Source organism: Aliiruegeria lutimaris (assembly GCF_900099935.1).
GTDB classification, from domain to species: Bacteria; Pseudomonadota; Alphaproteobacteria; order Rhodobacterales; family Rhodobacteraceae; genus Tropicimonas; species Tropicimonas lutimaris.
Genome location: NZ_FNEK01000015.1, coordinates 1 through 54,612, shown reverse-complemented (window position 1 = coordinate 54,612; position 54,612 = coordinate 1). Strand labels below are relative to the sequence as shown.

At 62.6% G+C, this 54,612-nt stretch carries 61 protein-coding genes and 2 pseudogenes (1 of these 63 only partly in view); 33 read left to right on the top strand and 30 right to left on the bottom strand.

Annotated features, from left to right (window positions below; genetic code table 11):
* The 8 genes from BLR85_RS09160 to BLR85_RS09125 all read left to right on the top strand — a co-directional run.
* Positions 1-139 carry the end of a LysR substrate-binding domain-containing protein gene (locus BLR85_RS09160; RefSeq protein WP_093154182.1) on the top strand. It extends 836 nt beyond the left edge of the window, so only the last 139 of its 975 coding nucleotides appear in the window; the start codon falls outside the window, past its left edge; the stop codon is at positions 137-139.
* 308 nt (positions 140-447) lie between these two features.
* Positions 448-1,557: a M24 family metallopeptidase gene (locus BLR85_RS09155; RefSeq protein ID WP_093154177.1), complete on the top strand. Its 1,110-nt coding sequence runs from the start codon at positions 448-450 to the stop codon at positions 1,555-1,557.
* Positions 1,558-1,866: 309 nt separating this feature from the next.
* Positions 1,867-3,324 (top strand): amidase, encoded by a 1,458-nt coding sequence (locus tag BLR85_RS09150; RefSeq protein ID WP_093154172.1) that lies wholly within the window; start codon positions 1,867-1,869, stop codon positions 3,322-3,324.
* Positions 3,325-3,403: 79 nt separating this feature from the next.
* Complete coding sequence (locus tag BLR85_RS09145) at positions 3,404-4,501, top strand: ABC transporter ATP-binding protein (protein WP_170844503.1); 1,098 nt, start codon at positions 3,404-3,406, stop codon at positions 4,499-4,501.
* A gap of 4 nt (positions 4,502-4,505) precedes the next feature.
* Positions 4,506-5,414, top strand: coding sequence for an ABC transporter permease (locus BLR85_RS09140; protein ID WP_093154162.1), 909 nt, complete (start codon positions 4,506-4,508; stop codon positions 5,412-5,414).
* Complete coding sequence (locus BLR85_RS09135; protein WP_093154157.1) at positions 5,407-6,210, top strand: ABC transporter permease; 804 nt, start codon at positions 5,407-5,409, stop codon at positions 6,208-6,210. Before BLR85_RS09140 ends, BLR85_RS09135 begins: the two co-directional genes overlap by 8 nt.
* 36 nt (positions 6,211-6,246) lie before the next feature.
* On the top strand, positions 6,247-7,272 hold the full coding sequence (locus tag BLR85_RS09130; RefSeq protein ID WP_093154152.1) for an extracellular solute-binding protein: 1,026 nt from the start codon (positions 6,247-6,249) through the stop codon (positions 7,270-7,272).
* A gap of 60 nt (positions 7,273-7,332) precedes the next feature.
* Positions 7,333-8,736 (top strand): amidase, encoded by a 1,404-nt coding sequence (locus BLR85_RS09125; protein WP_093154147.1) that lies wholly within the window; start codon positions 7,333-7,335, stop codon positions 8,734-8,736.
* 4 nt (positions 8,737-8,740) lie between these two features.
* On the opposite strand, the gene aguB is transcribed toward BLR85_RS09125, so the two are convergent.
* The 5 genes from aguB to BLR85_RS09100 all read right to left on the bottom strand — a co-directional run bounded on the left by aguB (position 8,741) and on the right by BLR85_RS09100 (position 13,417).
* Positions 8,741-9,604 (bottom strand): N-carbamoylputrescine amidase, encoded by an 864-nt coding sequence (aguB, locus tag BLR85_RS09120; RefSeq protein ID WP_093154143.1) that lies wholly within the window; start codon positions 9,602-9,604, stop codon positions 8,741-8,743.
* Positions 9,597-10,628, bottom strand: coding sequence for a histone deacetylase family protein (locus tag BLR85_RS09115; protein WP_093154139.1), 1,032 nt, complete (start codon positions 10,626-10,628; stop codon positions 9,597-9,599). The genes aguB and BLR85_RS09115 overlap by 8 nt, the downstream gene beginning before the upstream one ends.
* Before the next feature lie 472 nt (positions 10,629-11,100).
* On the bottom strand, positions 11,101-11,949 hold the full coding sequence (locus BLR85_RS09110) for an SHOCT domain-containing protein (RefSeq protein WP_093154135.1): 849 nt from the start codon (positions 11,947-11,949) through the stop codon (positions 11,101-11,103).
* A 287-nt stretch (positions 11,950-12,236) separates the two neighbouring features.
* The gene (locus tag BLR85_RS09105; protein ID WP_170844507.1) at positions 12,237-12,749 is read right to left on the bottom strand and encodes a protein kinase domain-containing protein; all 513 of its coding nucleotides are present in this window, start codon (positions 12,747-12,749) and stop codon (positions 12,237-12,239) included.
* Positions 12,750-12,775: 26 nt separating this feature from the next.
* The gene (locus BLR85_RS09100; protein ID WP_093154125.1) at positions 12,776-13,417 is read right to left on the bottom strand and encodes a formate/nitrite transporter family protein; all 642 of its coding nucleotides are present in this window, start codon (positions 13,415-13,417) and stop codon (positions 12,776-12,778) included.
* On the opposite strand from BLR85_RS09100, the gene BLR85_RS09095 reads away from it, so the two are divergent.
* The 4 genes and pseudogenes from BLR85_RS09095 (at position 13,382) to BLR85_RS09080 (ending at position 15,428) form a co-directional block, all read left to right on the top strand.
* A complete protein-coding gene (locus BLR85_RS09095; RefSeq protein ID WP_170844506.1) occupies positions 13,382-13,843 on the top strand; it encodes a hypothetical protein in 462 nt (153 codons plus the stop codon). The genes BLR85_RS09100 and BLR85_RS09095 overlap by 36 nt on opposite strands.
* A gap of 33 nt (positions 13,844-13,876) precedes the next feature.
* A pseudogene (locus BLR85_RS30445) lies at positions 13,877-13,960 on the top strand (hypothetical protein); the annotation flags it as partial.
* 370 nt (positions 13,961-14,330) lie between these two features.
* Positions 14,331-15,032 (top strand): flavodoxin domain-containing protein, encoded by a 702-nt coding sequence (locus BLR85_RS09085; protein WP_093154112.1) that lies wholly within the window; start codon positions 14,331-14,333, stop codon positions 15,030-15,032.
* A 39-nt stretch (positions 15,033-15,071) separates the two neighbouring features.
* Entirely contained in the window at positions 15,072-15,428 is a 357-nt protein-coding gene (locus BLR85_RS09080; protein WP_093154108.1) for a hypothetical protein, read from the top strand.
* Between the two features lie 22 nt (positions 15,429-15,450).
* Here the strand turns inward: BLR85_RS09080 and BLR85_RS09075 are convergent, their stop codons facing one another.
* From BLR85_RS09075 to BLR85_RS09060, 5 genes are all read right to left on the bottom strand, one after another.
* Positions 15,451-15,906 (bottom strand): EF-hand domain-containing protein, encoded by a 456-nt coding sequence (locus BLR85_RS09075; protein ID WP_170844505.1) that lies wholly within the window; start codon positions 15,904-15,906, stop codon positions 15,451-15,453.
* A gap of 128 nt (positions 15,907-16,034) precedes the next feature.
* Positions 16,035-17,816, bottom strand: coding sequence for a thiamine pyrophosphate-binding protein (locus BLR85_RS09070; RefSeq protein ID WP_093154098.1), 1,782 nt, complete (start codon positions 17,814-17,816; stop codon positions 16,035-16,037).
* Positions 17,816-19,225: an aldehyde dehydrogenase family protein gene (locus BLR85_RS09065; protein ID WP_093154094.1), complete on the bottom strand. Its 1,410-nt coding sequence runs from the start codon at positions 19,223-19,225 to the stop codon at positions 17,816-17,818. The genes BLR85_RS09070 and BLR85_RS09065 overlap by 1 nt, the downstream gene beginning before the upstream one ends.
* A gap of 120 nt (positions 19,226-19,345) precedes the next feature.
* The gene (locus tag BLR85_RS30230; protein WP_280138472.1) at positions 19,346-19,480 is read right to left on the bottom strand and encodes a hypothetical protein; all 135 of its coding nucleotides are present in this window, start codon (positions 19,478-19,480) and stop codon (positions 19,346-19,348) included.
* A gap of 231 nt (positions 19,481-19,711) precedes the next feature.
* On the bottom strand, positions 19,712-20,758 hold the full coding sequence (locus BLR85_RS09060) for a Gfo/Idh/MocA family protein (RefSeq protein ID WP_093154089.1): 1,047 nt from the start codon (positions 20,756-20,758) through the stop codon (positions 19,712-19,714).
* A gap of 254 nt (positions 20,759-21,012) precedes the next feature.
* On the opposite strand from BLR85_RS09060, the gene BLR85_RS09055 reads away from it, so the two are divergent.
* Positions 21,013-21,678 carry a GntR family transcriptional regulator gene (locus tag BLR85_RS09055; protein ID WP_093154308.1) on the top strand — a complete coding sequence of 222 codons (666 nt, stop codon included), beginning with the start codon at positions 21,013-21,015 and terminating at the stop codon, positions 21,676-21,678.
* Positions 21,679-21,732: 54 nt separating this feature from the next.
* Here the strand turns inward: BLR85_RS09055 and BLR85_RS09050 are convergent, their stop codons facing one another.
* A complete protein-coding gene (locus tag BLR85_RS09050) occupies positions 21,733-22,536 on the bottom strand; it encodes a crotonase/enoyl-CoA hydratase family protein (RefSeq protein ID WP_093154084.1) in 804 nt (267 codons plus the stop codon).
* Positions 22,537-22,613: 77 nt separating this feature from the next.
* Positions 22,614-23,531 (bottom strand): cation diffusion facilitator family transporter, encoded by a 918-nt coding sequence (locus tag BLR85_RS09045; protein ID WP_093154078.1) that lies wholly within the window; start codon positions 23,529-23,531, stop codon positions 22,614-22,616.
* 346 nt (positions 23,532-23,877) lie between these two features.
* Between BLR85_RS09045 and BLR85_RS09040 the strand changes: the two genes are divergently transcribed.
* Positions 23,878-24,225 (top strand): CBU_0592 family membrane protein, encoded by a 348-nt coding sequence (locus BLR85_RS09040; protein WP_139188341.1) that lies wholly within the window; start codon positions 23,878-23,880, stop codon positions 24,223-24,225.
* 36 nt (positions 24,226-24,261) lie between these two features.
* Here the strand turns inward: BLR85_RS09040 and polA are convergent, their stop codons facing one another.
* Positions 24,262-27,057: a DNA polymerase I gene (gene polA / locus BLR85_RS09035; protein ID WP_093154068.1), complete on the bottom strand. Its 2,796-nt coding sequence runs from the start codon at positions 27,055-27,057 to the stop codon at positions 24,262-24,264.
* A gap of 371 nt (positions 27,058-27,428) precedes the next feature.
* Positions 27,429-27,602 (bottom strand): zinc-finger domain-containing protein, encoded by a 174-nt coding sequence (locus BLR85_RS09030; RefSeq protein ID WP_093154304.1) that lies wholly within the window; start codon positions 27,600-27,602, stop codon positions 27,429-27,431.
* Positions 27,603-27,722: 120 nt separating this feature from the next.
* On the opposite strand from BLR85_RS09030, the gene BLR85_RS09025 reads away from it, so the two are divergent.
* Both BLR85_RS09025 and BLR85_RS09020 read left to right on the top strand, forming a co-directional pair.
* A complete protein-coding gene (locus BLR85_RS09025; protein WP_093154064.1) occupies positions 27,723-28,667 on the top strand; it encodes an ABC transporter ATP-binding protein in 945 nt (314 codons plus the stop codon).
* Between the two features lie 12 nt (positions 28,668-28,679).
* Positions 28,680-29,726: an ATP-binding protein gene (locus BLR85_RS09020; RefSeq protein WP_139188340.1), complete on the top strand. Its 1,047-nt coding sequence runs from the start codon at positions 28,680-28,682 to the stop codon at positions 29,724-29,726.
* Positions 29,727-29,759: 33 nt separating this feature from the next.
* On the opposite strand, the gene BLR85_RS09015 is transcribed toward BLR85_RS09020, so the two are convergent.
* Together BLR85_RS09015 and BLR85_RS09010 are read right to left on the bottom strand one after the other, a co-directional pair.
* The gene (locus BLR85_RS09015; RefSeq protein ID WP_093154054.1) at positions 29,760-30,143 is read right to left on the bottom strand and encodes an HIT domain-containing protein; all 384 of its coding nucleotides are present in this window, start codon (positions 30,141-30,143) and stop codon (positions 29,760-29,762) included.
* 22 nt (positions 30,144-30,165) lie between these two features.
* Positions 30,166-31,743: a DUF5928 domain-containing protein gene (locus BLR85_RS09010; RefSeq protein ID WP_093154050.1), complete on the bottom strand. Its 1,578-nt coding sequence runs from the start codon at positions 31,741-31,743 to the stop codon at positions 30,166-30,168.
* Positions 31,744-31,887: 144 nt separating this feature from the next.
* Here BLR85_RS09010 and BLR85_RS09005 point away from each other — a divergent pair, with 144 nt between their 5' ends.
* Complete coding sequence (locus BLR85_RS09005; RefSeq protein ID WP_093154045.1) at positions 31,888-32,706, top strand: sulfotransferase family protein; 819 nt, start codon at positions 31,888-31,890, stop codon at positions 32,704-32,706.
* A 175-nt stretch (positions 32,707-32,881) separates the two neighbouring features.
* Here the strand turns inward: BLR85_RS09005 and BLR85_RS09000 are convergent, their stop codons facing one another.
* Positions 32,882-33,115: a helix-turn-helix domain-containing protein gene (locus tag BLR85_RS09000; protein WP_093154042.1), complete on the bottom strand. Its 234-nt coding sequence runs from the start codon at positions 33,113-33,115 to the stop codon at positions 32,882-32,884.
* Between the two features lie 119 nt (positions 33,116-33,234).
* Here BLR85_RS09000 and BLR85_RS08995 point away from each other — a divergent pair, with 119 nt between their 5' ends.
* The gene (locus tag BLR85_RS08995) at positions 33,235-33,627 is read left to right on the top strand and encodes a thermonuclease family protein (protein WP_093154038.1); all 393 of its coding nucleotides are present in this window, start codon (positions 33,235-33,237) and stop codon (positions 33,625-33,627) included.
* A gap of 4 nt (positions 33,628-33,631) precedes the next feature.
* Here BLR85_RS08995 and BLR85_RS08990 read toward each other — a convergent pair whose 3' ends face one another.
* Both BLR85_RS08990 and nth read right to left on the bottom strand, forming a co-directional pair.
* On the bottom strand, positions 33,632-34,624 hold the full coding sequence (locus tag BLR85_RS08990) for an adenosine kinase (protein WP_244520661.1): 993 nt from the start codon (positions 34,622-34,624) through the stop codon (positions 33,632-33,634).
* Complete coding sequence (nth, locus tag BLR85_RS08985) at positions 34,621-35,262, bottom strand: endonuclease III (RefSeq protein WP_093154029.1); 642 nt, start codon at positions 35,260-35,262, stop codon at positions 34,621-34,623. Before nth ends, BLR85_RS08990 begins: the two co-directional genes overlap by 4 nt.
* A gap of 306 nt (positions 35,263-35,568) precedes the next feature.
* Between nth and BLR85_RS08980 the strand changes: the two genes are divergently transcribed.
* From BLR85_RS08980 to BLR85_RS08960, 5 genes are all read left to right on the top strand, one after another.
* Complete coding sequence (locus BLR85_RS08980; protein ID WP_093154024.1) at positions 35,569-35,922, top strand: AtpZ/AtpI family protein; 354 nt, start codon at positions 35,569-35,571, stop codon at positions 35,920-35,922.
* Positions 35,923-36,006: 84 nt separating this feature from the next.
* Positions 36,007-36,762: a F0F1 ATP synthase subunit A gene (locus BLR85_RS08975; protein WP_483060201.1), complete on the top strand. Its 756-nt coding sequence runs from the start codon at positions 36,007-36,009 to the stop codon at positions 36,760-36,762.
* Positions 36,763-36,823: 61 nt separating this feature from the next.
* Positions 36,824-37,048 carry a F0F1 ATP synthase subunit C gene (locus BLR85_RS08970; RefSeq protein WP_068314254.1) on the top strand — a complete coding sequence of 75 codons (225 nt, stop codon included), beginning with the start codon at positions 36,824-36,826 and terminating at the stop codon, positions 37,046-37,048.
* 82 nt (positions 37,049-37,130) lie between these two features.
* Positions 37,131-37,736 carry a F0F1 ATP synthase subunit B' gene (locus tag BLR85_RS08965; RefSeq protein ID WP_093154018.1) on the top strand — a complete coding sequence of 202 codons (606 nt, stop codon included), beginning with the start codon at positions 37,131-37,133 and terminating at the stop codon, positions 37,734-37,736.
* A complete protein-coding gene (locus tag BLR85_RS08960) occupies positions 37,736-38,296 on the top strand; it encodes a F0F1 ATP synthase subunit B (RefSeq protein WP_093154013.1) in 561 nt (186 codons plus the stop codon). Before BLR85_RS08965 ends, BLR85_RS08960 begins: the two co-directional genes overlap by 1 nt.
* A 206-nt stretch (positions 38,297-38,502) precedes the next feature.
* On the opposite strand, the gene BLR85_RS08955 is transcribed toward BLR85_RS08960, so the two are convergent.
* From BLR85_RS08955 to BLR85_RS08940, 4 genes are all read right to left on the bottom strand, one after another.
* A complete protein-coding gene (locus BLR85_RS08955; protein WP_093154009.1) occupies positions 38,503-38,790 on the bottom strand; it encodes a hypothetical protein in 288 nt (95 codons plus the stop codon).
* Between the two features lie 118 nt (positions 38,791-38,908).
* Positions 38,909-39,676 carry an FCD domain-containing protein gene (locus BLR85_RS08950; protein ID WP_093154004.1) on the bottom strand — a complete coding sequence of 256 codons (768 nt, stop codon included), beginning with the start codon at positions 39,674-39,676 and terminating at the stop codon, positions 38,909-38,911.
* Between the two features lie 105 nt (positions 39,677-39,781).
* Complete coding sequence (locus tag BLR85_RS08945; RefSeq protein WP_093153999.1) at positions 39,782-40,435, bottom strand: YiaD family glycine zipper/OmpA-like lipoprotein; 654 nt, start codon at positions 40,433-40,435, stop codon at positions 39,782-39,784.
* 74 nt (positions 40,436-40,509) lie between these two features.
* Positions 40,510-41,394, bottom strand: coding sequence for a bifunctional helix-turn-helix domain-containing protein/methylated-DNA--[protein]-cysteine S-methyltransferase (locus BLR85_RS08940; RefSeq protein ID WP_093153995.1), 885 nt, complete (start codon positions 41,392-41,394; stop codon positions 40,510-40,512).
* Between the two features lie 190 nt (positions 41,395-41,584).
* Here BLR85_RS08940 and BLR85_RS08935 point away from each other — a divergent pair, with 190 nt between their 5' ends.
* A complete protein-coding gene (locus BLR85_RS08935) occupies positions 41,585-42,424 on the top strand; it encodes a c-type cytochrome (protein WP_093153990.1) in 840 nt (279 codons plus the stop codon).
* An 8-nt stretch (positions 42,425-42,432) separates the two neighbouring features.
* Here BLR85_RS08935 and BLR85_RS08930 read toward each other — a convergent pair whose 3' ends face one another.
* From BLR85_RS08930 to BLR85_RS08920, 3 genes are all read right to left on the bottom strand, one after another.
* Positions 42,433-42,915: a hypothetical protein gene (locus BLR85_RS08930; RefSeq protein WP_093153985.1), complete on the bottom strand. Its 483-nt coding sequence runs from the start codon at positions 42,913-42,915 to the stop codon at positions 42,433-42,435.
* 83 nt (positions 42,916-42,998) lie between these two features.
* On the bottom strand, positions 42,999-43,499 hold the full coding sequence (locus BLR85_RS08925; RefSeq protein WP_139188339.1) for a hypothetical protein: 501 nt from the start codon (positions 43,497-43,499) through the stop codon (positions 42,999-43,001).
* Between the two features lie 26 nt (positions 43,500-43,525).
* Positions 43,526-44,422, bottom strand: a complete 897-nt coding sequence (locus BLR85_RS08920) for a DMT family transporter (protein ID WP_093154297.1) — start codon at positions 44,420-44,422, stop codon at positions 43,526-43,528.
* Positions 44,423-44,528: 106 nt separating this feature from the next.
* On the opposite strand from BLR85_RS08920, the gene BLR85_RS08915 reads away from it, so the two are divergent.
* The gene (locus BLR85_RS08915) at positions 44,529-44,861 is read left to right on the top strand and encodes an ArsR/SmtB family transcription factor (RefSeq protein WP_093153977.1); all 333 of its coding nucleotides are present in this window, start codon (positions 44,529-44,531) and stop codon (positions 44,859-44,861) included.
* A 9-nt stretch (positions 44,862-44,870) separates the two neighbouring features.
* Here the strand turns inward: BLR85_RS08915 and BLR85_RS08910 are convergent, their stop codons facing one another.
* Positions 44,871-45,767, bottom strand: a complete 897-nt coding sequence (locus BLR85_RS08910) for a DMT family transporter (protein ID WP_280138471.1) — start codon at positions 45,765-45,767, stop codon at positions 44,871-44,873.
* Positions 45,764-46,648: a LysR family transcriptional regulator gene (locus BLR85_RS08905; RefSeq protein WP_093153967.1), complete on the bottom strand. Its 885-nt coding sequence runs from the start codon at positions 46,646-46,648 to the stop codon at positions 45,764-45,766. The genes BLR85_RS08910 and BLR85_RS08905 overlap by 4 nt, the downstream gene beginning before the upstream one ends.
* 173 nt (positions 46,649-46,821) lie before the next feature.
* Here BLR85_RS08905 and BLR85_RS08900 point away from each other — a divergent pair, with 173 nt between their 5' ends.
* Together BLR85_RS08900 and BLR85_RS08895 are read left to right on the top strand one after the other, a co-directional pair.
* On the top strand, positions 46,822-47,067 hold the full coding sequence (locus BLR85_RS08900; RefSeq protein ID WP_093153963.1) for a hypothetical protein: 246 nt from the start codon (positions 46,822-46,824) through the stop codon (positions 47,065-47,067).
* 175 nt (positions 47,068-47,242) lie between these two features.
* Positions 47,243-48,151: an EF-hand domain-containing protein gene (locus BLR85_RS08895; protein ID WP_093153958.1), complete on the top strand. Its 909-nt coding sequence runs from the start codon at positions 47,243-47,245 to the stop codon at positions 48,149-48,151.
* Between the two features lie 194 nt (positions 48,152-48,345).
* Here the strand turns inward: BLR85_RS08895 and BLR85_RS29810 are convergent.
* Both BLR85_RS29810 and BLR85_RS08880 read right to left on the bottom strand, forming a co-directional pair.
* Positions 48,346-49,263 (bottom strand): annotated as a pseudogene (locus BLR85_RS29810) (hypothetical protein).
* A 167-nt stretch (positions 49,264-49,430) separates the two neighbouring features.
* A complete protein-coding gene (locus BLR85_RS08880) occupies positions 49,431-49,694 on the bottom strand; it encodes a hypothetical protein (protein WP_093153943.1) in 264 nt (87 codons plus the stop codon).
* A gap of 25 nt (positions 49,695-49,719) precedes the next feature.
* Here BLR85_RS08880 and BLR85_RS08875 point away from each other — a divergent pair, with 25 nt between their 5' ends.
* From BLR85_RS08875 to BLR85_RS08850, 6 genes are all read left to right on the top strand, one after another.
* Positions 49,720-49,971, top strand: a complete 252-nt coding sequence (locus BLR85_RS08875) for a hypothetical protein (RefSeq protein ID WP_425284470.1) — start codon at positions 49,720-49,722, stop codon at positions 49,969-49,971.
* 135 nt (positions 49,972-50,106) lie between these two features.
* Positions 50,107-50,784 (top strand): HAD family hydrolase, encoded by a 678-nt coding sequence (locus BLR85_RS08870; protein ID WP_093154294.1) that lies wholly within the window; start codon positions 50,107-50,109, stop codon positions 50,782-50,784.
* Between the two features lie 3 nt (positions 50,785-50,787).
* Complete coding sequence (locus BLR85_RS08865) at positions 50,788-51,750, top strand: sugar-binding transcriptional regulator (RefSeq protein ID WP_093153938.1); 963 nt, start codon at positions 50,788-50,790, stop codon at positions 51,748-51,750.
* Positions 51,751-51,860: 110 nt separating this feature from the next.
* Entirely contained in the window at positions 51,861-53,180 is a 1,320-nt protein-coding gene (locus tag BLR85_RS08860; protein WP_093153933.1) for an ABC transporter substrate-binding protein, read from the top strand.
* A 134-nt stretch (positions 53,181-53,314) separates the two neighbouring features.
* A complete protein-coding gene (locus tag BLR85_RS08855; RefSeq protein ID WP_068307306.1) occupies positions 53,315-54,187 on the top strand; it encodes a carbohydrate ABC transporter permease in 873 nt (290 codons plus the stop codon).
* A gap of 14 nt (positions 54,188-54,201) precedes the next feature.
* On the top strand, positions 54,202-54,612 hold a 411-nt coding region (locus BLR85_RS08850; RefSeq protein WP_139188338.1), incomplete at its 3' end, for an ABC transporter permease family protein.

Sequence of the window (54,612 nt, the reverse complement as noted above, 5' to 3'; positions counted from 1 at the left end):
TGCAGGCAGCGCCCGGCTGGAACAGGCATTCTCTTCATATCTGACCGACGCCATTCAGGAAATGCAGGCGAAAACGGAGGCTCACCTGATGAAAGGTCCGATCGCAGGTATCGAAAGCACGACCGCCGACGCGGATTGAGATCGCCGCGCGACAAGGATATTTGGCATGGCTTCTCTCACATGCTGAGATGCATTCCGAATTGGTGGAGGCAGGTCGATCCGGGCTCAGGTCATAGGCCGGTTTTCGGGCGCCGTTACCCAATCTCTGCAGCACCGTCCCCGTGTTCGAATGAACAAAACGGACAAAGGGACCGTCCAGGGCCTGGCATGGCGTCATCGGGACGAGCAGTGCCCGCTTCAATCTGGCCTATTGCGCTTGAAACCAACGGCTCGAACCTTGTTCCGCCGTTCTAGGGACTACACTGCCAGGTGAAGGGAGAATCCGGGATGACGTCTGCAATCTTGGTCGGCCATCAATTGGAGGAAGCCTTTTGCCGCCGCCGTCAGGAGGCGCTGCGCGAAACCCTGCGGTCCGCAGGCTGCGCCGCGCTTCTCGTCGCGGACCGTGGTCAGCTGTGCCGGCTGTTCAACTACTGGGCACGGGATGTCTTCCCGGCCCTCGGGCTGATCCAGGCCGACGGCCCCGCCGTGCTGTGTTGCATGACCCCTGGCGATAGCACCCCGTTTGCCGACGAAGTGCGGGCGTTCGAAGGCGCGCAGATGTCTTCGCTGCGCCCACAGTTGCGGGATCTGGCGCTGGACCAGCTGCGCGACCTGTTACCTCGCGGCGGTCGCCTTGGCGTCGAAGGCAATCTGCCGCTCGCGCTCTGGGAACAGGTAGAGCCCGTGGACATGCGCATGGACATCGACCGGTTGAGCCGCGCCAAGGATCGCGACGAAATCGCGCTGATCGCGGCGGGTGCCGCGGCCGGAGAATCCGCCTTTGCCGCCATCGAGCCGTTGCTGGTCGACGGCACCCGCGAGATCGACCTTTTCGCGGCTTATCAGGCGGCGGCGGTGGCGGCAGCGGGCCAGCCGATCGGCGAATTGGGAAACGATTTTCGCGGCTGCGCGATGGGCGGCGCGCCACGCACCGCCCCGCTTCGGGCGGGAGACCTCGTCCCGATCGACACAGGTGTCATGATCCGTGGCTACTATTCCGACCTTTGCCGCACATATCCGGTCAGCGGGGTATGGGCCCCGGCACAACGCGACGCCGCCCGCCGGGTCGCGCAGGCGCATGATCTCGCGCTGTCGATGATCGCACCGGGGGTCTCCTGCCGCTCCGTCTACCAGGAGGTGTCGCGTTTCCTCGACGGCTATCGCGGCTGGAGCTTCGGGACGCATCTGGGGCACGGCATCGGTTTGCGCCCCGTTGAAACGCCCCGCATCAATCCGCACTGGGACGACCGGTTCGCGGCAGGCGATGTGTTCACGCTTGAGCCGGGCCTCTACGACGCCGAGTTGCGCGCCGGCGTCCGTATCGAGAACGATTACGTTCTGTCCGACACGGGCGTCGAGGCGCTCTCCGATTCCTGTTCGGTCGTCCCGGCCTGATCGAACCGCGCAAACCTCAGGTAACGCCCCCCAGGCCAGGAAGGTAGTTCTCGGGCTCCCACGGAGCGCAAGGATCCCCAATCCACCGCGCCGCCTCCCGGTTCCGGGCGTTTTTCCCTGTTTCCTGCGAATGCTTCGGCCCGGTCCGGTTGGCTTTGGGCTGCCTTCACGACCACTTGTTCCCGGAATTCGTTCCGCCCTTCGATTGGCCACGCGTTGCGCCCAGTTGCAGGCTGCACATATGAGACTTCCCGACCGACCGGAGCACGGCTAGGGTTGCATCAGGAAAGTCGCCGGGAGACGCACGATATGATCGATTACGATTCGCTGGACGCAACCGCGCTTGCAGGGCGTGTTGCCAACGGCGAGGTCAATCCCGGCGAACTGCTTGATCTTGCTCTGGAAAGGGTTCGGGCGGTTAACGGCGAATTGAATGCCGTCGTCATGCTCGCCGAGGACGTCGCGCGGAAAAAGATCGCCGAGGGTTTGCCCGACGGGCCGCTCAGGGGGGTGCCCTTTCTGCTCAAGGATCTCGGCGCCGAAGCGGTAGATTATCCGACCAATAACGGCTCGCGGCTCTTCGCCAATATGCGTTACGCGCAGGATTCGGCGATCTATGCGCGGCTGGAAGCGATGGGGCTGGTGGTTTTCGGCCGCACCACCTCGCCCGAAGGCGGCATTGGCCCGGCGACGGAAGCCGCTGTCTATGGCGGGCCGACCCGCAACCCCTGGGACCTCTCGCGCACGCCCGGCGGCTCCTCGGGCGGCTCGGCGGCGGCCGTGGCGGCGGGCATCGTGCCGGCGGCCCATGGGTCCGACGGCGGCGGCTCGGTCCGCATCCCGGCCTCCAATTGCGGCCTATTCGGGCTCAAGGCGACGCGGGCGCGCCTGCCGGATGGACCTTATGTCGGCGAAGGCTGGGCGGGCATGGCCATCGACGGCTTCCTGACCCGCTCGGTCCGCGACACGGCGATCCTGCTCGACGGCTGCCAGGGGGCGGATCTCGGCGCGCCCTACCGCGCGCCGCCGCTGGAGGAGAGCTTCGTCGAGGCCATGGAACGCGCGCCCAAAGGTCTGCGCATCGCGCTGTGCGAGACCAGCTTCACTGGTGCCACGGTGCATCCGGACTGCGTGGCGGCGGTCCACGATGCGGCAAAACTGCTGGAAGAGATGGGCCATCACGTCACCCCCGCCCTTCCGGCCGAGGCGGATACCGCCGGCATGATGCGCGCCTGGACCGATATCGTCGCTTGCGGGGCGGCACTTTCTGTCCGCCGCGCGGTGACGGCCCGCGGCCGGCCGCTGGAGGATGGTGAGATCGAACCGGTCATGCAAAGCGCAGTCGCTCATGCCGCGACGGTCAGCGGCGACCGCTACCTGGAATGCGTCAACATCGTCCATGCCTATGGCCGTGCTATGGAGGGCTTCATGTGCGGATACGACATCCTGCTCTCGCCAACCATGGGCGAGCCGCCGGCGAAGATCGGCCGCTTCGGCCATCACCGCGCCGACTATGTGGATTACCGCACCGGCCCCGACGGCGTCTTCACCTATTCCCCGTTCACCGCGGCCTTCAACGCCACCGGCCAGCCCGCCGCGACCGTTCCGCTCCACTGGACGGCAGAGGGACTTCCGGTGGGTGTTCATCTCGCGGCGCGGTTCGGTGCGGACACATTGCTGCTGTCGCTTTGCGCGGAAATTGAACGCGCCCGCCCCTGGTTTCATCGCCGACCGCCCATATCGAAGGCGCAAACGCCCATCTCTTAGGCAACGCCCAACCTCCCGTAAGGGCGCCGATAATTTTATCAAAAGGCAGAGTTGCATCTGTCCAGCTTGTGGAAAGGATTTGATCATATTCATCGAACACCCGGAGGCACAGGTGCGGGACGTCGCAATCGAGGCAGTTTCACTTCGCAAGGTCTATGGCACGGACCAACATGCCGTCGTAGCGCTCGACGACGTATCGATCAGCATCAGGAAAGGCGAGTTCTTCACCCTTCTGGGTCCGTCTGGTTGCGGCAAGACCACGCTTCTGAAGATGATCGCCGGCTTCGAGACGCCGAGCGAGGGCAATATCCTGCTCAACGGCCATGACATTACCGAGCAGCCGCCGAACCGGCGTCCGGTGAACACGGTTTTCCAGAGCTATGCGCTGTTTCCCCATCTTACCGTGCGCCAGAATGTCGGCTTCGGGCTGAGCATGCTGGGCCGGCCAGCAGCCGAAATCGATGAGGTGGTGAACCGCGCGCTTGGGCTGGTGAAGCTCGAAGCCATGGCCGACCGCAAGCCGCAGCAACTCTCGGGCGGTCAGCAGCAGCGCGTGGCTCTGGCCCGTGCACTGGCGCCCTCGCCCGAGGTTCTGCTGCTCGACGAGCCGCTCTCGGCGCTGGACCTGAAACTGCGCAAGGAAATGCAGACAGAGCTCAAGCGGCTCCAGCTCGAACTTGGCATCACCTTCATCTTCGTCACGCATGACCAGGAAGAAGCGCTCACCATGTCCGACCGGATCGCGGTGATGAGTTCCGGCAACCTGCTCCAGGTCGGCACGCCGAAGGAGATCTACAACCACCCGGTGAACCGCTTCGTCGCGGATTTCATCGGCGAGACGAATTTCATTCCCGCGCAGGTCGCGGGCACAACGGCAACCATAGGCGGCGACATCGCCTTGCCCGTCGATCCCGCTTCTCCCCAAGGCTCTCACACGCTCGCGGTGCGTCCCGAACATATCCGCATCGTCCCATCGGGCGCGGAAGCGACGCTTCGGGCGCTTATCACCGAGTCAGTCTATTTCGGCACCGACAGCCATGTCCGGCTGCGGCTGGCCAACGACATCGAACTCGTCGCCCGCTTCCAGTCCGACGAGGCCGGCGGCGACGCGCCGCCCGTGGATACCGAGGTCGGGCTGATCTTCGCTCCCGGCGCGCTTCAGGTCCTAGAGGATTGAGCCGATGAGCGCAGGCGAAGAAAAAACCGCCCGGGGCGAGACCCGCAGCATGTGGCTGCTCTCCTCGCCGGCGCTGATCATCCTGATCTTCGCCGCCGCCGGACCGCTCCTGATCATGTTGGTCTATTCCTTTCTGGCACCCGGCAAATACGGCAATGTCGTCTGGGAATTCTCGACAGATGCCTGGGTCTCAACGGTGCTCACGCGCGACATCTTCGATGGCACGCTGAGCCTCGCGGATGCGCATCTGAAGATCTTCTGGCGCTCGGTGAAACTGTCGTTGATCACGACGTTCTTTACGTTCCTCGTGGGCTTTCCAACCGCATGGTTCATCGCCACGCGTCAGGAACGTTCCCGCGCCGCACTGCTGTTCCTGATCACTATCCCGTTCTGGACCAACCTGCTGATCCGCACCTTCGCGATCAACCAGATCATCCGCACCGAAGGTATGCTCAACACCTTCCTTCTGTGGCTGGGCGTGATCGACGAACCGCTGATCCTGCTCTACACCGATTTCGCCGTCTTCATTGGCATGACCTATGTCTACCTGCCGCTGATGGTGCTGCCGCTCTTCGCCGCCATCGACCGTTTCGACATGCGGCTGATCGAGGCCGCCTACGACCTCTATGCCTCGCGCTGGCAGGTTCTGCGCAAGGTGATCTTGCCGATCGTCAAGCCCGGCATCATCGCCGGCTCGATCCTTGTCTTCATCCCCTCGCTGGGTGCCTATGTCACGCCGCGGATCCTCGGCGGTGGACGCAACATGATGATCGGCAATTTCATCGAGATGCAGTTCGGCCCTGGCCGCAACTGGCCGCTCGGCGCGGCGCTCTCGGTGCTGCTCCTCGTGATCGTCGCGGCCGCGCTCATTGTCTATACGCGGGCGGCAACGAAGGAGGGTCCCCATGGCTAGACGCGACTTTTCCGCCGCCCGCCTGCCGGGCTTCGCCACCATTGCCATCACCGTCTTCGTCGCGCTTTACGCGCCGATCCTGATGCTCGTGGCCTATTCCTTCAATGCCGGCGACAGCATCGCGATCTGGGAAGGCTTCTCGCTCAAATGGTATCCTGTCGCCTGGAACAATGCCGAGGTGCGCGAGGTCACGCTGCGCTCGCTGACCATCGCGGCAACGGCCTCCGTTCTCTCGACCACCGTCGCCACGATGGCCGCCCTCGGTACCACCCGCCGCCGCCAGACCCGCGGCCAGACCTTCATCTACCTGCTGATCAACCAGCCGCTGATGGTGCCCGAGATCGTGACCGCCGTGGCGCTGCTGATCTTCTTCGCCTCGATCAAGGTCGCCACCGGCTACCAGGGGCTCGGCTACTTGATCGCCGCCCATACCGCCTTCTGCATTCCCTTCGCCTACCTGCCGATCCGCGCACGCCTGGAAGGGATGGACCTGACGCTGGAGATCGCCGCCGGCGACCTCTACGCCTCCTCCTGGCAGACCTTCCGCCATGTTACCCTGCCCCTTCTCGCGCCCGGTATCGGCGCGGGCATGATGCTGGCCTTCGTCACTTCGCTCGATGACGTTGTGATTACCCTCTTCGTGAAATCGGCCGGGCAGGATACGCTGCCGACCTACATGCTGGCACAGATACGCCGGTCCGTTTCGGCCGAGGTCAACGCGATCTCGACCTTGCTGCTCTTGTTGACGGTGCTTTTGCTCACCGCCTTCTTTCTACTCACGCGAAAGCGGGACTGAACCCGCGAAAAACCAGATACCAACCCGGAGGTAATTATGAAGAAGATACTCCTGACCACGGCGATGACCCTCGTTGCCGCCTCGATGGCGCAGGCCGAGGGCGAGCTGCAGCTGTTCAACTGGGGCGACTACACCAGCCCTGAACTGCTCGAGAAATTCGAGGCCGAGACCGGCATCAAGGTGACGGTCACCGACTATGACAGCAACGAAACCGCGATGGCCAAGATCGAGGCCGGCGGACATGGCTACGACCTCGTCGTGCCGTCGAACTCCTGGGTTCCGATCTATGTCGAGAAGGGCCTGGTGCAGGAGTTCGACATGTCCAAGCTGTCCAACCACGGCAATATCGCCCCCGAATGGCTGGAATCCGAATACGATCCGGGCCGGAAATACTCTGTGCCGTGGCAATGGGGATCGACGGGCGTCGCGGTCAACAAGACGGCCTATGACGGGGATATCAACACCTCCGCGATCTTCATGGACACGCCCGAGGCGCTGGTCGGCAAGATCAACGTCACGCCCGAGATGAACGACGTGATGTCGCTCGCTCTGTGGTATGTCGGCGGTGAGCCCTGCACCGAGGATACCGAAGTTCTGAAGAAGGCGCGTGATGCGCTGATGGCCGCCAAGCCCAACTGGATGTCGATGGATTACGGCATGACCGAGAAGATGGCCGCCAATGACGTCATGGCCTCGGTCTACTGGAGCGGTGCCATTTTCCGAGCCCGGCTGAAGAACCCGGACGTGGTCTATGGCTACCCGAAGGAAGGCTTCCCGCTCTGGATGGACCAGGTGATGCTGCTCGCGGGTGCCAAGAACGTCGAGGAAGCCCACCAGTTCCTCAATTTCATCATGGTGCCCGAGAACGCGGCGATGATCTCCTCCTTCGCGCGTTATGCCAACGGCATCGCCGGCTCGGATGCGTTCATGCCCGAGGACATGAAGACCGCGCCGGAAATCATCGTTCCGGAGGAGCTGAAATCCGCCGGCCACTTCCTGCCCACCTGCTCGCCCAAGGCGCAGGAATATTACACCGCCATCTGGACCGAACTTCAGAAGTAAGCGAAATCACGATGCAAGACGGGCGGGCGCTTCGGCGCCCGTCTTCATTTGGAGGGCAGGATGCCGGAACAGCTCATCGATTTCACCGCAACCCGTCTTCTCGCGGAAATGCGCGCGGGAACGCTTTCGCCGCCCGATGTGATGGCCGCTTTTCTCGAACGCATCGAGGCGGTCAATGACAAGGTCAACGCCATCGTCACCCTGCGCCCGCGCGCGGAACTGCTCGCCGAGGCCGCGCAACCTCGCAATGGCCCGCTCGCGGGCCTGCCCATCGCGGTGAAGGATCTGGTGGCGACGAAGGGCATCCGCACCACCTTCGGCTCGCCCCTCTTCGCCGATCATGTCCCCGAGGCGGACGAGTTGGTCGCAGCCCGGCTGAAAGCGGCCGGCGCGATCCTCATCGGCAAGACCAACACGCCCGAATGGGGCCACGGCTCGCATACGTTCAACCCGGTCTTCGGGCCGACGCGAAACCCCTATGACCTCTCCCGCAGCGCCGGCGGTTCCTCGGGCGGCGCAGGCGCCGCGCTGGCCGCGCGGATGCTGCCGCTTGCCGACGGCTCCGACATGATGGGCTCGCTGCGCAACCCCGCCGCCTTCAACAATGTCTACGGCTTCCGCCCCTCCTGGGGGCTGGTGCCGCAGGATGCCGGCGGCGAGACCTTCCTGCATACGATCGCAACCGAAGGCCCGATGGCCCGCAGCCCGCGCGACATTGCGCTCCTTCTCTCCGTTCTCGCCGGTCCGAACCCGGAGGTGCCCTTCTGCCGCGCACCGGAAGATTTCACCGCCCATTTCGGCGTTCCCCTTTCCGGCAAGCGCATCGGTTGGCTCGCCGATTGGGGCGGCGCTTACCCAATGGAGTCCGGTATCCTTGAGACCTGCGAAGCCGCGCTGACGGTCTTCGAGAGTCTCGGCGCCACGGTCGAGCCGCTCGCGCCGCCCTTTCCCGCCGAGGAGCTGTGGGCCTCGTGGACAACACTCCGCGCGGGCCTCAACGCCGGCGCGAAGGGCGATTATGCGAGCGATCCCGCCAAGCGGGCGCTCACCAAGCCTGAAACTCTCTGGGAGATCGAGCAGGGCGCAACCCTGACCGCTGCCGAGTTCTACGCTGCCAGCATGACCCGTTCGCGCTGGTACAAACGCACCTCGGAGCTTTTCGCAAGCTACGACGCGCTCGCCCTGCCCTCGGCGCAGGTCTGGCCATTCCCCGTCGACCGGCGCTGGCCCGAAACCATCGCCGGCCGCCAGATGGACACCTATCACCGCTGGATGGAAGTGGTTGTGCCGGTCAGCCTCGCCGGGTTGCCCTGCCTCGGGCTGCCGGCGGGCTTCTCGGAGGGCGGCCTGCCGATGGGGATGCAACTCTTTGGCCCGACCGGGGCCGATGCCCCGATCCTCGCCATGGGGGATGCCTATCACGCGGCGACGGACTGGCCGGGGCGCCGCCCGCCGCCGCTCTGATCCGTCAGCCGCCGAGCTGCATCAGGGGCCGGTAAAGCTCTGGGCGCCGGTCGCGGAAAAGGCCCCAGCTCCGCCGAAGCGCGCCGATCTTGTCGAGATCGAAACGCGCCAACAGCACCGCCTCGTCCTGCCGTCCTGCCTGGGTCACCAGTTGCCCGGTCTGATCGGCAATGAAAGAGGTGCCGTAGAAGGTCACCTCCCGTCCGTCATGCACCTCGCGCCCGATCCGGTTCGATGCCGCGACAGGCATGATGTTCGCCGCCGCATGGCCGCGCATCGTCATCTCCCAATGCGGTTGGCTGTCATAGTCCGGCGCCGGCGGCTCCGAGCCGATCGCGGTCGGATAGAGCAGCATCTCCGCGCCCTGAAGCGCCATTGCGCGCGCCGCCTCCGGGAACCACTGGTCCCAGCAGATGCCCACGCCGATGGTGCCAAACGCCGTTTCCCAGACCTTGAAGCCGGTATCGCCCGGAGAGAAATAGAATTTCTCCTCGTAGCCCGGCCCCTGCGGGATATGACTTTTGCGGTAGTTTCCGAGCACCTTGCCATCGGCATCGACCATCGCAAGCGAATTGAAATGCGCCTGCCCCGCGCGCTCGAAATAGGAGATCGGAAGCACCACGCCCAACTCGCGGGCAAGCTCTGCGAAACGCGCGATCAGCGGGTTGCCCTCGAAGGGTGCGGCCAAGTCGAAATAGCGCGGGTCTTCGGTGATGCAGAAATAGGGGCCGTGGAACAGCTCCTGCAACAGGATCACCTGCCCGCCCTCCGCGGCGGCCTGCCGGACCAGCGCCTCGGCACGGTCGGCATTCGCGCCATGATCGTCGGAGCAGGCAAATTGTGTGACGGCGATGGTAACTTCACGCATCAAGGAATCCTTCCAGAACGTTCACGGTATTGATGCCAACCTGCTGGATGGCATAGCCACCTTCCATGCAGAAGACGGTTGGTAGGCCGTGCGAGCCGATCCGACGCCCGGCATCGAGGAAATCGGGGCAGTCGAGCTTGAAGAAGCTGATCGGGTCGTCCTTGTAGGCATCCGTGCCCAGAGAGATCACCAGCGCCTCGGCGCCAAACGCACGGATTCGCGCCAGCGCCGTGTCGAGCGCGCCGGACCAGACATCATAGGCCGTGCCCGGCAGCATCGGGTAATTCGCATTCGCCCCCTCACCGGCACCGATGCCGGTCTCGTCCGCATAGCCGAGGAAATAGGGAAAGGCGTCCTCCGGCGCGCCGTGCAACGAGGCAAAGAAGACATCGCCGCGCCCGTAGAAGATGTCCTGCGTGCCATTGCCGTGGTGGAAGTCGATATCGAGGATTGCCACCCGCCCTGCACCGTCACGGCGGAAGGCCTCGGCCACCAGCGCCGCGTTGTTGAGGAAGCAATAGCCGCCGAACATGTCGGCGGTGGCATGGTGCCCCGGCGGGCGGCACAGCGCGAACGCCGATTTCGCGCCGGCGGCGACATGGGCCTGCGCGGCTTGCGCGGATGCCGCCGAGGAGAGCGCCGCCGCCCATGTGCCGTTGGTGAGCGCGGTCTCCGAGGCCAGCGAGTAATAACCAACCTTGCCGTCGATATTGCGCGGCGGGCGGGATATCTGCATGCGCCGCGCCGGGAAATTCGCGGCGATCACCTCGCCTGCGAAGCCTTCGGCCTTCCACTCGTCCCAGGCGTTTTCGAGGAAGTCGAGATAGCCCGGATCGCACAGCGTCCGGATCGGCGCCATGTCCACCGGACCGGGGGCGACGATGTCGGTGAGCCCTTGTTCCTTAAGCCGCCCGAGCACGTATTCCACCCGGCTCGGCCGTTCGAACGGGGTGACGAACTCGCCGCCACACAGTTCCGCCTGCGGGAAATGTCGTCGGTGTTCCTCGCTGAAAAATACCTTCACTTCGAGCCTCTTGCGTGGTTTTTCAGCAAAGCGTTCGGCCGCTGTACGTCAAAGGTCAAGCATAATAGCCCGATCCAACCGCGCTATCCCGCCGAAATCTGACATGTCAGCGTAAGGAATATGCACAGACGCTTGCCTCGCTGGGCATCAATCCGGCTTGGCAGGCCCAAACCCCGTCTCGGGACCGGACACATTCCGCAATGCCCTATACGCCATCGGCGAGGATGACGGCTCGACAGCAAGCTGCGACGCGCATTTGCTGCACCGTAGCGCGGGGCCGCGAGTGAATCTTCGGGAGAATCGAAGGCCACGATATAGATGGACGAGCTCATTCCAGAAAACCCGCAAAAGAGGCGGACGTGATGGGTCTTTCAAAGCGGGCCGCGTGCTCCGCGGCCCGCCTTTTTTTCAGGCGAATGCGACTATTCCCATGAACCGAAACGAATTCTTCGCACCGGCTCGCTTGGTGCGATCAGAGCCGCGACAGAAGTTCCATTTTCTTCTGGTCGAACTCGGCATCGGTCAGGATGCCTCTGTCGCGCAGCTGGCCCAGCTTTTCGAGGCTGTCGAATATCGCATTGCTGTCGACCGCCGGTGCGCTTGTCACCGGCTGCGCCGGTTCGACAACACTGGCAGGCATTTCCGCGGGCGTGGGCTCCGGGTTCGCTGCCGGCGCGGCACCGCCCATCGGCACGACTGGCAGGTCGGCAACCCGCACGAGCCCGAACTGGCTGGTGAAGGTCAGCGACTGGTCGCCGCTTTGTTGCTGGCCAAAGCCCCCGATCTGATGCTGACCGGTGTCATAGACGGTCACATGGCCGCCCTGCTGGATCGCCAGCCGGGACATCATCGGGAAATAGGCGTAGCGCAGGTCATTCTGTGCGCCCGTCGATCCGGGCTGACCCAGATCCTGCGGCCACCAGTTGCTGGACCCCGGCCCCGGCACGAACAGGCTCGACTGGCCCATGCCGCCAGAGCCTTGCATCTGCATGCCGCCGCTGCTCTGGGACTGGCCCTGATAGGACACCGGCTGCGGCGCGGGCGGTTGAAACACCTGCGTGTTCATCAGCGCGTTCGACAATTCCGAGCACAGGCCGTCGACCCGGGCCTTGAGACCGTTGTTGAACATGTCGCCGATCATGGTCATCCCACCTATCGACCACTGGCCCATGCCTCCCAGTTCGAAATGGTTGAACTGTGCCTGGCTGCCGCCGCCCTGATCCAGCGCGATCAGCACATGGGTGACAGCATCCGGGCTGAACCCATGGCGTACGGATACGTCGTTTACGACGGCTTGCCCCTCAGGGCTGAGGTGCGACATTGGAAGGCTCCTGTTCATCCAGAAAATCTGGTCAAAAATCTATGGGTTCGTCTTGAGATCAAGCGGGCTCCTAACACAGCTCAGCCCTGTGCCACAGGGGATTCTTGCCCCTGGATGAAAAGGCGCCGGGCGCGGCGTCCTTCGGCTCCGAGCTCTTTCGCACCGGTTTCACCACCAAGGGGAGCGATGCCGATTAACCGCCACACTCGCCGATACCAAACAGCCGGCGTCGGGAAGCCCCGGCACCGGCTGAAAGAGCCAGAGGGCAAACGCGCCCGACCTCGTGCTTACCAGGCGTTGTAAGAGAGATACTTGCCCGACATCTCGACCTTCGCCCGGTCGCCCTTGGGATGTTCGACGCGGGTGACGCCGCAATCGATGATCTTCACCGTGCCATCGGCGTCGATCATCAGGTTTTCTGGACGCAGATCCTGATGCAGCATCTGCTTGCGGTGAAAGGCGCGCAACCCGCCGATCGCCTGCCCCATAATTCCGCGGAACTGTATCAGGCTGACGCTCTCCTGATCCGCCATCCACTGGCGCAGGGTCTGCCTCTCGACGAACTCGGTAAGCACGTAGAGGCTCGACCGGCTCTCCGGCGCGGGCGCGGGTTTGAGCTCATTCGACGAGTCGAGCCGGCGGGCGATCCATTCCTCCATCAGGAAGCGGCGCAGCCAGGCGCTGTCTTCCTTGGCCTCGGTGGAAAGAATCTTGAGCGCGACCCGCTGGCCGTTCGGCGCGGTGGCGTGGCACTGTCTCGTGGCATCTTGGCGCTCCGGAAAGGAGGAAACCCCGCACACGGGCTGGGCTTCCGGTGGATTGCGGATTACTCGGCGGGCACGCCCACGGAGTCGTCGCTCTCAACCTTGCGTGAGGGCGCGGTCTTGTAATGCGTGGAGTAGATCATCGCGCCGACGAAGGTTACCCCGCCCACCGGGTTGCCGATAACGGTCGGGATCTCGTTCCAGAGCAGGTAGTCCATGATGGTGAACTCACCGCCCAGCAGCAGCCCCGAGGGGAAGAGGAACATGTTTACGATGGAATGCTCGAAGTCGAGATAGAAGAAGATCAGGTTCGGCATCGACATGGCGATGACCTTGCCGGAGACGGAGGTGGATATCATCGCGGCGAAAACGCCGGTGGAGACCATCCAGTCGCGCATCACGGCACGGATGAAGAGCGTCAGCATCCCCGAGGCGCCGACGAAATTGCCGACAAAGACAAGGCCCCAGTTGCACAGCAGCGCCTTGAAGTCGATGCCCGGGCGCTTGTCCGAATAGGCCAGCGGCACGAGGGTGAACACGCCGGTCAGCAGGTTTAAGCCCAGCAGGCAGAGGGTACAGAAACCGACCGGGAAGAGCAGCGCGCCAAGCACAAGCTGCACCCGCTCGACATGTTGCGCCAGCTGGAGCAGTCGGAGGCCGACGGGCAGTTGGCCACCGGGCTCGACCAGTTGCTGCTGCGCCATCTCGGCTTCTTCAATGTCGAGCCGAACAGCCCCGGCTACATGATGCGCCTGCGCACGCCCGCCAACATCCTGCGCACCCGCGAGCCGCAGGGCATCCCGCGCAAGTTCAGTATCGCCTTCGACAATGCCGGCTCCATCTCTTGCGTCTCCAACACCAACGATATCGGCTCTCTCGCCGTGGAGGTGCGGGCAAACGGTCAGGGCGTGGAGACCGCTCCAATCGCGGCAAGGCGTGCCAAGGCGCAGCTGAAATACCTGCTGGACGACAAGGGCTTCGAGTGGCTCTGCGCCCGGACGCAGGAGAAGCTCGACGCTTTCGGAACCGGCGTGCGGCTGACCCCGCTCGCGCCCGCGCATGATGCGCCGCGCCCGGCGATCAAGCGGCAGGGACATATCGGGGTGCATCCGCGAAAACAGCCGGGGTAGAACTTTATCAGCGTGGCGCTGGAGCTGGGGAGGATGTCACCGGAGCAGATGCGCGGGCTTGGCCGGATCGCGGCGCGATTTCGCAGCAACGATATCCGGCTCGCCGTCTGGCAGAACCCGTTGATCGTGGGTGTGGCCGATTCGCATGTGGATGCGGTCTGCGCCGAGATCGAAGCGCTCGGGCTGAGCACGAGGGCCACCGCCTTTGCCGCCGGCGCTGTCGCCTGCACCGGCAAATCGGGCTGCACGCTGGCCTCGGCCTATAGCAAGCAGGATGCGACCGCGCTGGTGCGCCACCTGGAGGCACGCTTCACGCTGGACAGCCCGATCAACATCCATTTCACCGGCTGCGCAGATTCCTGCGCCCAGCATTATATCGGCGATATCGGGCTGGCGGGCGCCGCAGCGCCCGAGCCGGTCGAGGCCGGTCCGGCTTTCGACAAGAACCGCCCGTTCATGGCCTCGCTTATAGCCTCCGAGCGGTTGAGTGGCGCGGAGTCGGCAAAATCCGTCAACCATATCGAGCTTTCTACTGGCCGGTGGCGGCGCGGATCTCGACTACGCGATCGGCGATGCGCTTGGCGTCTTGCCGGTAAATGCCCCCGACGAGGTGGCGGCGATCCCGGAAGTAACCGGGCTCAAGGGCCCCGAGACCGTCCAGCTGAAAACCGGCCCCGCGGCATTGCGCTCGGCGCTGCTGACCTGGCTGGACCTGAGCACGGTCACGCCGAAAACGCTGGAGGCCTGGGCGGTGGAGGCGCGGCCCGAGGACATGCAGGTCATCGACTTGTTGCGACGGCCGGATTTCACGCCGGAGGCGCAAGTGCAGGTGGACGGGCTGCGCCCGCTGCAGCCGCGGCTCTACTCGATCTCCCCAAGTCCGAAGACGCATCCCGGCGAGGAGCACCTGACGGTGGGCGAGGTTCGCTACCAGTTGTTCGGTTCGGACCGGCAGGGCGGCGCCTCCACCTATCTCGGCGAGCGGTTGGCTCCCGGCAGCATGGTCGGCGTCTATATCCAGCGCTCGGCGCATTTTCACCTGCCCGAGGACGACACGCGCCCGCTGATCATGATCGGCCCGGGCACCGGCATCGCCCCTCTCCGCGCCTTCCTCGAAGAGCGTGACGCACGCGGGGCGGAAGGGCCGAACTGGCTCTTTTTCGGCGATCAGCACGAAGCCTGCGATTAACTCTATCGCGACCAGATCGGGCGCTGGCAGCAAAGTGGATTGCTGAACCGGACCAGTCTCGCATGGTCCCGCGACGGGACCGAGAAGATCTATGTCCAGACCCTGCTGGAGCAGGACGGGGCGGAGGCTTTCCGCTGGTTGGAACAAGGCGCGGCGATCTATATCTGCGGCGACGCCACGCGCATGGCCGCGGACGTGGACGTGGGCGTGGAAAGGACATTGCTGGACGTGATCGCCCGGCATGGCGGCCTGTCGAGCGAAGAGGCGTCTCGCTATCTGGACCGCCTGTCTTCGGAGCACCGCTACCAGAGAGACGTCTACTACGAGCCCTGCTCGTTTCATCCGCCACAACAAACAGGACGACCTTCCGAGATATTCCCGGACGGCCGCAGGTAAAAGTTGCCGGGATAAGGATGCGTCAGCCGTTGTTCCAGCGCATGCCGCGCCCTTTGCCACCCTGCGAGCGTCCGAAATCCGCAGAGGTCAGCACGCCGTCCCCGTTCAGGTCCATCCGGTCCCGCCAGAGCCGCGCACCGTCCACGTATTCCTTGCGGGAAATGTAGCCGTCACGATTGGTGTCTATCTGGCTGCGCAGAACGCCGGCTGTCCCGCGCAGGCCGTTCGCCTGACGCCCGCCATTGGATTGCGGCGAGATGCGATCGAACTCGGCAGAGGAAAGCGCGCCATCCCGGTTCGTGTCATAGGCGTCGAAATAGGCGGCACGTCCGGACTGGATCTCGGCAAGGGTTACCCTGCCATCATTGTTCGCGTCCCACCGGGTCAGCATGTTTCCACCCGGCACGAATTGCTGCGCCATGGCAGAGCTGCCGAACAGAACGAGGGCCATTGCAATCGGAAATGCGAAGCGAGTCATGAACTCCTCCCAATGAATCATCGTCGCGCATTTCTGATACGCAGTCTGCGCCTGTTTCCGTCGCTTGTCAGCAGGATCATGGGCGCGCGCCGTCGACGCGCGCCCTGCCCGACGAACCCACGCAGCCGTCAGGTGGCCACGTGGGAGACATCCTTGCCGGGCGAATAGATGTCGAGGATGTTCCAATGCCCGGTCGTGGGCGTCGGATTGTTGATCATCGGCACGTCCAGAACGGTCGGACGACCACTGGCAATCGCCGCTTTGAGCGCGGGCAGAAGCGCGTCGGCCGAACTGATCCGCAGCCCTTCGGCGCCATAGGCCCTCGCGATCTCCGCATAGCCCGGCCCGTTGGTGGGGGCCTCGACGGAGCCGGCGAAAGTTGTGCCATAGGTCAGGCCGTAATGCGCCTTCTGCAGTCCAGCGATGGTGCCGAAGGCGTTGTTGTTCATCACCAGCCAGATGATGGCAAGATCCAGTTCCACCGCCGTGGCGAGCATGGCCGGGTTCTGGCCGAATCCACCGTCACCGACGAGGCTGAGCACCACCCGGTCGGGTGCGGCGAGCTTGGCCCCGATGGCCCCCGGCGGGCCGAAACCCATGGTGGCGAAGCCGCCCGGGGTCAGGATCGAGCCGGGGGTCAGGATGTCGAATTGCTGGCCGACGCCGTTCTTGTTCCAGCCAACATCGGTGGTAATGATCGCGTCCTCCGGCAGGGCCGCGCGGGTATCGGCAAGGATGCGCTCCGGCATCATCGGGAAGGCGCTGGAGGTTGCCAACTCGCGGTTGCTTTCCTTGAAGGCCACGCGAAACGCTGCGATCTTGCCGACCATTTCGGGCCGCTGGAAGCCGTCCGGATACATCTCCTTCGCCACCCGGATCAGCACCCTGAGCGCCGCTTTTGCATCGGCCACCGCGCCGATCTCGGTCGGGTAGTTACGACCGATCTCCTGCGGTTCGATATCGATATGGATGACCTTCGTCTTGTCCCCCTTGCCGCCGATATTGAAGGTGTAGCCGGGATACCAGGAGGAGCAGTCCGCCTCCTTGAACCGGGTACCGATGGCAAAGACGACATCCGCCTCAAGGCAAGCATTGTTCGTGAGCGAGGTTCCCCAGAAACCGGTCATGCCGAGCACGAGCGGGTGGTCGTCGCGCAGCAGGCCCTTGCCCATCAACGAATGCGCCACCGGGATCTGCATTTGATCGACAAAGTCGCGCAGCTCCTCGGAGGCCTTCGCCAGCAGGATGCCGCCGCCGCCATAGATCACCGGCTTCTCGGCCTCGGCCAGTTTCCGCACGATGGCGCGCGCGGTCTCATCATCCAACGACGGCTTCACCAGCGCGCGGGTATTGCCGGCGATGCGTTCGAAGCTGTCCGACGGGATCACCTCCGAGAAGATATCCATCGGCACGTTAACCAGCACCGGCCCTGGCTGCCCGCTCTCGGCCAGGTGAAAGGCCTTTTCGAGGATCTCCGCCATCAGCTCCGCCCGGTCCACGCGCCAGGCGCGTTTAACGAAAGGACGGTAGATCTCGTATTGCTGGGCATCCGCGTGCAGGTTCACCTCCTGGTGCGGGTGCTTGCCGTAGTAATGGGTCGGAATATCGCCCGCGATCACCACCATCGGGATGCAGTCCAGCGCGGCATTGGCGACGCCGGTCGCACAGTTGGTGAGGCCGGGGCTCAGATGCGAGAGCACGACAGACGCCCTGCCCTGCACGCGTGCATAGGCATCGGCGGCGTGGCTGGCGATCTGTTCATGGCGTACGTTCACAAACGCGATCGGGCTCCCGGCCAATGCCGCCAGCACGGCGATATTGGTATGACCGCAGAGGCCGAAGACGTGGGTGATCTCCCGCCGCTCAAGGAAATCGACGATATGTTCAGCGACGGTCTTGTCGTTCGCCATCACAGCGCTTCCTTGCCGTAGAACTCACCGAACAGCTCTTCTTCGGAGGGCCGGTCCTCCGGGATCGGACGGCTCACCCAAGTGTAGTTCATCATGTGTTTCATGGTGACGTTCTCATTGGTGATATTGCCGCCCCAGATCCCGCAGCCGAGGGATGAGGTCATCGGCATACCGTTGGTCCAGGCACCGGCATTCGCCTTGGATTGCGGCTGACGGACCATCATCCGGCTGACCGGCGCGAGACGGGCGAGCGCGTCGATATTCGCGTCATCATGCGAGTAGATCCCGCAGGAATGGCCCTTGCCGCCGGTCTCGTAGATCTGGCGGACGGTCTCCAGCGCGTCGTCGAAGGTCTCGAAATGGTAGAGCGCCATGAGCGTGGTCAGCTTCTCCTTGGAGAACTTGTGCTCAGGACCGATCTGGCCCTGGTTCTCGACCATCAGGAACTTGCGGTCCTCGGGGATGGAAAAGCCGGCCACATCCGCCGTCTGTTGCGGACGGCAGGCGATAGTCGGGAAGGTGCGGTTGCCCTTCTCGTCCCACATCGCTTTCTCCAGCAGCGCTTTCTCTACAGCGGAGCAAAGGTATCCGCCCTCGGCCTCCAGCGCCTTCACCATGCGGTCATAGATCGAACGCTGGATGATGATATTGCCATCCGCCGAGCAGCCCGAGCCGAAATCGGAGGTCTTGGATATGCGGGTGTTCTGGGCCGCGATCTCGATATCCGCCGTCTCGTCGATGACGATGGAGGAGTTGCCCGCGCCCACGCCATAGGCCGGCTTGCCGGAGGAATAAGCAGCCTTGACCATTGGCTTGCCACCGGTGGCCAGAGTCAGGTCGCAGATCTCCATCAAATGCTGCGTCAGCGGGATCGACGGTTTCTGGATCGACTGGAACAAGTCTTCCGGCGCGCCCACGGCCCGGCAGGCCGCACGCATCACCTCGACCATCTCATAGGTCGTCCCCGCGGTGCGCGGATGCGGTGAGAAGATCACCGCGTTGCGCGCGTTGGCCGAGGAGACGCCCGTGACCGGCGGCGTCATGGCCGGGTTGGTCATCGGGATCAGCGAGGCGATCACGCCGGCGGGTTTGGCGTATTTCACCAACCCTTTCGCCTCGTCCACTTCGACAATACCGGTCGAAGGCGTGCGCAGCACGTCGCGAAGAACCATGTGGATCTTGAAGCGCTTGCCCGGGCGACCGTCGCGGTCGCCAATGCCGCTTTCATCCACGCCGCGCTGTGCCAGTCGGGTGAAAGTCTTTGCGTTGCCCGCGTACCAGGCAATGGCCTGCGAGAGGCGGTCCAGGTCGGCCTGGCTCCAATCCTCGATCTCGGCCATCGCCGCACGTGCGCGCGACAGCATTTCCGCAGCCAGCGCCGCTTCTTGTTCCGTGAGTTCTTTGGCCATAATGTTCCTCGTCTCCCTGAATGGCAGCCATCTCCGGCATGCGGTGGCGGGACCGCGCATTCCCTGCCAGGTCGATTTAGCTCTCGCCTGAATTGAGCCGCGCGTCGCGGGAGAGCTGGATCATGCCCTCGCGCGCGGTGAAATGCCCTCGCGCGCGGTGAAATGGACCAGCTCCCGGGTGGCCGCCTTGATCAACGCAAGAATCGCCCGCGCAAGGAGCGACCTGCCGCCGTTATTCCTGAATTCATGGGACATTTGGGGTTCCTTTCGGACTTGCATTGCCAGCATTAATAATCATTTGATTCTCAAAATATCCGATATTTTTTAAATTATCAACTATGAAGTTTGAGAGCACGATCTTCTGCCGGAGGCCCGATCCAAGCTGCATCCGCCAAGGTCGATGACAAAGGAAGGGCTACGCGAACGCGTTGCCCTCCCTGGTATCGGTATCTGGATTTTCCGCCGAGCGACCCGTTTTACGGGATCTTAGTCCCGAGAGATCGTGACGGTCGTTCCTGTTTCGGCCGAAGCCTGAATCGCCTCGACCACCCTGAGCGTGCGCAGCCCTTCGCGCCCGCTGACCAACGGCGCCTCCTCACCTCGAATCACGGCGGCGAAATGGGTGATCTGATTCAGAAGCGGGTCCGAGGACTCCCGCACCATCGAGGTCGCGCTGATCGGGCTCCACCAATCGCGTTCACCTCCGTGACGCCAGAGCCGGAGGTCGGGCAGCGAGAGCGCACCATGCGACCCGCCGATCAGGTAGCAGCTCTCGGAGGTACGCGGGTAGATCGGGTATTCCTGCGAGGTCAGCTCCCAACTCCATGGCGCGACGATGGAATCGGAGACGGTGATCGTGCCGATGCCGCCATTCTCGAAGCGAAATACCGCCGCGGCGACGTCCTCGTTCTCGAAACCGCGCAGCGAGGGCGTCGCCTGCGCCTGCACGCTTATCACCTCGCCGCAGAGATGGCGCATCAGGTCCACATCGTGGACGAGGTTGACCGAGATCGGCCCCGCGCCTTTCTGTTTGCGCCAGGGCGCGACCTCGAAATACCCGTCCGGCTTGTAGAACCAGGAGGTTGCCTGAACTGCTCGAACCTGGCCGATCTCGCCGGCGTCGATCAACTCCCAGGCCTTCCGGATCAACGGGTTGTGCCGCCGGTGGTGGCCGACGAGGATCGGCACTTCCTTGCGTTCGGCCTCCGCGACCAGCACAGCGGCCGCCTCCGCCGAGGTTGCCAGCGGTTTTTCTACCAGCACGGGCAGCCCCTGCGCGACGCAAGCCTGCGCCTGTTCGACATGCAGGGGCGTCGGTGTCGACAGGATGACTCCGTCCGTGACCTGCGCACGCAAAAGCTCTTCGAGCGTATCGAAATGGCGAAGCCCGTTCGCGTCCGCATAGGCGCGTCCCTCCTCGCTGGGATCGACGACCCCGGCAAGGACTGCCCCAGCCGTTCTCGCGATCGCATCGACATGGCGCCGCCCGACAAGGCCGACGCCTGCAACAGCAATACGAATTTCCGCCGTCATGCCGTACCCCACCCGGAAAAGCGAACCCGCGCCTTTCGTCTCTCGCTTCCAATGAACATGAATTCTCCCTCCCAAAACGGCGCGGTGCCACCTCCGGCGACTCGCGACTGTTTCGGAGAGATTAGGGTATAGGCCAACAACCTTCAATAATTTCTGATATTTTATAATTTATAGGTTGTTAAATTTTCGTTGAGCCAACTTTGCTGCCTGTCTATATTCATGACAAAATCTGAAAAATCTGATGAATGCCCAAGATGACAAAAGCACATAAGACGGTAGGGACGAGCACCTACCAACGGATCAAGCACGACATCATCTTCGGCGTCCTCGCGCCAGGCGAGAAGCTCAAGCTGGAGCCACTCAAGGACCGGTACTCGGCGAGCCTCTCGACGCTGCGCGAAACGCTCAACCGACTGGCCAGCGAGGGTTTCGTCGATGCGCCCGAGCAGCGCGGCTTCTTCGTAACGCCCGTCTCCCGCGAGGATCTCATCGAAGTGTCGAACCTGCGGGTATTGTTGGAATGCCACGCGCTGGAATTGTCGATCTCGAACGGAGATACCGAATGGGAGGGCAATCTCGTTGCCGCCCATCACAAGCTGCACCTCATGGAACAGCGCATGCTGCAGGGAGACCACTCCGAGGTAGAGGCGTGGAAGCGCTATGACTGGGAGTTCCACCTAGCCCTGATCCAGGCCTGCAACTCCAGGAACCTGCTCTCGCTGCACGCGCTGCTTTACGACAAGTACCTGCGCTACCAGATGCTCGTGCTGACCAATCGGGGCGAAACCGCTGTACGTGAACACCGCGCAATGCTCGACGCCGCCCTCGCGCGGGACGCGGCGAAAGCCAGTGAAATCCTCGAAGCCCACATCCGCGGAGGGCTGGCCCACACGCTGGAGGCGATGAAGGAAGTCGCCTGACGGAAGGGTCGCTACAGTTGGAGAGCTTTGTCCTGCGCCGCGGGCCGCGCAGCTTTACCTATAGACCGGCGGGCGTTTCTGCATATTTGCCATGATTGTCTCGACCTGGTTGGGTGCCCCCATCAGTTCCGCCTGCAGAACGGCCTCCAGCCGCAGATGCTCGGCGGGTTGGCCGGCATAGATCGCGTCCACCAATTGCTTGCCGGAACGGATCGCGTCGGGAGAACGCCCGGCAAGGGCCTCGGCAAAGGCGCGGGCCTCCTGGCGCGGGGCGTCCGACAGCCGGGTCACAAGGCCAAGCGCATGCGCCTCCGCACCCGTGATCACGCGGGCAGTCATGATAAGCTCTTTCGCCCGGTCGGCCGGCAGCAGCTTCGGCAGGCTCTGCGAGATGCCCATATCCGGGATCAGCCCCCATTTTCCTTCCATGATCGAAAACCGCATGTCCGGCCGGGCGACACGGAAATCCGCCCCGAGCGCGATTTGCGCGCCGCCGCCGAAACAGACCCCTTCCAGCGCAGCGATGACCGGCACGGCAAGCTGGCTCCACACCACGGCCGGAAGCTGGAAGCGGTTGGCGATCTCACACTCGGGCGGGCTGAGCATTTCCTGCTTGATCGCATCCATCTTGCCCGCCATCGCCATGAGCGCCCCGGTGTCGAGCCCGGCCGAGAAATCGCCCCCTTCGCCGGACAGGATCACCGCCCGCAGCCCTGGCTTGCTCGCCAATTCCTTACCGGCGGCGACCAGCGCATCCAGCATTTCGAGCGTCAGCGCGTTCTTCTTCTCGGGCCTGTTCAGGCGCACCTCGGCAATTGCCTCGTCGGCCCCGATAAGTTCCACGAATTCCTGTGACATCCTGCTCTCCTCCGTCCCTTGCGCAACAAAGGCCAGAGGTTACGCTGAGGTCAAGCTTGACGGAGGGTCCTTTCGGCTCAGGCGTGACCGACCGGTTTGGCGTCCACGCAACGGTCCGCGGCGCTTTCCATTTCCAGAACCGAATGGCGTATGCCGAAACGGTCTGCCAGAAGGGTCTTGAGCGCCGCCTTGACCGGTGCGGCCGCCGCTCCGGGTGCGAGCACCACATGGGCCTCCAGCGAAATCTCGTGTTCGCCCATCTGCCACAGATGGAGGTGGTGAATCTCCACCACGTCGGGGCATTCCTCCATACTCGCGATCGCGTCCTCGACCGTTGGCGAGCCCGGGCTGGCCAGCATGAGAATGCGAATGACCGGGCCGATTTCGCGCGCCGTATGCCACAGGATATAGCCCGCGATCATCAGCGTCACGATCGGGTCAACCAGCCGCCAGTCATAGAGCAGGATCAACGTGCCCCCGATGATGACCGCCACCGAGCCCAGGGCATCCATGAGGTTGTGAAGAAAGGCCGCGCGCATGTTCACGCTGTCCTTCGACATCCGGAAAATCAGCAACGCTGTCACGGCGTCGATCACCAACGCGACAGCGGCCACGACAACGACCAGCCAGCCCTGCACCTGTGGCGGATCCAGCAAGCGATTGATGCCCTCAACCGCGAGGTAAAAGGCGATCACGATCAACACGGTATAGTTGATCAGCGCCGCGACGACCTCGGCCCGGCCATAGCCGAAGGTCATTTTCTCGTCTGCCGGCCGGCGCGCGATCTTGCGGGCGGCAAACGCGATTACCAGCGAGAGCGCATCGCTCAGGTTGTGGATGGCATCAGCCACCAGGGCGAGCGAGCCGGAAATGACCCCGGCAACGATCTGCACGAAGGTCAACAGGAAGTTCACCGCGATGGCGACAAAGACCCGGCGGTCGCCGCTCTCGGGATCGAGACCGTGGTGATGGTCATGATGATGGTCGTGCGGCATCGGGTCCCTCACACCTGTTTCTTCCATCCCGGGCTACCTCTCTCGCCGCCGGAGATCTAGGTGGCACGATCGGTCCATGGACATAGAAGCTACGGGTTTCGGTCGATTTATTTGGCGTGCCCTGAAGGACGAATTCCTGTAGAATAAACCCCGTCGTCGCTGATCACCTGAAAAGTCGGCACTCCCATTCGGGTCCTTCTCCAGGGTGAACAGAAAGCGGTGACGGGTCGATTTTCTGGACCCTATTTTGTTTGATTTCCGGCATTAACCGGATCGTTTGCGTTTGGCATGTGCCTTTTTTTATGGACCTTTAACAATGTTCAACCCTGTCCCGATTCAAGACAACTTGCCCCTCCTCCTTCAAATCTGTGGCGTAATAGGGTCGATTGTCTATGTCGGCGGTTTCGTGCTGGTCCAGTGCGACATCGCCTGCGGTAATGGAACGGCCTATTCGGTCTTCAAGATCATTGCCGCAGCCCTCGTCCTTTTGAGCCTGATCGACTCGTTCAATCTCGCGGCCTTCCTGATCCAGATAGGTTTCATCGGATTCGGCCTCTGGGGGCTCGCCCGCCGCACCGGCACTTCCGCCGACCGTAAGGAGACCCCAACGAGATCGACGCCGCTCCGCTACGAACGTCCCGCGGCATTGACCTGTGAAGGCGCACCACGGGCAATCCGCGAGCAGGCAAGTTGAGACGGACTTCCGTCACCGCGCGCGGTGACGGAGCACTCAATGCGCCTCGGCCCAGTTCGCCCCCTGCCCGGCATCGACAACAAGCGGCACGTCGATCCTCACCGCCGGCTCGGCGGCGGTCTCCATCACCTCGCGGACACGCGCAATGGTTTGGTCCACAGCGTCCTCGGCCACCTCAAAGATCAGTTCGTCATGCACCTGCAACAGCATCTTGGCTGGCAAACCGGCGATTGCGTCCTCCATCCGGATCATCGCCCGGCGGATGATGTCCGCCGCCGTGCCCTGGATTGGCGCGTTGATCGCCGCTCGCTTGGCAAAGCCCGCGCCCGGCCCCTTGGCATTGATCTCCGGCGTGTGGATGCGGCGGCCGAACAGCGTTTCGACCCGGCCATGCTCCTTGGCGAAGGCAACCGTGTCGTCCATGTAAGTCCGGATCCCGGGGAAGCGCTCGAAATAGCGGTCGATGAAGCCCTGCGCCTCTGAGCGCGGAATCCGCAGGTTCCGCGCCAGCCCAAAGCCCGAAATGCCATAGATCACGCCGAAATTGATCGCCTTGGCCTGTCGACGGATATCGGGCGTCATCTCGTCCAGCGGTACATCGAACATTTCCGACGCCGTCATGGCGTGAATGTCCTGCCCTTCGCGGAAGGCCTGTTTCAGCGCATCGATCCCTGCCACATGAGCAAGAATGCGCAGTTCGATCTGGGAATAGTCGAGACTGACCAACAGCTTGCCCGGCTCGGCCACGAAAGCCTCCCGGATACGGCGGCCTTCCTCGCTGCGCACGGGAATGTTCTGCAGGTTCGGATCGGTCGAAGCGAGGCGGCCGGTATTGGCGCCCGACTGGATATAGGAGGTGTGCACCCGGCCGGTCTCAGGGTTGATATGGTCCTGCAGCGCGTCCGTATAGGTCGATTTCAGCTTGGAAAGCTGGCGCCAGTCCAGCACCCGCGCCGGAAGCTCGTGCTCCGTGGCGAGGTCTTCCAGAACCTGCGCCGGGGTCGACCATGCGCCCGTCTTGCCCTTCTTGCCGCCCTCCAGCCCCATCTTGTCGAAGAGGATCTCGCCAAGCTGCTTGGGCGAGCCGACATTGAAGCTCTCGCCCGCCAATTCGTGAATCTCGGCCTCCAGCCCCGCCATCTTCTGCGCAAACGCGTTGGACATGCGGCTGAGCGTATCACGGTCGACCTTCACGCCGGCCATCTCCATCCGCGCCAGAACCGGCGAAAGCGGCCGCTCCAGCGTTTCGTAGACGGTCGTGACCTTGTTCAGGTGCAATTGCGGCTTGAACAATTTCCATAATCTGAGCGTCACGTCAGCATCTTCGGCTGCATATTTTGCAGCCGTTTCCACTTCGACCTTGTCAAAGGTGATTGCACTTTTCCCACTTCCGATCAGTTCCTTGATCGGGATGGGAACATGCGAGAGGTAGCGCTCCGAAAGCGCGTCCATCCCGTGGCCATGCATCCCCGAATGCATGGCGTAGGAGAGCAGCATCGTGTCGTCATAAGGCATGACTTCGATGCCATAGCGCGACAGGATCTTGGCGTCGTATTTCATGTTCTGGCCGATCTTAAGGACGGCCTCATCTTCCAGAACCGGCTTCAGGAGCGCGAGCGCCTCCTCGAGCGCCATCTGCCCTTCGGCCAATGCCTCCTCTGCAAACAGGCCTTCGCCCCCGCCCGCCTTGTGCCCGAGCGGGATGTAACAAGCCGCGCCCGCCTCAACGCAAAGGCAGATCCCGACCAGATCGACGGTCATCTCGTCCAGCCCTGTCGTTTCCGTATCTACGGCGACGCGACCCATGGCGTTGATCCGGTCGATCCAAGCCTGGAGCGCCGCGGCATCGCGAACGATCTCGTATTTCGCGTGATCGAAGGGCAGCGCTTCCGGGGCATCGGCTTCGGTCGTCGCCGCGGGCGCCTCCGCAATTGCCGGCGCCTCGACGCCAAGTTGATCGGCGATCCGCTTGGAAAGCGTCCGGAATTCCATTTTTCCCAGGAACCCCAGAAGCGCCTCCGGCTCCGGATCCCGCACTTCCAGATCGTCGAGGGTAAAAGCGAGCGGGGTGGCGCAATCCAGCGTGACGAGCCGCTTGGACATTTCGATCTGCTCGCGCTTTTCCATCAGGGTCTGGCGGCGCTTAGGCTGCTTGATTTCCTCGGCGCGGTCCAGCAGCGTTTCGAGATCGCCATATTCCTGAATGAGTTGCGCGGCGGTCTTGATGCCGATCCCCGGTGCGCCGGGAACATTATCCACCGAGTCGCCCGCCAGCGCCTGCACATCGACCACCCGCTCCGGGCCGACGCCGAACTTTTCCTCGACTTCCTCGATGCCGATCCGCTTGTTCTTCATCGCGTCGAGCATCTCGACGCCGCCCCCGATAAGCTGCATCAGGTCCTTGTCGGAACTGATGATCGTGCAGCGCCCACCGGCCTCGCGCGCCTGACAGGCCAGCGTGGCGATGATGTCGTCGGCCTCGTAGCCCTCGATCTCCTCGCAAGCGACGTTGAATGCGCGCGTCGCTTCCCGCGTCAGCGGGAATTGCGGCACAAGATCCTCCGGAGCGGGCGGACGGTTGGCCTTGTAGAGATCATAGATCTCGTTGCGGAAAGTCTTGCCCGAGTAATCGAAGATCACCGCGGCGTGCGTCGGCGCATCCGGCCCGGTATTACCCTCGATATAGCGGTGCAACATGTTGCAGAATCCCGCCACGGCGCCCACCGGCAACCCGTCGGACTTGCGCGTCAGCGGCGGCAGCGCGTGATAGGCCCGGAAAATAAAGGCCGAGCCGTCGATGAGATGCAGGTGATGTCCCTTGCCGAATGCCATTCCGCGCTCCCTGAAACAATGCTTCGCCTTTGGTGACATGTTCTGCGCGGGAGAACCAGCCCGCCAGGCACGACCCGAAGTGGCGCCGGGGCTGTGCGCAGGCGAAGCATGGTCCACCGGCCGAACGTTATGGCAGGGCTTGGCAAAAGTCGGGGGCTTTGCCCCCCACGCGCTCTTGAGAGCGCTCCCCCCAAGGTATTTGATGAAAAATGAAGAGATACCCTTCTGGGCTTCATCTATCCCCAAATACCTCCGCCGGAGGCACAATCCAAAGGATCGTTTGCGCGCGCGAAGCGCGTGCCACCGATTGGCAGCCTGGTTCGCAAAGTTGACCGACAGAATTGCGAACGACACCAACGATCGCTTTTGGATCAGGTCTTGGATTTACCTTCCAGGACAAATTTCTTGTCGCAGTAAGGGCACTCGACTTCACCATCCTCGCCCAGGCTCAACCAGACCCTTGGGTGGCCCAAAGCTCCCTCGCCGCCATCACAGCAGACGCGCTTGGCGGTTACGACCTCGGTTTCGGGAGGCTGGGGGATCACGGACATGAACAGGCTCCTGGCAATCTGGTCCGGCGGCTGCTTGTGGCGCCGCTCGGCTCGGAATAGGTTCGCAGCATCATAGGGAACGCCCGTGCGCGGGCAAGTGCCGGAGCGCCGCATATGAGCCAATTCGCCATCGAAATCGAAGGACTGGCAAAGACCTACGCCGCCCACAAGGGCGAACCGCCAAAGGAAGCGCTCAAAGGGGTGGACCTGCAGGTGCCTCAGGGGTCCATTTTCGGCCTGCTGGGTCCGAATGGGGCCGGGAAATCGACTCTCATCAATATCCTTGCCGGGTTGGTGCGTAAAAGCGCCGGGAATGTCCGAATCTGGGGCTTCGATCACGATGTGAACCCGCGCCAGAGCCGCGCGGCCATCGGCGTGATGCCGCAGGAACTCAATCTCGACCCGTTCTTTACCGCCCGCGCCGCACTCGACGTGCAGGCCGGGCTCTACGGGGTTCCGAAACGCGAGCGGCGCACGGACGAGATCCTCGAGATGATCGGGCTGACGGACAAGGCAGATGCCTATTCGCGCACCCTCTCAGGGGGGATGCGGCGGCGACTGCTGCTAGGCAAGGCGCTGGTGCACAACCCGCATGTGCTGGTGCTCGACGAACCGACGGCCGGCGTCGATATCGAGCTGCGCCAGATGCTTTGGAACAATGTCCGAAAGCTCAACGAGCAGGGGATGACGATCATCCTGACGACGCATTACCTCGAAGAGGCCGAGCAGATGTGCGACCAGATCGCCATCATCCATAATGGCGAGAAGATCGCGCATGACCGCACAGATCGCCTGATCGGCCGCCTCGACGCAAAAACGCTGGTCATCCAGCCCGAGGGACCGGTGCCTGCGGAGTTTCCCCTGCCAACGGATGTGACCTGCGAACGCCGCCCCGGCGGAGCCATTGCGCTCTCCTATCGGCGCGGGGCGACATCGGCCGAGGATGTGCTTGACGCCGTGCGCGCGGCCGGCATCCGGATTTCGGACGTCGCTTCCGAGGATCCCCGGCTGGAGGACATTTTCCTCGCGCTCACCGCTGGCGCGCACAGGGCCGCCTGACCCGTGCTGTCCTTGTCGCGTCCCGACAGCAAGCTGATGGCGCGCACGGCGCCCTTCGTTCGCATGCTGTCCGAGGCGGCGGAAGCGCTCGGTGTCTCGCTGGAAATGGACAGCGAATATGGTTTCGTTGGACGGATCGTCGATACGAAAGGCCGGCGCCATCCGATCTTCGGAAAATCCATCGGTCTGAATACCGATGCCGCCGCCCATATCGCGGCCGACAAGGATTACACCGCCCGCTGGCTTGCGGCAGACAATCTGCAGACGCCCGCTGGCAGGATCGTATTCAGCCCCGCCTACCAGGACCGCATGACGTTGCGGAATGCCGACACCGCAGCCCGCCTGCCCGGCCCGGAAGCCGCCGTCGCGTTCGCCGAGGCGCAGGGCTGGCCGGTGATCGTCAAACCGAATACGGGCTCCGAAGGGCGGGATATCCGCCTGTGCACGGACCGCGAGCACCTGCTTGCCGACCTTCGATTGGCTTTTGCCAGCGACGACATCCTGCGCGTCGAACGCCATGTTCCCGGTCGCGACTACCGGTTGCTGGTTCTGGACGGGCGTGTCGTTCTGACCTACGAGCGCATCCCTCTCTCGGTCATCGGCGACGGCACCACGCGATTGGCGAAGCTTGTCGACAAGGCACTCGCGGAGCTGCGGGAACGGCATCGCGGTGCCAAGATCTCCGTCGAGGACCCGCGCCTGCATCACCGCCTTGCCGCCGATGGCCGTAACTTCGAAACGATTCTACCCAAAGGCGAAAGCCAGAGATTGCTGGACAATGCCAATCTATCCACCGGCGGTACCCTGCGCGACTGGACAGGCGAGCTTCCCCCCGAAACCGAAGCCCTCGCAATCCGGGCGGCCGACAGTCTCGGCCTGCGCCTTGCCGGGGTGGACATACTGGCCCCGGCCCTCGAAGAGGCCATGGAGGGTGCAACCATTCTCGAGGTCAATTCGGCGCCGGGGCTCGACTATTTCGCCACCGCCACGCCGAAGAACTGGTCACGCGCCCGATCTATCGTAACGGAAATGCTCCGGCTGCGGATTGGCGAGGGCTGAGGCGCCCCCTGCCCGTTCGAGCCGGCGCCGCGATCACTTCGCGGGTGCCAGCATCCGTCCGAGCATCCGTCCACCAAGTATGTGGACATGCAGATGGGGAACCTCCTGCACGCCATGCGCGCCGGCATTTGCGATCAGGCGGCAACCGTCGCCGGCCGCATCGGCTTGCACGCCAAGCATCTTGCAGATCCGCCCGACAGTGCGGGTGAAATCGACGATCTCCGCATCGGAGGCTTCGAGAGCGAAATGATCGTAGCAGACATAGGGCCCTTTCGGGATCACCAGAACATGCACGGGCGCTTGCGGGTTGATGTCGTTGAAGGCCAGCGAATGCTCCGTCTCCAGCACGGGGCTGTTGGGGATCTCGCCGCGCAGAATTTTGGCAAAGATATTCTGGTCGTCATACACATATGCCATTTTCCTACCCTTCTCCTTCCGTTCAGTCGTCAAACAGGTTCTCACACGCCGCAATCTTCAGCGCTGTCTCCTCCGGTATAGACAGAAACGCCGCCAGCGACAGCGCATTCTGTTCCGGCGTCGCATCTTGCGCGATCACATGATGATGCTGGAATCCGGCATCGCGGATCCGGTCTGTTTCCTGCGTGAAATCCCGGCGCAAGGTGTCGATCAATTCCGCCAGAGTCTCGGCATTGCCGCCGGCCCCTGCCAGCCCCACACGCTCGGCATGGCCGAGCAGATCCGCATCGGAGAAGTTGCAGCGGACATCGAGGATACGCACCGTCGCCCGGTCTCCGGCGAAATCGCTGATGATGTCGAACATGGACGGGTCCAGGCAGAGCGCCAGCTTCGCGGTGTCATGGTAGCCGAAAAGCATCGATACGAGCACGCGCCGGTGCCGCATGCGCTTGTAGATGCTGGTTTCAATCCCGCCGAGATCGGGCAAACCGGCGTCCTGTTCCGCAAACAGGTACTCCACCGCGTGCAGGCCGGTCTGCCGACGCACCTCGCCGATGAGACGCTTGGCGATATGCCACTTCTTGCAAACGACAAGGAGCAGTTCCTTGTCGCGCTCCAATCCCCCACCTTCCTCCCAGAAACGCGGGGAAAAGCGCCGCCCTTCCCGGCCGCGCCTGGTGAGGTAGTGAAAGAGATTGCGCCCCTCGTCCGATATCCGGAATTCCTTCCCCTTGGCGGAATAGAGTTTGCCGAGCCGCGTCTTCAGCTCCGCTGCCTCGGGGCTGATCTTGCGGGCGAAAAGCGCGTCCTGCGCCAGCAACAAATCGTGGTGGTCGTTGTAGAAATTGATCGGCATTCCGTAATCGGAAAACATCAGGAAGGTCAGCGTGCGCGAGCGGATCTCTTGCCGCGGGATGAGGTGGCGCACGATGGTCTGGAAAAAGGTCTCGTCGGGAATCCACGTCGTCGCGAAGAATCGCATGACATCGCGCCGCGTGTCCGCGAAATCCAGCACCGCCTCGATGGTTCGCCGGCGCAGGCACCACCATTGGCTGCCGATCATCATCTGCAGGTCTTGCGGCACCTTGCGCTTCAGGCCGAGCCACTTTTGCATCTCGAAGCTGCGGTAGAACAGCCATTTGCGCTGGCGCTCATTGAAGAAATGCCGGTAGATCAGGCGCTCCTCCACGAAGCCCGTCTTGATCCAGCCGCCATCGAAATAATCGACGGATTCGATGTAATCCACATCCTCCGCCGCCAGGAAGGCATGGGCATATTCGGCCGATTTCACCGGCATGCAGTCGCCCGAAAGCATGTAGAAATGGGTGGCACGCGGAAAGGCGGCAGTGGCAGCCCGGATCGCCTCCAGCGATGCCGCGACAAGGCTCCATTCGCCCCAGCCGCATTTCCGGCGCCTTGCCGCAAAGGTGACATTGGGATTGTCGGCCAGTTCACTGCGAATCTTCGCAAAATCGGCCGCGGAAGCGCGTGCATCGAAATGAATGGACAGGCAATCGCCCGCCGCTGTCAGCCGCCGGGCCTGCGCGACGATCGCGTCGGGATCCTTGTGACAGAGCAGGATATAGGCGATCTGTACCATTTCGAGAACAATCTTCGGGGCTTGCGCGGCATTGTTCAAGCCAGATAGCCCGAACGCCAATTGAAATGACAGGGTTTGTTTGCTTTTTTATGAGTATCTCTGAAAAGAGAGCAGAACAGTCAGCCCAAAATTAGGACAAATTCCATGGGATATCCCGGCACCTGGATGACGGAAAGCGAAAGCATAGTCTATCGCGTGGTGCCGAAATGCGCCTGCTCGACCATCGGCCAGATCATGTTCTATTCCGATCATGGCCGTTTTTTCGACGGGGACATACACGATTCCGCCGAAGGGCTGCACAAATGGGCGCAGGAGGAAAGCCAGCCGCTGATCGAGGCGAACGTCTCGGCGCATCGCTCGCGCACCTTCACCTGCGTTCGCAACCCTTATACGCGCATCTTGTCCTCGTTTTTCGACAAGATCGCTGGCATCCAGCGCAATGGCCGGCGCTATCGCGGCAACCTCGTGCCCAAGCTCGCGCAACAATACGGTGTGACGGTCGGCTCGCCCGAAGATAATTTCGATTTCGACCAGGTGAAGAGCTTCCGCCGTTTCCTGCTATTTGCCCGCGACACGATCCGTTTTCGTCGCCCGATGGACCCCGACATTCACTGGTCGGCCATGTCGGGCCATATCTCCACCTTCATCGTCAACGGCGGCCGCTATGACCGCATCGTGTGGACGGAGAAATTCAACGATGGCATGGCGCAGGTCCTTGACGGGCTCCCCCTTCCGCATCCGGTCGACCTGAGCACAATCCCGCGTTTCAACGAGAGCGAAGGGCACGGTCCGAAACGTGCGCACCCCGTCGAGGACTATTTCGACGACCTGTCAATGCATCTCGTCTACGAGATCTACCACCGCGACTTCGAGCTGTTCCGCTACGATTTCGAAAACCCGGCCAACAAGATGCCGACCGGAGAAATCGACCTCGACGAGGTGCACGCCAAGCTCGGCCGCTGATCCGGCCCTACGGGGGCCTGCCCTCCGGCTTTGGCGCTCACGCGCAGCCCGCCGTTTGGGGGGGCGCACATCGCCACTCGCCTCGCCCAGGACTTCTTCTGACTCCAAATATCCCCGCCGGAGGCAGGCCGCGCAGCGACCTTCATTGGTGCAGAACACGTCGTCAGAGATTTTTCTATTTCATCGACTTCAACAAAACGTGCAGCTCATAGCCGTCCTCGGTCTCGGTCCAGGTGGCGCCCGCCTTGCCCAAAGCCTTCTCCAAGGCCCGGACCGTCGAATACCCGGCGCCAGCGCCGCCTTCCAGCCGCTTGAGTGTCTGAACATGGACACCGGCCGCCGCAGCCAGCTCCTTTTGCTTCAAGCCAGCCGCGCGCCGCGCGCGGGATATCACTTCGCCGATTTTCATGCGCGCCGCATCGCACTTGGGAATGAAGAAATCAACCCTGCTTACCAGAATTGCTACCTGCGGTATATTTTGTCATTCTGAAACCATAGTAAGTTCTAATGTTTCAAGGAAAATTCGCAATGATTGTATTCGCTACCGGTTTTGCCCTGCTCCTGGCCGCTTCGCAGGGGGAGGTTTACGTGGCGCGCGGCGACACGCTCGTCATATCCGGAACCCCCATCCGCTTGCACGGAATAGAGCGCCCTCAGAACTCGCGCAAAGAGGCTGAAACCGCACGTCAACAGATGCAGCGAATTATTGAGGGCAGCTTCGTGACCTGCGGTATTTCGGACAAGCGGATCGGACATCAGCGGATCGGAACCTGCACGGCGAATGGCGAGGACATTGCCGCGGCCATGGTGGCCAGCGGACATGCGCTCGATTGCGAGCGTTTTTCGGAAGGACGTTACCGCGCGTTGGAGCCCAAAGGCGCCCGCAGCCGGCTGGTTCCCAGCCAGCAATGCGAGAAATAAGCGGTCAGAGAAGCCCCGCCGCGTGGAACAGATCGTGCGTATCCGTCTGCGGACGCGGTCCCATGTGGGAAATCACCTCGGCCGCACAGATCACGCCCATTCGGCCACAGGTCTCAAGATCCCGCCCGGTGCTCAGCCCGTAGAGGAATCCGGCGGCGAACTGGTCGCCCGCGCCGGTCGCATCCACAGGGATCACCCTGTGCACCGGGACCTCTACCCGCTCCTCGCCCCGGACCAGGACGACATCGTCGCCGGAACGGGTACAGACGACCAGATCGCAATCCACTGCCGCCCGGGCGAGGGCTTTCTCCAAGTCCTCGGTCTCGTAGAGCGAACACCACTCATGGCTGTTACCGATGACGTAATCCATTTCTTCCGACACCAGCGAACGGAAATCGTCGCGGTGACGGTCGACGCAGAACGGGTCGGAAAGTGCGATCCCCGCCTTGCCACCACTGGCCTTGCAAAGGCGCGCCGCCTTCAGGAAGGCTTCCTTCCCCTTGTCCTTGTCGAAAAGGTAGCCTTCGAGGAACAGGATCTCGCTGCTGCTGGCAACCTGTTCCGGAACATCCTCGGGACCAAGCTCGGCCGAGACGCCCAGATAGGTGTTCATCGAGCGCTCCCCGTCCGGCGAGACGAAGATCATCGAGCGCGAGGTCGGCAACTCACCGTTCGGCACTGGCGGATTGACGAAATCCGTCCCGTCCTTGGTCAGTGCGTCGGCATAATACTGCCCCAGGTGGTCATCATGCACCCGGCCCATGAAGGCGGTCTTCAACCCGAGATGGCCGAGACCGGCCAGCGTGTTGGCCACCGAGCCGCCCGGTGCCTGTTGGCGTTCATCCATCGCGGCAAAAAGGATCTCGGCGCGTTCCTTCTCGATGAGCTGCATGATCCCCTTCTCGATCCCCATGATATCGAGAAAGTTGTCATCGGAATGGGACAGCACGTCCACAATGGCGTTGCCGATGCCGACAACTTGGTATTTTGCACTCACTCGACGCCGTCCTTCTGGCAGAATTCCTCGATCACGCAGACACCGCAATTGGGTTTGCGCGCCTTGCATACATAGCGGCCGTGCAGGATCAACCAGTGATGTGCGTGATGCTGAAAATCGGCGGGGATGTTGTCCTCGATGGCGCGCTCTACCGCGACCACATCCTTGCCGGGCGCTATACCGGTCCGATTGGCGACCCGAAAAATATGCGTGTCCACCGCCTGCGTCGGCATACCCCACCACATATTGAGCACCACATTAGCCGTCTTGCGCCCCACACCCGGCAGGCTCTCCAGCGCGGCGCGCGAATTGGGCACCTCGCCACCGAACTCCTCCACGAGGATGCGCGACAGCTTCATCACGTTCTTCGCCTTGTTGCGATAGAGGCCGATCGTCTTGATGTGCTCGATCAAGGTTTCCTCGCCGAGATCGACCATCTCCTGCGGGGTCGAGACCTTCGCGAACAGCGCGCGCGTCGCGCGGTTCACGCCCTTGTCCGTTGCCTGTGCAGAAAGCGCCACGGCCACCAGCAGCGTGTAGGCGTTGGTATGTTCCAACTCTCCCTTGGGCTCCGGCTCGCTCTCGCGGAAGCGTTCGAAGATCTGCCGCAGAACATTGTAATGAAGTTGTTTGCTCATGACCCGGTCTTGCCCGCGCGTGCCGCCGGGCGCAAGACCTGCAAGGCGTGCCTTCAGCGGCCGATGACGCCTTCACGTGGGGGAACGCCCGCCTCGGGACAGTCCCGATAATAAAACCATCAACCGATTGGTTGAATTTGCCCTGGCGGGTATGTCATGCGCTAACGGCCGAAACCGAATCCACGGCTTCAATTTTTATTGATATTTATCAACACACTAAACGCCAATGCACATGCAGCATAGCTGATTGACTCTGAGCACAACCCCGGCATAGTGTCCGACGCAAAGGTTGGAGGGTGCCCCCCATTGGCGGAAACTAGCGAGCGAGAGCGGCTCAGGCAGCTCGAAGAGAAAATCGCGCGCGCCAAAGGCGGGAAGACTGACGCCCCTTCGACGGGAGACATCTCACAGGCGAATATTGCCTGGCAGATGGTGACAGAGCTTGTGGCCGGCATCGTGATCGGCCTTGGCATCGGCTTGGGATTCGACGCCTTGTTGGGCACAAAACCCTTCATGCTGGTGCTGTTCATATTGCTGGGCTTCGTGGCTGGTGTGCGCGTGATGATGCGAACCGCCGCGAATGTTCAGGAGAAACAGTTGGCCAAGGCCGCTGAACAGGAAACGAAGACGGCGGACGCTGTCGAGGAAGAGAGGGACTGAGACGTGGCAGAATCGAAGGCTTCCACTGCGCAAAAATCCGGTAATGGCGGCAAGCTGTTTCTTGGTGGTGCAATCGGTCTGGCCGTGCTCTCGGCGCTCTTCCTGAATACCGGAACCACCGCCATCCACCCGATGGACCAGTTCACGGTCAAGCCGCTTTTCGGCGGTGACCATGTCGGGATGCTGACGATCACCAACGTCACCTTCTGGCTGGCAATGTCGGTGCTCGCGATCACGCTTCTGCTCGTTGTCGGCACCCGCGGCCGCGCGATCATCCCCAGCCGCGCCCAATCGATTGCCGAACTTGCCTACGGTTTCGTCTACAAGATGGTGGAAGAAGTGGCTGGCAAGGATGCCGTCGCCTTCTTCCCCTACATCATGACGCTGTTCATGTTCGTGGCATCCGCCAACATGCTGGGCCTTCTGCCCTTCTCCTTCACCACGACGTCGCATATCGCGGTCACCGCGGTGTTGGCGCTGGCCGTGTTCCTGACCGTGACTTTCGTCGGCTTCTGGAAAAACGGCACCAAGTTTCTGGGCCTCTTCTGGGTCAGTTCGGCACCGCTGCCGCTGCGCCCCGTGCTGGCGATCATCGAGCTGATTTCCTACTTCGTCCGTCCGGTCAGCCACTCCATTCGTCTTGGCGGCAACATGATGGCCGGCCACGCTGTGATCAAGGTCTTCGCGGGCTTTGCCGGCCTGATGGCCGTCGCCCCCTTCTCGATCCTGGCGATCACCGCCATGTACGGGCTCGAGCTGCTGGTGGCCTTCGTCCAGGCCTACGTCTTCACAATTCTGACCTGCGTCTATCTCAAGGATGCGCTGCACCCGTCCCACTAAGGGCGGCGCAAAGGTCCCGAATACCAAATACATCAACTTCCAATCGCAAGGAGAAATCATCATGGAAGGCGATCTCGCACATATCGGCGCAGGCCTCGCAGCTATCGGTTCCGGCGCTGCCGCCATCGGTGTTGGCCACGTGGCCGGCAACTTCCTCGCCGGCGCCCTGCGCAACCCCACCGCGGCTGCCAGCCAGACCGCCACTCTCTTCATCGGTATCGCATTCGCCGAAGCCCTGGGCATCTTCTCGTTCCTGGTCGCGCTTCTGCTGATGTTCGCCGTCTAAGAGACACTTCTGAGATCCTTGCCGCCAGGGGGGCGGGCCTGAACCGGCCCCCTTGGTGAATCTTCAGATCCAGGAGGACAGCATGGCAGGCGACAGCCACGCAACCACAGTAACGGAACACGCGACGGATGCCGCGCACGGGGCCGCCGACGCAGCTCACGGCGCCGCCGACATGGCCCATGGGGCCGAGTCTGCCGGCATGCCGCAGCTGGACTTCTCGACGTTCCCGAACCAGATTTTCTGGCTAATCATCACGATCCTGGCGATTTACTTTATCCTGACCAAGATCGCGTTGCCCCGCATCGCCGGCGTTCTCGCCGAGCGGAAGGGGACGATCACCAATGATATTGCCGCGGCCGAAGAGCTGAAGCTCAAGGCGGTCGAGGCTGAAAAGGCCTATGAAAAGGCTCTGGCAGAGGCACGCGCCGAAGCCCAGAAGATCGCTGCGGAAACCCGCGCCGCGATCAAGGAAGAACTGGGCGTTGCCACCGCCAAGGCGGATGCGGAGATTTCTGCCAAATCGGCCGAATCCGCAGCCCATATCGCCGAGATCCGCGACAGCGCGATCGAAGCGGTTGATGCCGTGGCCAAGGAAGCCGCTGCCGAGATCGTGGCGAGCCTTGGCCGTCCGGTCGATGCCGGCGCCGTGGCCGCAGCTGTCGAAGCCCAGATCAAGGGAGACGCCTGATGCGCAAGCTCATCCTGAGTGCGGCCCTCGCGGGCGCTGCCGCGCCGGCCTTTGCCGCGTCCGGTGCGTTCTTCAGCCTCGGCAACACCAACTTCGTCGTCCTGATCGCCTTCATCGTCTTCGTTGGCGTATTGCTTCACTTCAACGTGCCGAGCATGCTTGGCAAGATGCTGGACAATCGGGCCGACACGATCCGCAGCGAGCTGGACGAGGCCCGTGCCTTGCGCGAAGAAGCCCAGACCGTTCTGGCTCAGTTCGAGCGCAAGCAGCGTGAGGTTTCCGAGCAGGCCGCTCTTATCGTGCAGCATGCCAAGGCGGATGCCGAGGAAGCCGCCAAGCAGGCCAAGCTGGAGCTGGAGAAGTCCATCGCCCGCCGCCTGCAAGCCGCCGAGGACCAGATAGCCTCTGCCGAAGCGAGTGCCGTCAAGGAAGTGCGGGACAGCGCCATCAACGTGGCGATCGCCGCTGCCGGCGAAGTCGTTGCCAAGGGCATGACCGAAAGCGACGCCGCCGCTCTGATCGACGAGAGCATCAAGGTCGTGGATGCCAAGCTCCACTGAGCCTGGGACTTCGGAGAAATGGACAAGGGCCGGCCTCGCGCCGGCCCTTTTTCGTTGTGCTGGTCATTTGCAGCGCCCGGAGGTGTGCCTCGCGCGTCGCGTCCCTTGGGGGTTTCACCCCCAAACCCCCAGGATATTTGACGTCAGAAGAAGACTGGCGCGATCACCGGGGCATTGGGGGAAGTCGGACCGGGGCGTTCGATTCGTCAGGCGGCCCAATCCGCAATCACGTGGAACGAAGCGCGGTCCGGCGGTCCCTCGAGATGCTCGCTGAAGGCTCCCCAGAGTTGGTTGACCTTGTTCGCGGTGTCCGAGTCCATTGCCTCTTCGGTCGAAAGCGCAATGACGTATCCATTACCATCGTCATTCATCACGTTGATGAACCGGGTCATTCCGGGCAGCGCCAGGATATCGGCCTTCAGGCTGTTCATGATCTCGGTTGCGGCCGCGCGCGAACCCGGTTTCATCTTGTAATTGGTTACTCTGGCAAACATTTTTGTCCTCCCTGGAATGATCCGTCACTGGACGGAAGGTCGACTGACCCAAGGGAAAGGTAGCATAATTAAACAAAATCTCCGAATGCGCGCCCAGCCAGGGTCGCGCGACAGGCGCTCAACTGCCCCTGGTATGCTGCAATCGCTGGCGTGCGACAGCCTCGTTCCGCTCCGAGCGCCGCAGGTCGAGCATTGCCGCTTCGACATAGTCCAGATGCGCCTCGACCGCGGATCGCGCGCCTTCTGGATTGCGGTCCGCGATGGCATCGCGGATCGCCCTGTGCTGGTCCAGCAGCGCGCTGCGCGTCACCCGCTGACGAAAGAGCGCCTGCCGGTTGTAGAAGACCCCTTCGCGGAGCAGGCGGTACATCGCGCGCATCATGTGCAACATGACGATGTTGTGGCCGGCCTCGACGATCGCGAGATGGAAATCGGCATCCAGCCGCGCCTCTTCCGCGCCGGATCGATTGCTGTGGGCCCGCTCCATCTGCGCGAAGATCTCCTTGATCACCGCAATGTCGGTATCGGAGCCGACACGTGCGGCCCGCTCCGCCGCAAGGCCTTCCATGTCCCGCCGAAAGGAGAGGTAGTCAAAAACCGCCTCGTCATGCCGGGAGAAAAGATCGATCAGGGGGTCCGAAAAGGCAGCGCCGATGATCTCGGCGACGAAGATCCCCGCACCGGCCTTGCGGTGGATCAGGCCACGCTCTTCCAACTCGGCCAGCGCCTCGCGCAGGGAGGGACGGGACACGGCGAGCCGTTCGGCCAGGTCGCGCTCGGCCGGCAGGCGCTCCCCGGGCTGCAGGATGCCGCGCAGGATGAGCTTTTCGATCTGCTCAATAACCGCTCCGCTGAGCTTTTCCGACTGAATCGCTGTGAAGGGCATCTCTGAAACACCTGAATTGGTCAGAATACTTGACCACCAATACAGATCGGAGGCAAGAGGGGGCCGAATTGACCGGCCCGCAAGCCCCAACCCCGCCGGATGGGATCAGCTGTTGGCCGGGCGAATGAGGATGTCGACCCGACGGTTTCGGGCGCGCCCTTCTTCAGTCAGGTTGGAAGCGACCGGGTTGTCCTCGCCCTGACCGCTCGCCGACAGCCGGCTTGCGGCGACGCCGTTCGACGCCAGAACGGCCGAAACCGACTGTGCCCGCCGGACCGAAAGATCCTGATTGTAGGCGGCATCGCCCGTGTTGTCCGTATGTCCGACGATCTGGGCGGTGGTGTCCGGGTATTGGTTGAGATTGCCGGCCAGAGCGGCCAGGTCACCCTGCAAGGCGCCCCCCACCTCGGTGCTGTCGATGGCAAAGAGGATGTCCTGCGGCATGGTCACCCGCAGCATGTCACCCTCCTGGGTGACGGTGATATTGGGGTTGGAGATCGATTGCCGCAACGCGGCTGCTTGGGCGTCCATCCGGCTGCCGATCAGCGCGCCGGCCCCGGCCCCGACGGCCGCTCCGATCACGGCCTGCTTGGCCTGTCCGCCGCTCGCGGCGAGCCCCGCGATGGCACCGAAGGCACCGCCAGCGATGGCGGTGTCGCGGGTATAATTGGCGTTCGGGTCGAGCCGCGAAGGATCGGTACAGGCAGACAGGGTCAGGGCGGCGCCACCAAGGACGATCAGGGAAAGACGGGGGATCATGCTCTCAGCCTCTTCGACGTTTTTTTCTGGCCCCGTGATACGGCAGTTACGCCGCTTTGGCAGCCCCCGATTGCTTAGCCGGGCGAGGTTTCGCCGCCTGCGATGCGGCCATCGAGCGCAGCATCGGCCCGGGCAGATTCCCAGGCCAGAAGAGCGCGTTTCACGGGCAGCCCCCAGTGATACCCCCCCAGGCCGCCCGATTTGCGGATCGCCCTGTGGCAAGGGATCAGCCAGCTGACCGGGTTGCGGCCCACGGCGGTTCCCACGGCCCGCACGGCGCGCGGGTGGCCGATGGCACCGGCGATCTCGGAATAGGTGGTCACGTGGCCGGTCGGGATCTGCAGCAGCGCCTCCCAGACCTTGATCTGGAACGGCGCGCCGATCAGGTGCAGACGGGCTTCGCCACCCTCGCCGACGGCGGCTTGCATCCATTGCGCCAATCGGGCGGGGTCTTCGCGGAACTCTGCCTCCGGCCAGCGGCTGACCATGTCCTGCATCGCCGCATTGCGACCGGTTTCGGAAGTGAAAGCCAGCCCGCAGAGTCCCTTCTCCGTCCCCATCGCAAGGCTCTCGCCAAAGGGCGTGTCGAACCATCCCCAGTAGATGCGAAGACCGTGCCCCGAGCGCGCATATTCCCCCGGCGTCATCGCTTCCCACCGCAGGAACATGTCATGCAGGCGGCTGGAGCCCGACAGGCCCACCGCGTCGGACACTTCAAGCGTGGTGAAGCTGTTTCGCAGCAACACCTTGGCCTGTTCCAGCGTCAGGTATTGCTGGTAGCGCTTGGGCGAGACGCCAACCCATTGGCTGAACAGCCGCTGAAAATGCGCCGGGCTCATTTGCATCCGGTCGGCCAGCCCCTCCAATGACAGAAGCTCGCCCGCCTCCTGCGCGGCGTCGATCTCGTCCAGCGCACGGCGCATGACGTGGAAATGATATTCGGAAGTGGGCGCGTTCATCTCGGACCTGTTCTGTTTGCTGCCCCGACCCTAGGCCGCGACGGCACCTGGCGCGACCCGATTCCTGCGGCTTCGCCTCGATCCAACGGTTGTGTGGTGCGAATTTGTTCAACCATAAGATGACTTTGGCGATGCGCCACGCTGTGTTACGCTGCGTTAATCAGTTCAGTCCATTTTCCTGGAGATTGCCATGAAGACGATTTTGAGTGCCGGAGTTCTCTCGATTGCCTGGGCCACCCTCGCCGTTGCCGAAACACCCGAGGAACGTGGGGAATACCTCGTGCGCGGCATCGCTGGCTGCGGCAATTGCCATACGCCGCTTGGTCCGGACGGCCCGGTCCCGGGGCAGGAACTGGCCGGGCGGCTGGTTGAGAAGAACGAGGCCTTCACCGCGATCGCGCCGAATATCACTCCGGCGGGTCACATTGCCGACTGGTCGGACGAGGAGCTTGCCCGCGCCATTCGCGAGGGCATCCGCCCCGATGGCAGCCTGATCGGCCCGCCCATGCCCTTCGCGATGTATCGCGGCCTTTCCGATACCGATCTTGCCGCGATCGTCGCCTTCCTGCGCACTGTTCCGGCCGTCGAAAACGATCCCGGCAGTTCAGTCTACAACATCCCCCTGCCGCCGGCCTATGGCCCGCCGGTCGAGACGGTCGCCGATATTCCGCGCGGCGTCAGCGTCGAGTATGGCGCCTATCTTGCCGGGCCCGTCGCCCATTGCCTGGAATGTCACACGCCCATGGGGCCGACCGGACCGATGCTGGAGACCGATCTCGGACGCGGCGGGTTCGAGTTCAAGGGGCCCTGGGGCATCTCGGTTTCCAGCAATATCACCTCCCACGACGACGGGCTGGCAGCGCATACGGATGCAGAACTAGCCCAGATGATCACCAAGGGGATGCGCCCGGACGGTTCGCCGATGCTGCCGCCGATGCCTTATGGTTATCTCGCCGGCATGAGCGACGACGATCTGGCCGCGATCATCCTTTTCCTGCGAAGCCTGCCGCCCTTGCCAAACAAGGGCTGATAGGAGCCCTAGCGGGCTTGCAGCCAGTCATTGATCGCCCGCTCCGCATGGTCGGCGCCACGGCCTGAACTGTAGACATGCGTGATCGGCTTCGCTTCGGCGGGGCCGCCCCGTTCGGGCACCAGCACCAACGCCGGACGGTACGTCTTCGAATTGTTCTGGCCGCCCGAACTGGACTGGACGACAGCGCGTTCCAGCCGATCCAGCGCATGGGTTTCCTCGCGGTAGCCCAGCAAAGTGCGCCGGCGGATGCGCAGCAGGTTCGTATCGCGGTTCAGCACCACCTGCAGACGCTCGACAAAGACGGCAATGCAGATCAGCCCAACCCCGCCACCGATAAAGATGAACAGAAGCCCGAAAAGCTCTCCACCGATGAGAATGGACGAGCCGATCGCGACGAAAACAAGCGTGAAGAGAACAAGCGCCACGGCCCAGAACCAGGGAACATGGTCCAGAATCAGCTGCTGCGGGGTGTTGCGGCTGGTTTTCATGCGTCGATATTGCGCCTGTCGCGCAGCGCTGTCATCGCGGCAGCCGCAAGTGCGGCATTGTCACCCAAGACGCAGATGCGGGCTCAACTCGCCAGCTCGGGCATGCGAGTCCGTTCGACCCCCAGCCAGTCGTTGATGGCATCGGCGGCCAGACGGGCCATGTCGTCGCCGGTGAAGATCTCGGTGATCGGACAGGCGACCGGACCGGCCAAACCGCGCAACATCAGAACCGGTCTCCAGGTCGTCCCGCCGCTCTTGCTGTAGGAGGTCTCGACCACCGCTCCGAGCAGATCGCCAAGGTACAAGCGGTCTTCCTCGTGGTTGGTCAGGGTGCGCCGGCGCACATGAACGGTTTCGCTGTCCCGATTCAGGACAACCTGAAGCCGTTCGACATAAATCACCAGGCAGGTAACACCGAGTCCGCCCCCGAACAGCGAAATGAAAAAACCCATCAGGTTGCCTGAGAAGACCAGGCGCAGGCCAGCGGCCACGAAGGCAAGCATGATGAAACTGGCAACAATGGCCAGAAACCATGGTGTGCTTTCCATAACCAGTTGTCGGGAGGTATTTCTCATTATCTTCATACGGGTAACCAATTTTCGAATACTTTTTAAAATTCGTTAACGTTTAACGCCCGGCGACGAAAAAGTCGCCCATCGATTATAATCAAGCCGCAGAAAATCAGTCCCATCCCGAAAAGATGTTCAGGTTTGACCGGATCGCCGAGCAACAACCACCCCAGCAGCACGGCTGAAACCGGCGCGATGAAGGTGACGGTGGAGCCGTTCGTCGCTCCAACTCGGCTGACAAGCGCATACATTGCGATGAAGGACAGCCCGGTGAGCACCACGCCGATACCCAGCAGAGATCCCCAGCCCTCGGGCGTGACGATCGCCGGGATACCTTCGACGGCCAGCATTACCGGGGCAATGGCGAGCGCTCCGCTCGTCAGCGCCATGGCAGCAATTACCGCCGGGTCGATGCCGCGGAATCGGCGCAGTAGATTCATGGCCACCGCGTAGCAGATCGGCGCGAGCAGCATGAAAAGGATCGCCCATGCCTGCGAGCCGGCGCCCGAGGCGAGCGCCGGCAGCGTCAGCACGACGATGCCGGCAAAACCGAAGAGAATCCCGAAGCTGCGCAGCACGGTTGCGCGTTCGCCGCCGGGCCAGAAATGCGAGACGATCACGACCATGATTGGCATCATCGCATTGACGATGCCGGCCACGCCACTGGTTACGAATTGCTGGGCGAAGGGATAGATCGCGAAGGGGATGGCATAATTGCTCAGCCCCAGAATCAGGACCTGGCCGGCCAGAACGGGCTTCCAGGGGACCGTCTTGCCGGTTGCGAACACCCAGGTCCAGCAGGTCAACGCGCCAAGCGCGATGCGCAGAAAGGAGACCGAGAGCGGCCCAATCTCGCGCAGCAGAACCGCGTTGAAAATGAACGACGCGCCCCAGCCGAAGCCGAGCAGCATAACCCAGAGCCAGTCTTTTGGTGCCATGCGAACCTCCGGCCCTTCCACTGCCATGTAGCACCGCCAAAGGCGACCCGTTTCCTGCGCTTGCGCGCTCTTTTCCTCGCTCCCTACACAGCGTAGGCTCGTCCTCATGCAGCCCACGCTCGACACCGTCTTTGCCGCCCTCTCGGACCCGACGCGCCGCCAGATCCTGACGATGCTGCTCGAAGACGACATGGCCGTGACCGATGTCGCTGAACCGTTTGAGATGTCGCTGGCCGCAATCTCCAAGCACCTGGTGATTCTTACCCGAGCGGGCCTGATCAGCCAGGAGAAGCGCGGACGGGTGAAATGGTGCAAGCTGGAGCCGGATGCGCTGCGCGATGCCTCGGTCTGGATGCAGGGCTTCGGGCAGTTCGAGGCGATCAATCTCGATGCGTTCGAGCGCTTTCTGGAGCAGGAATTGCACGAAGATAGCCCGTAACGCGGCGCGTCACTCGGTTTTCAGCAACAACAAGAGCGCGAGCATGGTCATGGCGATGCCGATCATCACCATCGCCGGGGGCACAGGTTCGCCGAACGCGCTCTCCCAGCAGATGACCCAGCTCGGAACGAGATAGGTATAGGCCATCACCTTGGAGGCCGGCAGGCGCAGCGCGGCGAATTGCACCAGAACGAAGGTCACCGAGGAAGCCGGGATAGCGATATAGAACAGGGTGATCCACACCAGCGGCGACAGCGCTGTCCAGTCGGTCGCAAGAATATCTCCCGCGCCATAGATTATTATCACAATCGCGGCGGCCACCAGCGTGCCGAAAGTGAACACGACCGGACGCTCGCCCCGGTTAAGACGCGGCACCATGGGCGCATAGGCAGCATGGGCGACGCAGCCCCAGAAGAAGATCGACTCGCCCCGGCCGATCTCGAACGCGCGTATCGCGGCGAAATCGGCCCGGAATATCACCCAAAGCGCTCCGAAGGCACCGATTGCCAGCGCCAACGCCATACGCGGTGTCAGAACCTGCCGTTGCAGGAACCAACCGAACCCGGCCGCCAGCAGCGGCGTCAGGGTGAACACGGCCGATGCCGAGACGGCCGGCGCCGTCTTCAGCCCCTCGAACATGGTCACGAAATAGATGGCAAAAAGTCCGCCCAGGATCAGGTAGCGCCAAGGCGCGACAAAGGCGGCGCGTTGCATTTGACGGCGGGCCAGCACCACCGCGCCGATCACGGCGGCCGCGAGGACGAACCGGGCGGCATTGAGTGCTGTGGGCTCGATCTCGTTGGCGACCATACCGCCGAGGCTGAACGAACCCGCGACGAGGGCGGAGAAGGCGAACATTGCGATATGCCCGCGCCGGGCTTGCCCCGGCACGCGCACCCGACTCACGCAGCCATCTCGTTTCGGATCCTCTCCTTGAGGAACTTCACCATCGTCTGCACCTTCGCGGTCCGGTGCAGATCGACATGTGTTACCAGCCACAGGCGGCTGTTCCACTCTGGCTTGGGCGGCATCATCTGCACGAGGTCGGGATTCGTCTCCGCATCCTTCACAAGGACGAAGCCGATCCCGGCGCCGGCCAGGATGCCGTCATGCACAGACCGCTGTTCCGAGGCACGAAAGGTAATCAGGTCGCCGGGCACATTTTCGAACATCCAGCGATAGAAGGGCACGCGGCTGTTCATCTCGTCGGTCGTAACGAAGCGGTGCCCGTCCCATTCGCCCTCCACCAACGGGCCGTGGCTCTCCACGTAAGCGCGGGTCGCATAGAGCGCCATGTCCTCATCCGCCAGATGCTGGACGATATTGTCCGGCTGGTCCGGCTTCGTTCCGGCTCGGATCGCCACATGCGCCTCGCCGTATTCGAGCTTGAACAGCCTTTGATCGGTCAGGAAACGTATCCGGATTTCCGGGTGCGCTTCGGAAAATTCCACAAGAAGCGGCGACAGGCGCGGCGACAGAACGGGAATGGAGGTCACGATCAACTCGCCCGACACATCCGAGCCGCGCCCGCGAATCCGGCCCACAAGCTGGGTGAACTGATCCTCGGTGGCCGCCGCCACCTGCAGCAGGTCCATCCCGGCCTCGGTCGGGGTGTAGCCGCGCGCATGGCGCTGAAACAGCTTGGTGCCGAGCCGCGCTTCCAGCGCATCGACATGGCGGATCACCGTCGCATGGTGAACGCCGAGCGCCTCGGCTGCCCCGGACACCGTTCCCATCTTGGCCACGTGAAAGGATGTCCTGATTTCATCCCATGCCTCAACTGTCATTCCACTCACACCCGCATATCGTCATTGTGTTGTGCATATATGAACAGTTCCGCTCAATTTTCAAAAGGTGTTTTTTGCCCGATGCCTTCCCACATGAGACTCAGTTCTCCCCTGGGCGCCGTCCCACATCCCCAATCGGGGCGGCGCCGATTTTGCTTAGGAAAGGCACGACGATGAGAAGAACCGCCGTTCTTGCCGCCCTCGTCGCCATCACGGCGATGCCGGCCCTCGCAAGCCAGACGCAGCTTGCCCAAACCGCTGGGGTCGAGCCCGGCCTCTACAGCACCAGCCAGTTGGTGCGGCTTGTCTCACTGCGCGAAGAGGGCGGCAATGCACAGGCTATCGAACGTATCCTCGCCAATCCCAAGGGCGCACCGCTCGTCGCCCACCTCTCGACGCACGGCCCCAGCATGGAGTGACTTGGGAATCGGCCGGGCCAACCCTGTCAGCAGAGAAGGCGCGCGGGAAACCGCGCGTCTTTTCCATTTCGGGGTCAGAAAGAAATATCGGGAAAATGCACTTCGCCGCGACGGATCTTTCGGGGCGCTGCGTATGAAATGACAAGGCATACAAGAACCCAAGAGGATCATCCCGATGAAACCGACCCTGATCTCCGTTACGGCATTCTCAGCCATCGCTGCCTCGGCCATGCTGGTCGCGCCCCTGTCGGCACAACAGGCAGATCCCGATTTCGTCCCCGGCGTGAATTTCCTGTCGAACTGGGACGCGAATGAAGACGGGACCGTTACCCTCGAAGAGCTCATAGAGCGGCGCAACGACGTCTTCTCCGCCTTTGACGAGGACGAGGACGGGCAGCTCTCGGCCGAGGAGTACAAACTTCTGGACGAGGCCCGCGCCGGCTCCATGCAGCGCCCCGGTGGCCGGGGTAACGGCACCGGACGCGCCGAGCAGGCCCTGACCTTCGAGGCGACGGACCGAGACAACAGCGCCTCCGTCTCTGTCGAGGAATTCGAGGCCGCCTCGCGCGCCTGGTTGCAGGTGATGGACCGCGACGGCGACGGCGTCGTCTCGGACCGCGATTTCGCCAATGGCGGCCGTGGACAGGGCCAAGGCAATGGCCAGGGCATGGGGCGCGGCAACGGTCAAGGCCGTGGCAACGGTCAGGGTCAGGGCAACGGTCAAGGCATGGGCCGTGGCCAGGGTCAGGGCCAGGGGCCCGGACAAGGGCGTGGACAAGGCCAAGGCTGGGCCGCCCAGGGCAACCAACCTCAGATGCAGGTGCAGGGCGGCGGCTATGGCCACCAGCCGGGCATGCAGCGTCAGGGTAAGGGACCGGGCCAGATGGGCGGACAGGACCAGTTCCGGGGTTCCGGCAAGGGCCAACGCCAGCCGGCCATCGCCTTTGAAGGCTTCACGACAGAGGATGGCCTCTGGATTGTCGATGGACGCACGGGCGACATCCTGCTGTGCAAATCCGTGGTCGACAGCACCGCTCCGGCCGGTTTCGTTCCGGTTTGCCTCGAAGCGAAAATCGGAAATTGACGTCCAGAATGTACCGGCCTCGGTGAAAACGGGGCCGGTTCACCGGGCCCGTATGCAACACGCCCCGCCTTCCCACAGGCGGGGCGTTTCCACGACCGGATCCGGCCCTGTAACGTCGCAGCGCACACGCTGTCTCCAGGTCGCCCGAAGGGAGTTTCACCCCGTGAACCGGCCCTCTCCCGGCAGGCGGGGCTCTATTCGGCTGCCTGGACGCCCTGATGAATACACCCACCCTTTTTCAACCGCTTCGGCTCGTTCGACTCCAGATAGGCCTCCTGCTCGGGGGTCAGATCGGTATCCTCGTAGCCGTCGATCATTGGTCTGACATGCGCGCGGAAGCCATGACCCAGTGTCAGAAGGTAGACATGGGTGATGACAAAGGCCCCGATCGCGTAGGCCGCGAGCACATGGAAATCGGCGATCACCGCCAGGACCATCAGCTTGCCCAGAAGCCCGACCAGCCGGTCGTCCTCGGTACCCGGCATGAACACGCCGGCGATATTGGCCAGACGTCCGTTGCGCGCGTGGCATTCCTCGCATTCCATGGCCTGCTTTGCCGGAGCGACCATGTGGGTGATCGGCCAGTACATCTCGGTATCGACGAAACCGAACTCTCCGGAATAGCTGTCGGCCTTGCCCGCCGCCTCCATCCAGGCCCGCATCGCCTTGGCTCAGTCGTAGTTCTTCCAAAAGGCGGTGTCGGTCTGCGGCCCGTAGACATGGGTTTAAACCAGCGTGTTGTTGACGCTGTCACAGGCCTGCCGCCCCTTCATGATCTTGAACGGCCAGATCCGGCTGTCATCTGACGCGGGATCGCCCCGGATCGCGTTCACGGGCGCGATGCCCTCGGGGTCGAGCACTTTCTCGTCATTGACGTATTCCACGACGCCTTTGAACCAGGCGTAGGCGGGCTCTGTATTCTCCGCCCACTCGAAATCGCCTTTCTGGGACATGTAGGTGTGCTGGTGCTTGCCGTTGCCTTGCGTGTAGTTCTCCTCCGAATAGGGCTTGCCCTCCGCGTTAATCTTGCCCGCCGTCGACCAGTCCCAGTAGCTCTTGGTGGCAACGCCGCTCCTGGCATATTCGGGGATATGGCAGGTCTGGCAGGCCACCTTGTGGGTGTGATCGTTGAGCTTGAGCCCGACGATGCGGTCTCGTGCGGGGTCGCTGTGTGGCAGCCCTCGCAGCTCGCGGTGAAACGGTCGCTGCCCGGCTTGCCGGTGCCGCCCAGATCCTTGGCCGCGGTATTGTAGCGCGAACCGGCACAGTTGTGTTCCTGCTAGCTGTGACAGGTCGAACAGGTGAAGTTCATCCCGTCCGCGGCCATGTGCACATCGACCGCCTTGTCGGGCGTGTAGAGCGCCGAGGACAGGTCCCCGTGCTTCACGTTATCGCCGCCGGTAATTGTCTGGGCGCCCCCCGGCACTGGATCGAGCGGCGGATGGCCGGCCATCATGGCGACCTTGGCGTAGGTGCCCGTCGTGTCATGGCAAACGAGGCAGGCGGCCGTCACTTCCGGCCCGGAGGTAAACTCCTTTTGCAATGGCTTCAGTTGGGCATGATCCGTCGTGCTGACATCTCGCAGCTTGTCCTGCGGCGGCTTGCGCCCCGCCTCGTCGCTCGACGTCTCTGTGCAGGCCGAGATCCTCAACCTGCAGAACGACCTGCGCGCCGAGCACAAGCTGACCTTCGTCATGGTCTCGCACGACCTATCGGTGGTCGGGCATGTGTGCGAGGGGGTCGAGGTGATGGATATCGAGACCATGCGCGCCATGCCCCCGGGCAGGACTATTCCAAGCACCTTCCAGAAGCCTCGCTGAACTGCTCCGCCTGATCTCCTTCCGCGCTCCGCCCGGGCAAAAAGCGGCGGCCGCCCATTGACCTCCGCCACGCGCGGACGTTGAGTACGCCTCCGGGGCCCTGTGCCCCGGGACGCGCTCTGAGGGGGGATGGCAATGCCGGAATTCGATCTCGTCATCTTCGACTGCGACGGGGTTCTGATCGACAGCGAACTGATCTCGGCCCGCATGCTCGTGGCCGAACTGGCCAAATGGGGCGTGAATGTCGATTTGCCCTACGTGGCCCGGCACTTCCTTGGCCGCAGCTACCCGGTGGTGATTTCGCAGATCCGCAAGGAGTTCGGGCTCGAATTGCCCCCGGAGTTCGAAGCTGACTACCGCGCCCGCCTTCTCGCGGCCTTCGACGCGGAACTGGAAGAGATGCCGGGCGCGCGCGCGGTGATCGAGGTTCTTTCTGTCCCCTTCTGCGTCGCCACCAGCTCCAGCCCGCCGCGCGTGGAACGGGCGCTTGAAATCGTCGGCATGTCCGCGCTTTTCGAGGACCGGGTCTGGACCGCCTCGGAGGTGGAACGTGGCAAGCCCGCACCCGACCTGTTCCTGCATGTCGCCGCAAAAATGCAGACGGCCCCGGAACGCTGCCTTGTCATCGAGGACAGCCTCAACGGCGTCCGCTCCGGGCTCGCCGCCAACATGACCGTCTGGCAATTCACCGGCGGCAGCCATATGCAGGGCGTGTCTTTCGATGGCCCCGACATTCCCCGGCCGCACCGCCGATTTGCATCCTTCGCGAATTTCTATCACCCTGCTCCTACCCTCCAGAAGACCGGCACCTGACTCATGAACCTTCCCAAGCAGCACGACCCGGACGCAACACCGCTGGACGAGGCGGCACGCGCGGCGTGGCTCTACTACGTGGGAGGCAAGACACAGGACCAGATTGCCCGGGAGCTGGGTATGTCCCGGCAAAGGGCCCAAAGGCTGGTCTCGCGCGCCGTCTCCGAAGGGCTGATCCATTTCCGACTGGAACACAGCCTGTCCTCCTGCATGGCTCTGGAAGCAACACTAAAGCGCAAATATGCGCTGAAACTGGTCCGTGTGGCGCCGGGCCTCGGAGCGGGAGCCGACCCCACGAAAAGCATCGCCCCGATCGCGGCGGTGGAAATCGAGCGGGTTCTGGCCTCTGCCGAACCTCTTGTGATGGCGGTCGGGACGGGCCGAACCCTTCGTGCTGCCGTCGAGCAGATCCAGACCATGCAATGCGAACGCCACAAGCTGGTCTCGCTGATCGGCAACATCTCTCCCGACGGATCGGCATCCTTCTATGACGTGATCATGCGGCTTGCCGACCGGGTCCATGCCGCGCATTACCCGATGCCCCTGCCGGTTTTCGCGGATTCGCCAAAAGAACGAGACATGTTCCACGCGCTCGATCCGATGCGGCGGACGATGGAACTTGCCCGCTCCGCCAACGTGACATTCGTGGGCGTCGGGCAGATGGACGACACCGCCCCGATACGGCTGGACGGGTTCATCACCCAGGAAGAACTGGAAGCCATGCGTAACGCTGGAGCGGCCGGAGAAATCGTCGGCTGGATCTATGACGAGTCGGGGCGATACCTGAATTTCGGCTCCAACCTTCGGAATGCCGGGGTCCGGGTTCTGCCGCCCGAGGAGAATATGGTCGTGGCCGTGGCGGCCGGAAACAACAAGGTTCCGGCTCTGCGCGCGGCACTTTCCGGAAACCTAATCAACGGCTTGGTCACGGATGAACCGACGGCCCAGGCGCTCCTCAACCCATAATACTAAAGATAATTGAGAAATAGACGACTCGGGAGTTGACAGAATCACGCCCATGAGTGAGCATATACCCACTACATGAGCATATGCTCAAATTGCTTAGGAGGAGAAGCATGAACATCAAGGTTTCCACCTTGCTCGGCGCTTGCGCCGCGGCCGCCCTGTGCACCGCAGCCACCGCCGAAGAGATTACCATTGCGACCGTGAACAACGCTGACATGATCGTCATGCAGAAGCTCGCTCCGAAGTGGGAAGAAGCCACGGGCAACACGATCAACTGGGTCGTTCTGGAGGAGAACGTCCTGCGCCAGCGCACGACGACGGATATCGCCACCGGTGGCGGCTCGTTCGATATCATGTTCATTGGCGCCTATGAGACGCCGATCTGGGGCGCCAAGGGCTGGCTTACGCCGCTGGACGATTTCGCAGATGACGCCGATTACGACCTGGAAGACATCTTCCAGCTGGTGCGCAACGGCCTGTCGGCCGACGGTCACCTCTATGCCGTTCCGCTCTACTCCGAGACGTCCTTCACCTTCTATCGCACCGACGTGTTCGAGAAGGCCGGTGTCGAGGCCCCGACCGAGCAGATCACCTATGACGCGTTTGCCGAGCTTGTCGCCAAGGTCCACGACCCCGACAATGGCGTCTACGGCACCTGCCAGCGCGGCAAGGCCGGCTGGGGTGAGAACATGGCGTTCATCGGCCCGCTCGCCAACGCCTTCGGCGCCAAATGGTTCGACATGGACTGGCAGCCGCAGCTCGACAGCGAAGAGTGGAACAACGCGATCACCTACTATGTCGACCTGATGAACAATTACGGTCCTCCGGGTGCGTCCGCCAATGGCCACAACGAGAACCGCGCCCTGTTCAAGGACGGCAAATGCGCAACCTGGGTCGACGCCACTTCGGCCGCCAATGACGTTCGCAACCCGAAAACCTCCACCGTTGCCGACGTGACGGACTTCTTCCAGGCACCGAAGCAGGTGACGTCGAACGGTACCGGCTGGTTCTGGTCCTGGGCTCTTGCCATCCCGGCAAGCTCTCAGAAAGCCGACGTTGCGAAGGACTTCCTGAAATGGGGCACTTCGAAAGAGTACTACGAAATGGTCGGCGAAACCGAAGGTTGGGTCGCCGTGCCGAGCGGAACCCGCGCATCGGTCCACGAAGATCCGCGTCTTCTGGAAGCTGCGCCCTTTGCCGAGACCATCAAGAATGCGATCTTCTCGGTTGACCCGGCGAACCCGACCAGGGATCCGGTTCCCTATACCGGCGTCCAGTTCGTGGCGATCCCCGAGTTCCAGGGCATCGGCAACTATGTGGGTCAGCAGATCTCCGCGGCCCTGACCGGTCAGGCGACGGTTGAAGAGGCGCTGGCAAACAGCCAGAAGTTCGCCGTCCGCGAAATGACCAAAGCGGGTTACATCAAGTAACCTCCTCCCGAAGCGGGCCGAAACCAAGCGTTTCGGCCCGTTTTTACCTCCGCCTGGCAGAAAGCATTCCGGCGAGGACCTGACAGCGGTCTTTCCCCGAGTGCTTACGTAAATTCGCAGGGAGGGCGAACCGTATGGCGACCAAGGCTTCCAGATCCTCTGCTCGATTGATGATCTCCCCGGCAGTGATCCTGCTGCTGGGCTGGATGATCATTCCCTTGAGCATGACGATCTACTTCTCGTTCCTGCGCTACAACCTGTTGCAACCGGGAAGTACCCCTTTTGCAGGGTGGGAAAACTATTACTGGTTCTTCACCGATCCCAGCTTCAGCGCGGCGATGGTGAACACGCTGGTGCTGGTGACAGGTGTGCTGACGATCACGACCATCGGTGGCATCTGCTTCGCGCTCCTGCTGGATCGACCGATGTTCGGACAGGGCATTATCCGCATCATGGTCATCGCGCCTTTCTTCGTCATGCCGACGGTGTCCGGCCTTGTCTGGAAGAACATGTTCATGAACCCGGTGAACGGCATCTTCGGCCGGATCGCGGGTGCGCTCGGGATGCAGCCGGTCGATTTTTTCGGACAGATCCCGATGGCCTCGATCATCCTCATCGTTTCCTGGATGTGGCTGCCATTCGCCACGCTGATCCTTCTGACGGCGCTCCAGTCGCTCGACCAGGAGCAGTTGGAAGCGGCGGAAATGGATGGGGCGAGCTGGCCGAACCGCTTCTGGTTCATCATGCTGCCGCATATGGCGCGCGCCATCACGGTCGTGATCCTGATCCAGACGATCTTCCTGCTCTCGATCTTCGCCGAAATCCTCGTCACCACGAATGGTGGCCCCGGCGTCGCAACAACCAACCTCACCTATCTGATCTATGTCTCGTCGCTGTTGCAATATGATGTGGGCATCGGCAGCGCAGGTGGTGTCGTCGCAATCATCCTCGCCAATATCGTCGCATTCTTCCTGATGCGGATGATTGGCAAGAACCTCGACGCTTAAGGGGAGGGAACAAAATGGCACGCGCAGTTTCGACAAAATCCAAGATGTTCAACACAGCAACGGCCGGAACACTGGGTTTCCTGATGTTCTTCCCGATCCTGTGGATCCTGATCCTGTCCTTCAAAACCGAGGAGGACGCGATCCGGGCGCCTCTCGAAGTTCTCTTCTCCTCGGACTGGACCACCGAGAGCTATGGCGCGGTTCAGGCGCGCTCCGACTACTTCAAGCACTTCATGAACTCGGTGACCATCTCGGTCGGCTCGACCCTCCTCGGGTTGCTGATCGCGATCCCGGCCGCCTGGGCAATGGCTTTTGTGCCCGCCAAGCGGACCAAGGACGTGCTGATGTGGATGCTCTCGACCAAGATGCTGCCGCCCGTCGGCGTGCTGATCCCGATCTACCTGATCTTCCGCGATTTCGGCCTG

Excerpts from the sequence above, each read along its gene's own strand:
- BLR85_RS09155 (WP_093154177.1), top strand. The coding sequence starts at position 448 with ATGACGTCTGCAATCTTGGTCGGCCATCAATTGGAGGAAGCCTTTTGC.
- BLR85_RS09150 (WP_093154172.1), top strand. The coding sequence starts at position 1,867 with ATGATCGATTACGATTCGCTGGACGCAACCGCGCTTGCAGGGCGTGTT.
- BLR85_RS09140 (WP_093154162.1), top strand. The coding sequence starts at position 4,506 with ATGAGCGCAGGCGAAGAAAAAACCGCCCGGGGCGAGACCCGCAGCATG.
- BLR85_RS09135 (WP_093154157.1), top strand. The coding sequence starts at position 5,407 with ATGGCTAGACGCGACTTTTCCGCCGCCCGCCTGCCGGGCTTCGCCACC.
- BLR85_RS09130 (WP_093154152.1), top strand. The coding sequence starts at position 6,247 with ATGAAGAAGATACTCCTGACCACGGCGATGACCCTCGTTGCCGCCTCG.
- BLR85_RS09125 (WP_093154147.1), top strand. The coding sequence starts at position 7,333 with ATGCCGGAACAGCTCATCGATTTCACCGCAACCCGTCTTCTCGCGGAA.
- aguB (WP_093154143.1), bottom strand. The coding sequence starts at position 9,604 with ATGCGTGAAGTTACCATCGCCGTCACACAATTTGCCTGCTCCGACGAT.
- BLR85_RS09110 (WP_093154135.1), bottom strand. The coding sequence starts at position 11,949 with ATGTCGCACCTCAGCCCTGAGGGGCAAGCCGTCGTAAACGACGTATCC.
- BLR85_RS09100 (WP_093154125.1), bottom strand. The coding sequence starts at position 13,417 with ATGGCGCAGCAGCAACTGGTCGAGCCCGGTGGCCAACTGCCCGTCGGC.
- BLR85_RS09075 (WP_170844505.1), bottom strand. The coding sequence starts at position 15,906 with ATGACTCGCTTCGCATTTCCGATTGCAATGGCCCTCGTTCTGTTCGGC.
- BLR85_RS09070 (WP_093154098.1), bottom strand. The coding sequence starts at position 17,816 with ATGGCGAACGACAAGACCGTCGCTGAACATATCGTCGATTTCCTTGAG.
- BLR85_RS09065 (WP_093154094.1), bottom strand. The coding sequence starts at position 19,225 with ATGGCCAAAGAACTCACGGAACAAGAAGCGGCGCTGGCTGCGGAAATG.
- BLR85_RS30230 (WP_280138472.1), bottom strand. The coding sequence starts at position 19,480 with ATGTCCCATGAATTCAGGAATAACGGCGGCAGGTCGCTCCTTGCGCGG.
- BLR85_RS09060 (WP_093154089.1), bottom strand. The coding sequence starts at position 20,758 with ATGACGGCGGAAATTCGTATTGCTGTTGCAGGCGTCGGCCTTGTCGGG.
- BLR85_RS09055 (WP_093154308.1), top strand. The coding sequence starts at position 21,013 with ATGACAAAAGCACATAAGACGGTAGGGACGAGCACCTACCAACGGATC.
- BLR85_RS09050 (WP_093154084.1), bottom strand. The coding sequence starts at position 22,536 with ATGTCACAGGAATTCGTGGAACTTATCGGGGCCGACGAGGCAATTGCC.
- BLR85_RS09045 (WP_093154078.1), bottom strand. The coding sequence starts at position 23,531 with ATGCCGCACGACCATCATCATGACCATCACCACGGTCTCGATCCCGAG.
- polA (WP_093154068.1), bottom strand. The coding sequence starts at position 27,057 with ATGGCATTCGGCAAGGGACATCACCTGCATCTCATCGACGGCTCGGCC.
- BLR85_RS09025 (WP_093154064.1), top strand. The coding sequence starts at position 27,723 with ATGAGCCAATTCGCCATCGAAATCGAAGGACTGGCAAAGACCTACGCC.
- BLR85_RS09015 (WP_093154054.1), bottom strand. The coding sequence starts at position 30,143 with ATGGCATATGTGTATGACGACCAGAATATCTTTGCCAAAATTCTGCGC.
- BLR85_RS09010 (WP_093154050.1), bottom strand. The coding sequence starts at position 31,743 with ATGGTACAGATCGCCTATATCCTGCTCTGTCACAAGGATCCCGACGCG.
- BLR85_RS09005 (WP_093154045.1), top strand. The coding sequence starts at position 31,888 with ATGGGATATCCCGGCACCTGGATGACGGAAAGCGAAAGCATAGTCTAT.
- BLR85_RS09000 (WP_093154042.1), bottom strand. The coding sequence starts at position 33,115 with ATGAAAATCGGCGAAGTGATATCCCGCGCGCGGCGCGCGGCTGGCTTG.
- BLR85_RS08995 (WP_093154038.1), top strand. The coding sequence starts at position 33,235 with ATGATTGTATTCGCTACCGGTTTTGCCCTGCTCCTGGCCGCTTCGCAG.
- nth (WP_093154029.1), bottom strand. The coding sequence starts at position 35,262 with ATGAGCAAACAACTTCATTACAATGTTCTGCGGCAGATCTTCGAACGC.
- BLR85_RS08970 (WP_068314254.1), top strand. The coding sequence starts at position 36,824 with ATGGAAGGCGATCTCGCACATATCGGCGCAGGCCTCGCAGCTATCGGT.
- BLR85_RS08965 (WP_093154018.1), top strand. The coding sequence starts at position 37,131 with ATGGCAGGCGACAGCCACGCAACCACAGTAACGGAACACGCGACGGAT.
- BLR85_RS08960 (WP_093154013.1), top strand. The coding sequence starts at position 37,736 with ATGCGCAAGCTCATCCTGAGTGCGGCCCTCGCGGGCGCTGCCGCGCCG.
- BLR85_RS08955 (WP_093154009.1), bottom strand. The coding sequence starts at position 38,790 with ATGTTTGCCAGAGTAACCAATTACAAGATGAAACCGGGTTCGCGCGCG.
- BLR85_RS08950 (WP_093154004.1), bottom strand. The coding sequence starts at position 39,676 with ATGCCCTTCACAGCGATTCAGTCGGAAAAGCTCAGCGGAGCGGTTATT.
- BLR85_RS08945 (WP_093153999.1), bottom strand. The coding sequence starts at position 40,435 with ATGATCCCCCGTCTTTCCCTGATCGTCCTTGGTGGCGCCGCCCTGACC.
- BLR85_RS08940 (WP_093153995.1), bottom strand. The coding sequence starts at position 41,394 with ATGAACGCGCCCACTTCCGAATATCATTTCCACGTCATGCGCCGTGCG.
- BLR85_RS08935 (WP_093153990.1), top strand. The coding sequence starts at position 41,585 with ATGAAGACGATTTTGAGTGCCGGAGTTCTCTCGATTGCCTGGGCCACC.
- BLR85_RS08930 (WP_093153985.1), bottom strand. The coding sequence starts at position 42,915 with ATGAAAACCAGCCGCAACACCCCGCAGCAGCTGATTCTGGACCATGTT.
- BLR85_RS08925 (WP_139188339.1), bottom strand. The coding sequence starts at position 43,499 with ATGAAGATAATGAGAAATACCTCCCGACAACTGGTTATGGAAAGCACA.
- BLR85_RS08920 (WP_093154297.1), bottom strand. The coding sequence starts at position 44,422 with ATGGCACCAAAAGACTGGCTCTGGGTTATGCTGCTCGGCTTCGGCTGG.
- BLR85_RS08915 (WP_093153977.1), top strand. The coding sequence starts at position 44,529 with ATGCAGCCCACGCTCGACACCGTCTTTGCCGCCCTCTCGGACCCGACG.
- BLR85_RS08905 (WP_093153967.1), bottom strand. The coding sequence starts at position 46,648 with ATGACAGTTGAGGCATGGGATGAAATCAGGACATCCTTTCACGTGGCC.
- BLR85_RS08900 (WP_093153963.1), top strand. The coding sequence starts at position 46,822 with ATGAGAAGAACCGCCGTTCTTGCCGCCCTCGTCGCCATCACGGCGATG.
- BLR85_RS08895 (WP_093153958.1), top strand. The coding sequence starts at position 47,243 with ATGAAACCGACCCTGATCTCCGTTACGGCATTCTCAGCCATCGCTGCC.
- BLR85_RS08870 (WP_093154294.1), top strand. The coding sequence starts at position 50,107 with ATGCCGGAATTCGATCTCGTCATCTTCGACTGCGACGGGGTTCTGATC.
- BLR85_RS08865 (WP_093153938.1), top strand. The coding sequence starts at position 50,788 with ATGAACCTTCCCAAGCAGCACGACCCGGACGCAACACCGCTGGACGAG.
- BLR85_RS08860 (WP_093153933.1), top strand. The coding sequence starts at position 51,861 with ATGAACATCAAGGTTTCCACCTTGCTCGGCGCTTGCGCCGCGGCCGCC.
- BLR85_RS08855 (WP_068307306.1), top strand. The coding sequence starts at position 53,315 with ATGGCGACCAAGGCTTCCAGATCCTCTGCTCGATTGATGATCTCCCCG.